This is a genomic window from Candidatus Portiera aleyrodidarum (assembly GCF_902713745.1).
GTDB lineage: Bacteria > Pseudomonadota > Gammaproteobacteria > Johnevansiales > Johnevansiaceae > Portiera > Portiera aleyrodidarum_D.
This window is the reverse complement of record NZ_CACTJB010000001.1, coordinates 115,344-173,014: the sequence shown is the minus strand read 5'-3', so window position 1 is coordinate 173,014 and position 57,671 is coordinate 115,344. Positions and strand designations below refer to the sequence as shown.

At 27.7% G+C, this 57,671-nt stretch carries 49 protein-coding genes and 1 pseudogene; 49 read left to right on the top strand and 1 reads right to left on the bottom strand.

Annotation, left to right across the window (positions count from 1 at the left end):
• Positions 1–2,842: 2,842 nt before the first annotated feature.
• The 47 genes and pseudogenes from secE to H7S46_RS00430 all read left to right on the top strand — a co-directional run bounded on the left by secE (position 2,843) and on the right by H7S46_RS00430 (position 46,690).
• On the top strand, positions 2,843–3,178 hold the full coding sequence (gene secE, locus H7S46_RS00660; protein WP_183042921.1) for a preprotein translocase subunit SecE: 336 nt from the start codon (positions 2,843–2,845) through the stop codon (positions 3,176–3,178).
• Between the two features lie 20 nt (positions 3,179–3,198).
• Positions 3,199–3,723 carry a transcription termination/antitermination protein NusG gene (nusG, locus tag H7S46_RS00655; RefSeq protein ID WP_183042920.1) on the top strand — a complete coding sequence of 175 codons (525 nt, stop codon included), beginning with the start codon at positions 3,199–3,201 and terminating at the stop codon, positions 3,721–3,723.
• Positions 3,724–4,161 carry a 50S ribosomal protein L11 gene (gene rplK / locus H7S46_RS00650; RefSeq protein ID WP_183042919.1) on the top strand — a complete coding sequence of 146 codons (438 nt, stop codon included), beginning with the start codon at positions 3,724–3,726 and terminating at the stop codon, positions 4,159–4,161.
• A complete protein-coding gene (locus H7S46_RS00645) occupies positions 4,110–4,886 on the top strand; it encodes a 50S ribosomal protein L1 (RefSeq protein ID WP_259645830.1) in 777 nt (258 codons plus the stop codon). Before rplK ends, H7S46_RS00645 begins: the two co-directional genes overlap by 52 nt.
• A gap of 50 nt (positions 4,887–4,936) precedes the next feature.
• A complete protein-coding gene (gene rplJ / locus H7S46_RS00640; protein ID WP_183042918.1) occupies positions 4,937–5,440 on the top strand; it encodes a 50S ribosomal protein L10 in 504 nt (167 codons plus the stop codon).
• On the top strand, positions 5,433–5,792 hold the full coding sequence (gene rplL, locus H7S46_RS00635) for a 50S ribosomal protein L7/L12 (RefSeq protein ID WP_183042917.1): 360 nt from the start codon (positions 5,433–5,435) through the stop codon (positions 5,790–5,792). The genes rplJ and rplL overlap by 8 nt, the downstream gene beginning before the upstream one ends.
• Positions 5,793–5,823: 31 nt before the next feature.
• Complete coding sequence (gene rpoB, locus H7S46_RS00630; RefSeq protein WP_183042916.1) at positions 5,824–9,897, top strand: DNA-directed RNA polymerase subunit beta; 4,074 nt, start codon at positions 5,824–5,826, stop codon at positions 9,895–9,897.
• 43 nt (positions 9,898–9,940) lie between these two features.
• The gene (gene rpoC, locus H7S46_RS00625; protein ID WP_183042915.1) at positions 9,941–14,095 is read left to right on the top strand and encodes a DNA-directed RNA polymerase subunit beta'; all 4,155 of its coding nucleotides are present in this window, start codon (positions 9,941–9,943) and stop codon (positions 14,093–14,095) included.
• Between the two features lie 36 nt (positions 14,096–14,131).
• Positions 14,132–14,506, top strand: a complete 375-nt coding sequence (gene rpsL, locus H7S46_RS00620; protein ID WP_183042914.1) for a 30S ribosomal protein S12 — start codon at positions 14,132–14,134, stop codon at positions 14,504–14,506.
• Positions 14,507–14,514: 8 nt separating this feature from the next.
• On the top strand, positions 14,515–14,988 hold the full coding sequence (gene rpsG, locus H7S46_RS00615) for a 30S ribosomal protein S7 (RefSeq protein WP_183042913.1): 474 nt from the start codon (positions 14,515–14,517) through the stop codon (positions 14,986–14,988).
• A 23-nt stretch (positions 14,989–15,011) separates the two neighbouring features.
• On the top strand, positions 15,012–17,144 hold the full coding sequence (gene fusA / locus H7S46_RS00610) for an elongation factor G (RefSeq protein WP_183042912.1): 2,133 nt from the start codon (positions 15,012–15,014) through the stop codon (positions 17,142–17,144).
• A gap of 22 nt (positions 17,145–17,166) precedes the next feature.
• Positions 17,167–18,366, top strand: a complete 1,200-nt coding sequence (gene tuf / locus H7S46_RS00605; RefSeq protein WP_183042911.1) for an elongation factor Tu — start codon at positions 17,167–17,169, stop codon at positions 18,364–18,366.
• A 3-nt stretch (positions 18,367–18,369) separates the two neighbouring features.
• The gene (rpsJ, locus tag H7S46_RS00600; protein WP_183042910.1) at positions 18,370–18,684 is read left to right on the top strand and encodes a 30S ribosomal protein S10; all 315 of its coding nucleotides are present in this window, start codon (positions 18,370–18,372) and stop codon (positions 18,682–18,684) included.
• A gap of 1 nt (position 18,685) precedes the next feature.
• Positions 18,686–19,306 (top strand): 50S ribosomal protein L3, encoded by a 621-nt coding sequence (gene rplC, locus H7S46_RS00595; RefSeq protein ID WP_183042909.1) that lies wholly within the window; start codon positions 18,686–18,688, stop codon positions 19,304–19,306.
• Complete coding sequence (gene rplD / locus H7S46_RS00590; RefSeq protein WP_183042908.1) at positions 19,290–19,904, top strand: 50S ribosomal protein L4; 615 nt, start codon at positions 19,290–19,292, stop codon at positions 19,902–19,904. Before rplC ends, rplD begins: the two co-directional genes overlap by 17 nt.
• The gene (locus tag H7S46_RS00585; protein WP_183042907.1) at positions 19,904–20,188 is read left to right on the top strand and encodes a 50S ribosomal protein L23; all 285 of its coding nucleotides are present in this window, start codon (positions 19,904–19,906) and stop codon (positions 20,186–20,188) included. Before rplD ends, H7S46_RS00585 begins: the two co-directional genes overlap by 1 nt.
• A gap of 9 nt (positions 20,189–20,197) precedes the next feature.
• Complete coding sequence (rplB, locus tag H7S46_RS00580; RefSeq protein WP_183042906.1) at positions 20,198–20,986, top strand: 50S ribosomal protein L2; 789 nt, start codon at positions 20,198–20,200, stop codon at positions 20,984–20,986.
• Positions 20,987–20,998: 12 nt separating this feature from the next.
• Positions 20,999–21,304: a 30S ribosomal protein S19 gene (rpsS, locus tag H7S46_RS00575; RefSeq protein ID WP_183042905.1), complete on the top strand. Its 306-nt coding sequence runs from the start codon at positions 20,999–21,001 to the stop codon at positions 21,302–21,304.
• Positions 21,292–21,624: pseudogene (gene rplV, locus H7S46_RS00570) on the top strand (50S ribosomal protein L22); the annotation flags it as partial. The gene rpsS and the pseudogene rplV, both read left to right, overlap by 13 nt.
• 2,921 nt (positions 21,625–24,545) lie before the next feature.
• Positions 24,546–25,247 (top strand): 30S ribosomal protein S3, encoded by a 702-nt coding sequence (rpsC, locus tag H7S46_RS00565; RefSeq protein ID WP_183042934.1) that lies wholly within the window; start codon positions 24,546–24,548, stop codon positions 25,245–25,247.
• The gene (rplP, locus tag H7S46_RS00560; RefSeq protein WP_183042903.1) at positions 25,234–25,647 is read left to right on the top strand and encodes a 50S ribosomal protein L16; all 414 of its coding nucleotides are present in this window, start codon (positions 25,234–25,236) and stop codon (positions 25,645–25,647) included. Before rpsC ends, rplP begins: the two co-directional genes overlap by 14 nt.
• Positions 25,648–25,650: 3 nt before the next feature.
• Positions 25,651–25,845 carry a 50S ribosomal protein L29 gene (rpmC, locus tag H7S46_RS00555; protein WP_183042902.1) on the top strand — a complete coding sequence of 65 codons (195 nt, stop codon included), beginning with the start codon at positions 25,651–25,653 and terminating at the stop codon, positions 25,843–25,845.
• Between the two features lies 1 nt (position 25,846).
• The gene (gene rpsQ, locus H7S46_RS00550; protein WP_183042901.1) at positions 25,847–26,104 is read left to right on the top strand and encodes a 30S ribosomal protein S17; all 258 of its coding nucleotides are present in this window, start codon (positions 25,847–25,849) and stop codon (positions 26,102–26,104) included.
• Positions 26,105–26,112: 8 nt separating this feature from the next.
• Positions 26,113–26,484: a 50S ribosomal protein L14 gene (gene rplN, locus H7S46_RS00545; protein WP_183042900.1), complete on the top strand. Its 372-nt coding sequence runs from the start codon at positions 26,113–26,115 to the stop codon at positions 26,482–26,484.
• 7 nt (positions 26,485–26,491) lie between these two features.
• On the top strand, positions 26,492–26,734 hold the full coding sequence (gene rplX / locus H7S46_RS00540; protein WP_183042899.1) for a 50S ribosomal protein L24: 243 nt from the start codon (positions 26,492–26,494) through the stop codon (positions 26,732–26,734).
• Between the two features lie 74 nt (positions 26,735–26,808).
• Positions 26,809–27,315: a 50S ribosomal protein L5 gene (gene rplE / locus H7S46_RS00535; RefSeq protein WP_183042898.1), complete on the top strand. Its 507-nt coding sequence runs from the start codon at positions 26,809–26,811 to the stop codon at positions 27,313–27,315.
• A gap of 20 nt (positions 27,316–27,335) precedes the next feature.
• A complete protein-coding gene (gene rpsN / locus H7S46_RS00530) occupies positions 27,336–27,641 on the top strand; it encodes a 30S ribosomal protein S14 (RefSeq protein WP_183042897.1) in 306 nt (101 codons plus the stop codon).
• Between the two features lie 32 nt (positions 27,642–27,673).
• Entirely contained in the window at positions 27,674–28,057 is a 384-nt protein-coding gene (gene rpsH / locus H7S46_RS00525) for a 30S ribosomal protein S8 (protein ID WP_183042896.1), read from the top strand.
• Positions 28,058–32,063: 4,006 nt separating this feature from the next.
• Positions 32,064–32,591, top strand: a complete 528-nt coding sequence (gene rplF / locus H7S46_RS00520) for a 50S ribosomal protein L6 (protein ID WP_183042895.1) — start codon at positions 32,064–32,066, stop codon at positions 32,589–32,591.
• Positions 32,592–32,605: 14 nt separating this feature from the next.
• Positions 32,606–32,980, top strand: a complete 375-nt coding sequence (locus H7S46_RS00515) for a 50S ribosomal protein L18 (RefSeq protein WP_183042894.1) — start codon at positions 32,606–32,608, stop codon at positions 32,978–32,980.
• A gap of 12 nt (positions 32,981–32,992) precedes the next feature.
• Positions 32,993–33,469: a 30S ribosomal protein S5 gene (rpsE, locus tag H7S46_RS00510; RefSeq protein WP_310888249.1), complete on the top strand. Its 477-nt coding sequence runs from the start codon at positions 32,993–32,995 to the stop codon at positions 33,467–33,469.
• A 2,227-nt stretch (positions 33,470–35,696) separates the two neighbouring features.
• Positions 35,697–36,164 (top strand): 50S ribosomal protein L15, encoded by a 468-nt coding sequence (gene rplO, locus H7S46_RS00505; RefSeq protein WP_183042932.1) that lies wholly within the window; start codon positions 35,697–35,699, stop codon positions 36,162–36,164.
• The gene (gene secY, locus H7S46_RS00500; RefSeq protein WP_183042893.1) at positions 36,161–37,399 is read left to right on the top strand and encodes a preprotein translocase subunit SecY; all 1,239 of its coding nucleotides are present in this window, start codon (positions 36,161–36,163) and stop codon (positions 37,397–37,399) included. The genes rplO and secY overlap by 4 nt, the downstream gene beginning before the upstream one ends.
• 3 nt (positions 37,400–37,402) lie before the next feature.
• Positions 37,403–37,525, top strand: coding sequence for a 50S ribosomal protein L36 (gene rpmJ / locus H7S46_RS00495; protein WP_183042892.1), 123 nt, complete (start codon positions 37,403–37,405; stop codon positions 37,523–37,525).
• A 3-nt stretch (positions 37,526–37,528) separates the two neighbouring features.
• Positions 37,529–37,915 (top strand): 30S ribosomal protein S13, encoded by a 387-nt coding sequence (gene rpsM, locus H7S46_RS00490; protein WP_183042891.1) that lies wholly within the window; start codon positions 37,529–37,531, stop codon positions 37,913–37,915.
• The gene (gene rpsK / locus H7S46_RS00485; RefSeq protein ID WP_183042890.1) at positions 37,885–38,283 is read left to right on the top strand and encodes a 30S ribosomal protein S11; all 399 of its coding nucleotides are present in this window, start codon (positions 37,885–37,887) and stop codon (positions 38,281–38,283) included. The genes rpsM and rpsK overlap by 31 nt, the downstream gene beginning before the upstream one ends.
• Positions 38,284–38,295: 12 nt before the next feature.
• Positions 38,296–38,907, top strand: a complete 612-nt coding sequence (gene rpsD, locus H7S46_RS00480) for a 30S ribosomal protein S4 (protein WP_183042889.1) — start codon at positions 38,296–38,298, stop codon at positions 38,905–38,907.
• A gap of 21 nt (positions 38,908–38,928) precedes the next feature.
• Complete coding sequence (locus tag H7S46_RS00475; RefSeq protein ID WP_220683139.1) at positions 38,929–39,927, top strand: DNA-directed RNA polymerase subunit alpha; 999 nt, start codon at positions 38,929–38,931, stop codon at positions 39,925–39,927.
• A gap of 15 nt (positions 39,928–39,942) precedes the next feature.
• Positions 39,943–40,293 (top strand): 50S ribosomal protein L17, encoded by a 351-nt coding sequence (rplQ, locus tag H7S46_RS00470; protein WP_183042887.1) that lies wholly within the window; start codon positions 39,943–39,945, stop codon positions 40,291–40,293.
• 21 nt (positions 40,294–40,314) lie between these two features.
• On the top strand, positions 40,315–40,710 hold the full coding sequence (gene ssb / locus H7S46_RS00465) for a single-stranded DNA-binding protein (protein WP_183042886.1): 396 nt from the start codon (positions 40,315–40,317) through the stop codon (positions 40,708–40,710).
• A gap of 17 nt (positions 40,711–40,727) precedes the next feature.
• Complete coding sequence (gene rplU, locus H7S46_RS00460) at positions 40,728–41,045, top strand: 50S ribosomal protein L21 (RefSeq protein WP_183042885.1); 318 nt, start codon at positions 40,728–40,730, stop codon at positions 41,043–41,045.
• Positions 41,046–41,049: 4 nt separating this feature from the next.
• Positions 41,050–41,304, top strand: coding sequence for a 50S ribosomal protein L27 (rpmA, locus tag H7S46_RS00455; RefSeq protein WP_183042884.1), 255 nt, complete (start codon positions 41,050–41,052; stop codon positions 41,302–41,304).
• Complete coding sequence (gene obgE / locus H7S46_RS00450; protein WP_183042883.1) at positions 41,292–42,275, top strand: GTPase ObgE; 984 nt, start codon at positions 41,292–41,294, stop codon at positions 42,273–42,275. The genes rpmA and obgE overlap by 13 nt, the downstream gene beginning before the upstream one ends.
• Complete coding sequence (gene rpsT, locus H7S46_RS00445) at positions 42,268–42,504, top strand: 30S ribosomal protein S20 (RefSeq protein WP_183042882.1); 237 nt, start codon at positions 42,268–42,270, stop codon at positions 42,502–42,504. The genes obgE and rpsT overlap by 8 nt, the downstream gene beginning before the upstream one ends.
• 16 nt (positions 42,505–42,520) lie before the next feature.
• On the top strand, positions 42,521–45,358 hold the full coding sequence (ileS, locus tag H7S46_RS00440) for an isoleucine--tRNA ligase (protein ID WP_183042881.1): 2,838 nt from the start codon (positions 42,521–42,523) through the stop codon (positions 45,356–45,358).
• Complete coding sequence (locus H7S46_RS00435) at positions 45,355–45,717, top strand: signal peptidase II (RefSeq protein WP_183042880.1); 363 nt, start codon at positions 45,355–45,357, stop codon at positions 45,715–45,717. The genes ileS and H7S46_RS00435 overlap by 4 nt, the downstream gene beginning before the upstream one ends.
• 1 nt (position 45,718) lies before the next feature.
• A complete protein-coding gene (locus tag H7S46_RS00430) occupies positions 45,719–46,690 on the top strand; it encodes an RluA family pseudouridine synthase (protein ID WP_183042879.1) in 972 nt (323 codons plus the stop codon).
• A gap of 6,762 nt (positions 46,691–53,452) precedes the next feature.
• Here H7S46_RS00430 and H7S46_RS00425 read toward each other — a convergent pair.
• Positions 53,453–54,088 carry a MarC family NAAT transporter gene (locus tag H7S46_RS00425; RefSeq protein WP_183042878.1) on the bottom strand — a complete coding sequence of 212 codons (636 nt, stop codon included), beginning with the start codon at positions 54,086–54,088 and terminating at the stop codon, positions 53,453–53,455.
• Between the two features lie 121 nt (positions 54,089–54,209).
• Here H7S46_RS00425 and ilvB point away from each other — a divergent pair, with 121 nt between their 5' ends.
• Both ilvB and ilvN read left to right on the top strand, forming a co-directional pair.
• Positions 54,210–55,958, top strand: a complete 1,749-nt coding sequence (gene ilvB, locus H7S46_RS00420; RefSeq protein ID WP_183042931.1) for a biosynthetic-type acetolactate synthase large subunit — start codon at positions 54,210–54,212, stop codon at positions 55,956–55,958.
• Positions 55,958–56,443: an acetolactate synthase small subunit gene (gene ilvN / locus H7S46_RS00415; RefSeq protein ID WP_183042877.1), complete on the top strand. Its 486-nt coding sequence runs from the start codon at positions 55,958–55,960 to the stop codon at positions 56,441–56,443. Before ilvB ends, ilvN begins: the two co-directional genes overlap by 1 nt.
• The last annotated feature ends 1,228 nt before the right edge of the window (positions 56,444–57,671 follow it).

Below are 57,671 nucleotides of genomic sequence, written 5' to 3'. Positions count from 1 at the left end.
TTAGTTATGTGTAGTGTATTTGTAGTGTGTTGAAGTGTGTTGTAAGGTTAAGTTAATGTTGTGTTGTTTACATTAAGTTAGTGTAGTTTGTGTAAGTTGTGTTGGTTTATGGTTTGTTATGTGTTTTTTTTGTAATGGTTTATTTTAATGTTTTGTAAGTTAGTGTATTAAGTTAATGTGGTTTGTATTAAATTGTATTGTATTGTATTGGTTTGTGGTTTGGTTTAATTAGTTTGTGTTGCTTTGGATTACATTAATTTAAATTTTAGGTGTTGTTTAAGTTGTTGTGTTGTATGTTTGTTTAGTTTGTTTGTGTAATGGTATGTTTGTGGGGGGTTGTGTTTTGTAATGGTTTATAAGTTGTTATTAGTGTAGTGTAAGTAAGTTGTTGTAATGTATTTTGTTTTAATGTAATGTTGTGTGGTTTACATTTTTTTAAGTTGTGATTGAGTTAAGGTAATTTGTTTTAATGTTGTGTTGTGTTGTGTTTGAGTTGAGTTTTCTTTCTTTTGAGTTGAAGTCTTTTGAATTGTTTTGTAATGTTTTTGATTTGATTGTTTACATTAAGTTAATGTAATGGTGTGTAATGTTTTGTAATGTAAGTTTAGTTGTATTGAATTAAGTTAGTGTGGTTTAGTTATGTGTAGTGTAGTGTAGTGTGTTTGTGTAATGTGTTTTGTTTTGATTGTTTGTTTTGGATTAATGTAATGTTTTAACTTGTTAAGTTGTTTTAGTGTAGGTGTAATTTAAGTTGTTGTGTTATGTGGTGTATTAGTTGTTTTAATGTGTTTTAGTTTAGTTAGTGTAAGGTTAGGTTAATGTTGTGTAAGTTAGTTTGTGTAGTGTAAGGTGTTGTTGTGTAATGGTTTGAGTTTTTAAGTGTTGTTAAGTTAGGTTTATGTAATGTAATGTGGTTTAATTTAATGTGGTATGTTTGTTTGTTTTGGTTTTTGTTTTGTAAGTTGTTATTATGTATTGAGTTAATGTAATTCAAGTTAGTGTAAAACAAGTTGTTTATGGTTTAAGTTGTTATTAGTGTAAGTAAAACAATTCAAAACAAGTTAGGTTAGTGTAAGTTAAGTTAAGTTAAGTTTTTTTTGTAATGTGTTGTTTTAAGTTTGTGTTGATATGTGTTGTTATTTGTTGTTTAAGTTAATGTTGTATTAAATTGTATTGTATTGGTGTTGTGTTGTGTTGTGTGGTTTACAAAAAATTACATTAAATTAATATAATATAAATTGTGTTGTTATGTGTTAAGTTAAGTTGTAATGGTTTAGTTTGGATTAATGTGGTATGTTTATTTTGTTTAGTTTAGTGGTGTTATGTTATGTTATGTGGTATGTTTGTTTTGTTTTGTTTAGTGGTCTGTTTTGATTGTTTTGTGGTTTAGTGGTTTGTGTAATGTTATTTGTTGTGTTATGTTTTGTATTGATTTGATTAATAAGTTGTGGTATGTTTGTGTAGTTGGAAGTAAATGTAATCAAAAACACATTAACATAACCTTACATTAACTTAAATCAAATCAAGTTAGTGTAGTTAAGTGTTTTGTAAGTTAATGAGTTGTGGTGTAATGAGATGAGATGTAAGTTGTTGTGTTGTTATGTTATGTTATTTGTTGTGTTGTGAAGTGAAGTGAAGTGTGTTGTAGTGTAAGGTTAAGTTATTTTATGTAATGTTTTGTAATGTAATTTATTTTGTTAGTGTATTTTGCTTTGTATTAAGTTAGTTTAGTGTAAGTGTTTTGTAATGGTTTATTTTATTAATGTAAGTTATATTAAGTTGTTATTAGTGTAGTGGTGTGTAATGGTTTGAGTTTGTGTAAGAGTTGTGTTGTAGTGTGTTGGATTAATGTGGGTTTGGTTTGATTAATGTAATAAGTTGTGATGTTTTAAATTGATATGTTTTGAAGTGTTTTAAAATTTTTTAAGTTGTTTTAATGTAATGTTGTGTTGTTTACATTTTTTTAAGTTAGTGTGTTGAGTAGTTGTGTTGTTATTTGTTGTGTTGGTTTGTGTATTAGTGTAAATTAATTCAAGTTATTGTTTAGTTTGTTTTTAAGTTTGGTATTTTGTTTTAAATTGTTTTGTAATGTTTTGGATTAAGTTGTTTTGTTTGTGTAGTGTATGGTTTAGTTTTAGTGTAATGTTTTGTAAGTTGTTATGTAATGTGTTGTGTAATGTAAGTTTATGAAATGTTGTTTAAGTTATTGGATTAGTGTAATGTAATGCTTTGTGTTAATGTGTTTTAATTTATATTAAGTTAGTGTGTTGAGGTGTATTTTAATGTAATGTAATGGTATGGTGTGGTTTAAGTTGTTTTGATTAAGTTAGTTGTTGTAAGTTTAGGTTAGGTTAAGTTAAGTTAATGCTTTGTAATGTGTTGCTTTGTGGTGTAATGTGTTTTAGTGTAGTGTGTTTGTGTAAGGTTATTTATGGTTGTAAGTTGGAATGGATTAAATTAAGTTGTTTTGATTGTTTTAAGTTAAATTAATGTTGTGTAGTTTGTTTTGAAGTGTAAGTTTTTAAAGTTGTGGTTGTTTTTGTGTAATGAGTTAAGTTAGTGTAAGTTACACTAAATGTAATGTTGTTATGGGTTGTTTGTATTAAATTAATATAAGTTTAAGTTTGTTGAGTTAATTTGTTGTTGAGTTTGTTTTTTATTTTTGGTTTGTGTTTTATTTTAATTGAGGTGTTATATTAAGTGGGGGGTTGTTTTTGATTGAGGTCTTTTAAGTTGTTATGTTTTGGATTAATGTAATGTTATGTGTTTTAGTTTTTGTTGTTTTGTTTTAAGTTTAGTTGTTTAGGGAGGGACAGTTATTGTATTTAAAAATAGGAAAAAGATGAAAAAAAATAAAAAATATGATTATTTAAAGTGGTTGTTTTCTACAATGAATATATTAATTTCAATGTATTATTTAAAATATAATAAATATATTTTTTTATTATTATATAGTTTAAGTATTTGTGTGATGTTAATTACTGTAAAAGGAAAATACTTAATAAGCTTAGGAAAAAATGCAAAAAAAGAAATAAAAAGTTTGGTGTGGCCTAAACCAAAAGAAATAATAAAAACAACAATCGTTGTATTGTTAGTAACAATTATAATATCTTTTATTATCTGGACAATGGATACTTTAATTAGTGGATTTTTAATAATTATGTTACATAAAAACTAGTTAAAGTAAAGGGAAAAAAAGTGAAAAAAAGATGGTATGTTGTAAATATATATTCAGGTTATGAAAAAAAAGTTATAAGTGATTTAAAAAATAGAATAAAAATATATAAATTAGAATCCTCATTTGGAAAAATGATAGTTCCTTCGGAAAAATTTTTTGAAAAGATATCAGGGAAAATTAGTAAAAGTGAACGGAAACATTATCCAGGTTATATTTTAGTAGAAATGGAATTAAATGATAAAACATGGAATTTAGTTAATGACACAAAAAGAGTAGTTAGATTTATAGGAGCAAATGTAATAAAACCTGAAGTTATAAAAAAAAATGAATTAAAAAAAATATTAAATACTATAAATAAACATATTAATCAAAAACAATTTAATTTAGGCGAAAGAGTAAGAGTTATAGAAGGTCCTTTTACAGATTTTACAGGAATAGTAAAAGAAATAAATTATGAAAAAAATAAATTGCAAGTAAGTGTTTTAATTTTTGGTAGATCAACGCCAGTAGAATTAGAATTTTATAAAGTAATTAAGGATATTTAAATGATTGAGAAAAAAAACATAATTAATATTGTTAAAATACAAGTAAAAGCAGGTAAAGCAAATCCTAGCCCACCAATAGGACCTAGATTAGGACAACAAGGAATAAATATAATGGACTTTTGTAAAAGATTTAATTTAGCAACTAAGAATTTAGAAAAAGGTATACCAATAACTGTAATAATATCTATCTATTCTGATAAAAGCTTTACTTTTATGATAAAAAATCCCCCAGCATCAAGTTTATTAAAAAAAATAATTGGCATAAAAAAAGGATCTAGTGAAAATAATAAAACAAAAGTAGGAAAAATAACAAATAAACAAATAAAAGAAATAGCAAAAACGAAAATGAAAGATATGAATGTAATAAAAATTAAGTCAGCAATAAAATGTATAAAAGGTACAGCAAAAAGTATGGGAATAGAAATAAAAGAGGAATAAAAAAGATGGAAAGTAAAGGTAAAATGGGAAAGATTTCAAATAGAAAAACAATAATACAAAACAAGATAAAAAAAAATAAAAAATATAAAGTAAAGGAAGCTATAGAAAAATTTAAAGAAATTAGTGTAGTAAATTTTTGTGAAACTGTAGAAATAGTAATAAAGTTAGGAAAATATGGAAGAAATGTAAAACAAGTAAAAAAAAATAAACTATATTTGCCGTATAGATTAGAGAATAATAAAAAAAAAATTGTGGTCTTACAAACTAATGAAACAAATAAAATTAAAAACAAAGAAAAAATATTAAAGTTAGGCGTAGATATAATAGGTGTTGATGAAATTAAAAAAAACAAAAAAATTAATTATATTTTATGTGAATCAGAAAGTGCAAAACAAATAGTAGAAGATAAATTAAAACCCAAAATAGTACTAATTAAAAAAGAAAATCTTACTAAAGATATATTAAAAAAAGTAAAAGAAATAAAAAAAGGAAAACTCAATTATTGTGTAGATAAAAATGGTATAATAAATACAGTTTTAGGGCAAATAAATTTTACGTTTAAACAAATAAAAAAAAATTTTAATGTCTTAATAAAAGATGTCTTAAATAAAAACACTGTTGGGAATATAAAAGATATAAAAAATATATATCTATCTACAACAATGGGTCCAGGATTAAGGGTTGATAAAAGTGAAATTAGAAGAATAGAAGATTTAAAGATTTAAAGTTTTAAAGATTCAGAGGTTTAGATAACTTAGATACAAGGAGTAAGAGTTTGAAAAAAAGTTTAAAAAAAAAAGAATTAATAATAAAAAAACTAAATAAAAATATAATAGAATCATTATCTATTATGGTCGTAAAATATAAAGATATTAATTCAAACCTTATGAAGGAATTTTATTTAAAAGCAAATAAAATAGATGTTAAATTATATGTTATTAGGAATAGATTATTTATAAAAGCAATAAAAGGAACAAAATATGAATGTTTAAAAGATTATGTAAAAGGGCAGATAATGTTATGTTTTTCTAAAACAAATATAAATGATAGTTTAGTGTTATGGAAAAAATTAAAATTTAAAGAAGAAAAAATAAAAACATTATTTTATGAAGGTAAAATAATACAAAAAGATAAAAGAAAAATTTTAGTAAATATAAATGAATCTGATATAAAAACAATATTATTTAAAACAATGAATATGTTAAAAATATTCACAATAGGAAAAATAATCTATATTTTAATGCTTTTAATAAAAAAAAGGAACTATAAAAATGAATAAAGAAGAGATTATAGAAATTTTATCTAAAATGAACGTAGTTGAAATGATAGAATTAGTGTCAGAAATGGAAAAAAGATTTAAGATAAAAAAAGAATATATATTTAATAATAATAATAATAATATTAATAAAAAAGAGAAAAAGGTAGAATTTGATTTAATATTAACTTCAATAGGTGAAAAGAAAATTGGCGTAATTAAAATTGTCCGTGAATTAACTGGATTAGGGTTAAAGGAAGCTAAAGTAAAAGTAGAAAGTGCACCTGTAACAATAAAAGAAGCTTTAACTAAAGAGGATGCTGAAAAAAACAAAAAAAAATTAGAAAGTGTTGGGGCGAAAGTAGAAATAAAGTAAAAATATAATGAAGTTGAGGAGTATATGTTAGATGATTTATTCAAACACTGAAAAAAAATGTATACGAAAAAAATTTGGAAAAATACCTCATCTTATTGATGTGCCTTATTTGTTATCAATTCAAATGGAATCATATAAAAACTTTTTACAAAATAAAAAACAAAGAAATATAGGAATACATGCAGCATTAAATTCAATGTTTCCTATAAAAAGTTTATCTGGAAAATCCATTTTAGAATATGTGGATTATAAATTAATGAATCCAGTCTTTGAGGTGAAAGAATGTCAAATAAGAGGAATGACATATTATACAAGTTTGCGGGTAAAAATGAGATTAGTTATTTTTGATGAAACAACAGAAAAAAAAAGAATTATAAAGTATGTAAAAGAGCAAGATGTATATTTAGGAGATATACCTTTAATAACACAAAATGGGACATTTGTAATAAATGGAACAGAACGGGTAGTAGTTTCACAACTTCACAGAAGTCCGGGTTTGTTTTTTGATAACGACCAAAACAAAAGTTTTTCGATAGGCAAAATATTTGCTACAGCAAGGATAATACCATATCGCGGTTCTTGGTTGGATTTTGAATTTGATCAACGTAATAATGTTTATGTAAGAATAGACAGAAGAAAAAAAATACCTGTAACAGTATTGTTACGTGCTTTCGGTTTAACTAATGAAAAAATATTAAAAAGTTTTTTTGAAATAAATATTTTTAATATTGAAGATAAAACTAATATTTATTGGGAAAATTTTAAGCCTTATCAACTAAGAGGCGAAGTAGCAAGTTTTAATATAGTAGATCATAAATTGAATAAAATTATAATAGAAGAAGGTTGTAAAATCAATAAAAAAAATATTTTAAAATTAAAAGAATTAAAAATAAAAAACTTAAAAGTACCAATAGAATATTTAATAGGAAAAATATTAGTTAATAAACAAATAAATAAAAAAACAAAAGAAAATATATGTAATAGTAATACTAAAATAAATTTAGAAAAATTAAACAAATTATTAAAAAATAAAGTAAAAAAAATAAATACATTATATACAAATGATTTGGATACAGGTTCTTTTATATCAGATACATTAAAGATAGATACAACTAACTCTCAAATGGACGCAATATTGGAAATATATAGTATTATACGTCCAGGAGAACCACCAAATAAAGATGCAGCAGAATTAATATTTAAAAGTTTATTTTTATCTATTGAAAGATATGATCTGTCCGAAGTTGGAAGAATGAAGTTTAATAGTAGATTAAATAGAGAAAATAAGAAAGGTAGTGGAATAGTAAGTGCCGATGATATAATAGATGTGATAAAAGAATTAATAAAAATTAGAAATGGTTTTGGTGAAATAGATGATATAGATCATTTAGGAAATAGACGGATTCGTAGTGTTGGAGAAATGGCAGAAAACAATTTTAAAGCAGGATTATTGCGAGTAGAAAAATCAATAAAAGAAAGATTAAGTTTAACAGAATCAGATGATAAATTAAGACCTAAAGATTTAATTAATGTAAAACCAATTACAGCGGCTATGAAAGAGTTTTTTATTTCAAGTCAATTATCCCAGTTTATGGATCAAACTAATCCTTTAGCTGAAATAACTCATAAAAGAAGGATTTCGGCTTTAGGACCGGGGGGATTAACACGAGATAGAGCAGGGTTTGAAGTTCGTGATGTACATTCAACTCATTATGGAAGATTATGTCCTATAGAAACCCCAGAGGGCCCAAATATAGGGTTAATAAATTCTTTAGCGACATATAGTAAAATAAATAAATATGGATTTTTAGAAACACCATATAGAAAAGTATTAAAAAGTAAAGTTACGAAGGAAGTAATCCATTTATCTGCAATAGAAGAATCAGAATATGTAATAGCACAAGCTTCGGCAATAGTGAATAAAAAAGAAGAATTAAAAGATGAGTTAGTACAAGTAAGATATAAAGGTGAAACAACTTTTATGCAAACAGATAAAGTAAATTTAATGGATGTTTCACCATGTCAAATAGTTTCTGTAGCGGCTGCTTTAATTCCATTTTTAGAACATGATGATGCTAATAGGGCATTAATGGGATCTAACATGCAAAGACAAGCAGTTCCAACATTAACAGCAGAAAAGCCATTAATAGGGACAGGAATGGAAAGAGTAGTAGCAAAGGATTCAGGGGTATGTATAAATGCGAAACGGAGTGGAATTGTAGAAGTTGTAGATTCCAAGAGAATTGTTATTCGTGTAAGTGAAAAGGAATTAAATGAAAATGAATATTGTGTAGATTTATATAATTTAAAAAAATATATGCGTTCAAATCAAAATACCTGTCAAAATCAAAGAACAATAGTAAATGAAGGAGATAAAATAGAAGCAGGAGATATTTTAGCGGATGGCACAGCAGTAGATACAGGAGATTTAGCTTTAGGACAAAATATGAGAATAGCGTTTATGCCTTGGAATGGTTATAATTATGAAGATTCTATTATAATTTCAGATAAAGTAGTAAAAGAAGATAGATTTACTACTATTCATATTCAAGAAGTAATGTGTATATCTCGTGACACAAAGTTAGGTCCTGAAGAAATAACATCAGATATACCTAATGTAAGTGAAGCATCGTTAAGTAAATTAGATGAATCAGGAATAGTATATATTGGAGCAGAAATAAAAGCAGGAGATATTTTAGTAGGTAAGGTTTCTCCAAAAGGTGATAAAAAATTTTCACCAGAAGAAAAATTGTTGCGCGCAATATTTGGAGATAAAGCATCAGACGTTAAAGACACATCATTACGTGCAACAACAGGAACTATAGGTACAGTAATAGATGTACAAATTTTTACAAGAGATGGAATAAAAAAAGATTTAAGAGCAAGAGAAATAGAAAAAAGAAAAATAGAAGAAATAAGTAAGGATTTAAAAGAAGCGTTTAATATAACACAAGAAGCAACAATAAAAAGATTAAAAGTAGTAATAAAAGGTAAAGAAACATTTAAAGGACAAAATATAAAACAAGGGGAAATTATAAATGATGAGTTTTTAAAAAAAATAAATTCTACACAAAAATGGTATTCATTAAGAATGAAAAATGATGAATTAAATAAGAAAATAAAACATACTAAAAAGCAAATAGAAAAACTGCATGAAGAGAAGGAAAGGTATTTTATAGAACAAAAAAGAAAGTTACTTCACAGTTATGATTTAGCACCAGGCATTTTAAAAATTGTAAAAGTTTTTTTAGCTATAAAAAGAAAGATACAACCAGGCGATAAAATGGCAGGTAGACATGGAAATAAAGGAGTAATATCCGCTATAAAGCCTTTAGAAGATATGCCTTTTGATGACAAAGGTGAAACAGTAGATATAGTGCTTAATCCTTTAGGTGTTCCGTCTCGGATGAACGTTGGACAAATCTTAGAAACACACCTTGGAATGGCAGCTTATATGCTAGGTAGAAAAATACAAAAATTGTTAAAAGATTTTAAAAAGGTAACAGAAATAAGAGAAGTAATAAAAAAAATTTATAATAAAACAGGGGCTTATAAAGAAAAATTAGACAGTTTAAATGATGAGGAAATAATAAAATTAGCGAAGAAATTATCCAACGGAGTGCCTTTAGCATCACCGGTATTTGATGGAGCTACAGAAAAAGAAATAAAATGCTTATTAAAACTTGCAGGAGTTCCTAAATCTGGACAAATAAAATTATATGATGGATGTACTGGTGAAAAATTCGATAGAAAAGTAACAGTAGGTTATATGTACATGTTGAAATTAAATCATTTAGTTGATGATAAAATGCATGCACGTTCAACAGGATCATATTCATTAGTAACTCAACAACCATTAGGTGGAAAAGCTCAATTTGGAGGACAAAGGTTTGGGGAAATGGAAGTATGGGCTTTGGAAGCTTATGGCGCAGCATACACTTTGCAAGAAATGTTGACGGTTAAATCAGATGATATTGGAGGACGCACAAAAATATATAAAAGCATTGTAGATGGAGATTATACAATGCAAGCTAGTATGCCAGCATCATTTAATGTGTTAGTTAAAGAAATAAGATCATTAGGTATAGATGTGGAAAAAGAATGAAAAAAAATAATAAGTATTGTCTTAGTTGGGGAGTGGGAAAATTATGAATGAGTTGGAGTTGGTTAAAAAAACAAAATCTAAAACATATTACGAAGAATTTGATGCTATAAAAATTTCATTAGCTTCTCCAGAAATGATAAGATCCTGGTCATATGGTGAGGTAAAAAAACCAGAAACAATTAATTATCGTACATTAAAACCAGAAAGAGATGGATTATTTTGTGCTAAAATATTTGGTCCCATAAAAGATTATGAATGTATTTGTGGTAAATATAAAAGAATGAAACATAGAGGAATAATATGTGAAAAATGTGGTGTGGAGGTTACTAAAACATGTGTACGCCGTGAAAGAATGAGTCATATAGAGTTAGCATCTCCTGTAGCACATATATGGTTTTTAAAATCATTACCAAGTCGTATAGGAATGTTATTAGATATGACGTTAAGAGATATAGAAAGAATTTTATATTTTGAAGTTTTTGTAGTGATAGAACCAGGGATGACAAATCTTAAGAAAGGTCAATTATTAAATGAAGAAAAATATTTTGAAGCAATAGAAGAATATGGTGATGAATTTAATGCAATAATGGGTGCAGAAGCTATAAAAAAATTATTAGACAACATAGATTTAGTAAAAAAAATAGATAAATTAAGAAAAGAAATAAAAAAAGTTACTTCAGAAAATAAAATGAAAAAATTGTCGAACAGGTTAAAATTAATAGAATCATTTAAAAAATCAGGAAATAAACCTAGTTGGATGATTTTAGAAGTTTTACCTATATTACCTCCAGATTTAAGACCTTTAGTACCCTTAGATGGAGGTAGGTTTGCAACGTCAGATTTAAATGATTTATATAGGCGTGTTATTAATCGGAACAATAGATTAAAAAGATTAATTGATTTAAAAGCTCCAGAAATTATTGTTCGCAATGAAAAAAGAATGTTACAAGAAGCGGTTGATGCACTCTTAGATAATGGAAGAAGAGGAAGAGCAATTATAGGTTCAAATAAAAGACCGTTAAAGTCATTAGCAGATATGATAAAAGGGAAACAGGGAAGATTCAGGCAAAATTTATTAGGTAAACGTGTAGATTATTCAGGTAGATCGGTTATTACAGTAGGTCCTAATTTAAGATTGAATCAATGTGGTTTACCAAAAAAAATGGCAATAGAATTATTTAAACCATTTATATATTCAAAATTACAAAGAAATGGCCACGCCGCAACTATAAAAGCAGCAAAGAAAATGGTTGAAAAAGAAATGCCAGAGGTCTGGGATATATTAGCCGATGTAATTTGTGAACATCCAGTTTTATTGAATAGAGCTCCAACATTACATAGATTAGGCATTCAAGCATTTGAACCAATTTTAATAGAAGGTAAAGCAATACAATTACATCCACTTGTCTGTGCAGCATATAATGCTGATTTTGACGGGGATCAAATGGCAGTGCATGTCCCGTTAACGTTAGAATCACAATTAGAAGCTAGAGAATTGATGATGTCAACAAATAATTTATTATCTCCAGCAAGTGGAGAACCGATAATTGTGCCATCACAAGATGTAGTTTTAGGGTTATATTATATGACAAGGGATAAATGCAATGTAGAAGGTGAAGGGATGATATTTTCTAACGTAAACGAAGTGGAATTAGCTTATAGCAATAAAACAGTGAAATTGCATGCTCGTATTAAAGTAAGGGTAACAGATTGGATAAAAGATGAAAAACAAAAAAAATTAATTAAACAGACATCAATACGACAAACAACTGTAGGTCGTGCTATTTTATATAGTATGTTACCTATGGGTATGAGTTTTGAATTAATAAATAGACCTATGAAAAAAAAAGTAATAACTAAATTAATTAATTTAGTTTATAGAAATATTGGATTAAAAGAAGCTGTGAAATTAGCAGATAAACTCATGTTTACAGGTTTTAACTTAGCTACTTGGTCAGGTGTATCAATTGGAGTTAATGATTTTATCATTCCTAATTCAAAAGAAAATATAATAAATAAAGCTGAAAAAGAAGTAAAAGAAATAGGAAAACAATATATTTATGGACTTGTCACATTAGGAGAAAAATATAATAAAGTTATAGATATTTGGTCAAAAGCTAATGATAAAGTGGCCAAAGCTATGATGACGGGTATATCTAAAGATGTTGTAATAGATAAAGTAGGAAAAAAAGTTGAACAAGAATCTTTTAATAGTGTATTTATTATGGCAGATTCAGGGGCACGAGGAAGTGCCGCTCAAATTAGACAATTAGCTGGGATGCGTGGTTTAATGACAAAACCCGATGGGTCTATTATTGAAACTCCTATAACAGCAAATTTTCGTGAAGGATTAAATGTGTTACAGTATTTTATTTCAACTCATGGTGCCCGAAAAGGTTTAGCAGATACAGCATTAAAAACAGCGAATTCAGGATATTTAACAAGAAGATTAGTAGATGTAGCGCAAGATGTGGTAATAACGGAAATAGATTGTAATACACAAGATGGTTTATTAATGTATTCAGCCATTGAAGGAGGGGATATAATTGTCTCAATCAGTAAAAAAATTTTAGGTAGAATATTAGCAAAAAATATTTTAGATTTAAAGGGGAGAGTTTTAATAAAAGCAGGTACATTATTAGATGAAGAATGGTGTAATAAAATCTATAGATTAGGATTGGACGAAGTGTTTGTACGTAGTATAATACATTGTGAAACAATATATGGTGTTTGTGTAATGTGTTATGGTAGAGATTTATCAAAAGGACATTTAGTAAATATTGGAGAATCCGTAGGTGTTATAGCCGCGCAATCCATAGGCGAACCAGGCACTCAATTAACTATGCGCACTTTTCATATTGGTGGAGCAGCATCACGCACTTTAATAAAAGATAATGTTCAAGTTAAGTATGGTGGTATAATAAGGTTTCATAATATGAAAGCAGTAGAAAGAAATGACAAAAAATTAATTGTTGTTTCACGATATAGCGCAATATATATAATTGATAAAAAAGGTAGAGAAAAGGAATATTATAGATTGACCTATGGTACAGAATTAAATATTAGAGAAGGAAATTTTGTTAAAGCTGGTACCATAATAGCTACTTGGGATCCTCATACACATCCAATAATTTCAGAGTTATCAGGTTATATAAAGTTTATTGATATGGAAGAAGGTTTGACGATGCACAGTACTGTTGACGAAATGACAGGGATCTCTTCCATAGAAATATTAGAAGTAGGGAGTAGACCATTGTCAGGAAAAAATAAAAGACCAAGAATTATGTTAGAAGATGAAGAAGGCAAGGAAATATCATTGCCTGGTTACAACACACCTGTTCAATATTTTTTACCAGGGAACTCTTTGATTTCAGTAGAAAATGGTAGAAAAATAGGGGTAGGAGAAATAATATCAAGAATACCAGTCGAAGCGTTAGGAAATAAAGATATAACAGGAGGTTTGCCTCGTGTAGCGGATTTGGTTGAAGCAAGAAAACCAAAAGAATACGCAATAATGGCCGAAATAAAAGGAATAATAAATTTTGGAAAGGAAACTAAAGGTAAACGTAGAATAATAATAAATTCAGAAGAAAGCGGGGAAAAAAAAGAAATATTAATTAATAAGGGCCGTCAACTAAGTGTTTTGGACGGTGATAAAGTAGAGAAAGGAGAATTAATTTCTGATGGCCCAAGTAATCCCCATGATATTTTGCGGCTATTAGGAGTAGATGAGTTAGCAAAGTATATTATAAATGAAATACAAGAAGTATATAGATTACAGGGGGTTGAAATAAATGACAAACATATTGAAGTTATAGTTAGACAAATGTTACGTAAAGTAAAGATTATGAGTTCAGGAGATAGTAATTTTATTAAAGGTGAGCAGGTAGACGTAGGATCGGTAATTGAAGAAAATAGAAAATTATATAAAGTACAAAAACAAAGAATTAAGTTTGAAAGAATTTTATTAGGGATTACAAAAGCATCATTAGCAACAGAATCATTTATTTCTGCAGCATCATTCCAAGAAACAACACGAGTTTTAACAGAAGCTGCTGTCAAAGGAAGATATGATAAATTAAGAGGTTTAAAAGAAAATGTAGTAGTCGGTAGATTAATTCCAGCAGGTACAGGCTTAGCATATCACAACGAACATCGTAGAAAAAATAGGCATTTAAATAAGATTGAGATTATTTGAATACAATAAAATTAGAAGAGAAGAAACAAGACGCAAATGATAACAATAAATCAATTAATTAGAAAAAACCGTAAAAAAATAAAAAAAAAAAGTGATGTACCAGCATTAAAAGCAGGTCCACAACGAAGAGGTGTTTGTACAAGGGTTTATACAACAACACCCAAAAAACCAAATTCTGCTTTAAGAAAAGTATGTAGAGTTAGATTAACTAATGGTTTTGAGGTAACATCTTATATAGGAGGTGAAGGACATAATCTTCAAGAACATTCTGTAGTCTTAATAAGAGGAGGCAGGGTAAAAGATTTACCAGGGGTAAGATATCATACAATAAGAGGTGCGTTAGATACATTTGGGGTAAAAAATAGAAAAAGTTCACGTTCAAAATATGGAACTAAAAGAAAAAGAGGTTAAAAAAAAGAATGGCAAGACGGAAGATAGCAAGGAAAAGAGAAATAAAACCAGATAATAGATTTAAAAGTGTAATATTAGCTAAATTTATAAACCATATAATGGTGAATGGGAAAAAAACATTGGCTGAGCGCATAGTTTATGGTGCATTAAATAAAATAAATAAAAAATTAAAAAAAAAAATAGCAATAAGTATATTTGAAAAAGCATTAGAGAGTATAAAACCTAGTGTTGAAGTTAAATCAAGACGTATTGGGGGTGCTAATTATAATATCCCAGTAGAAATAAGATCTTCAAGAAGAGATACATTAGCAATGAAATGGTTAGTTAAAGCATCAAGAGAAAGAAAAGAAAAAACAATGGAAAACAGATTATATGAAGAAATATTAGATGCAATAGATGGGAAAGGTGTAGCAGTTAAAAAAAAAGAAGAGGTACATAGGTTGGCAGAAGCTAATAAAGCATTTGCACATTATCGGTTTTAAAAAGAAAAAAAAGGAATAGTATTGTGGCGAGAAAAACATCTATAAAAAGATATAGAAATATAGGAATAATTGCACACGTTGATGCAGGAAAAACCACACTAACAGAAAGAATATTATACTATACAGGGAGGTCGCATAAATTGGGAGAAGTTCATGAAGGGACGGCAGCTACAGATTGGATGGAACAAGAACAAGAAAGAGGTATAACTATAACATCAGCTGCTGTAACGACATTTTGGAAAGGAATGAAAGGACAATATAAAAATCATAGGATTAACTTAATAGATACTCCAGGACATGTTGATTTTACCATAGAAGTTGAAAGGTCGTTAAGGGTTTTGGATGGAGCAATAGTTATTTTATGTGGATCATCGGGCGTGCAGGCTCAAACAGAAACGGTGTGGAGACAAGCAAATAAATATAAAGTGCCTCGTTTAATTTTTGTAAATAAAATGGATAGACCAGGAGCAGATTATTTTAGAGTTATAGAACAGATTGAGGATAGATTAAATTGTAAAGCGGTTCCTATTCAAGTAAATTGGGGAATAGAAGAAAAATTTAAAGGGATAATAGATTTAATTGAAATGAACGCAATATCATGGGATGAAAAGAACAATGGAATGGAATATGAAATAGCAAAAAAAATACCAGAAGAATTAAAAAAAATTTCCCAAAAATATAATGAAAAACTAGTAGAAATAGCAGCAGAATCAGAGGAAAGTATCTTAGAGAAGTATTTAGAAGAAGGTAAATTATCTAAAAAATTAATAAGAAAGGGTTTACGCATTAGAACTTTAAAGAATGAAATTGTTTTAGTAACTTGTGGATCAGCTTTTAAAAATAAAGGTATTCAATCATTATTAGATGCAGTAATAGAATATTTACCATCCCCTTTAGATATAGACATTTTTAAAGGGAAAGAAAAAATATTACTTAAAAAAAAAGCAGATATAAAAAACTATATGGCAGATGATAATGCAAGTTTTGCAGCTTTAGCGTTTAAAATAGCGACAGATTCTTATGTCGGGAATTTAACATTTGTTAGAGTTTACTCAGGAAAAATAAAATCAGGAGATAAAGTATATAATTCAGTTAAAGAAAAAAAAGAACGTATTGGAAGAATAGTTCAAATGCATGCAAATTTTAGGGAAGACATTAAAGAAATATTAGCAGGGGATATTGCAGCATGTGTAGGTTTAAAAGAAACAACTACTGGAGATACACTTTGTTCTGTTGAAAAAAATATTAGTTTGGAAAGAATAGATTTTCCAGAGCCTGTGATTTCAGTAGCCATAGAACCTAAACTTAAGAAGGACCAAGAAAAAATGATAAATGCTCTAAATAAATTAGAAAAAGAAGATCCTTCTTTTAAGGTGAATTATGATAAGGAAAATGGGCAAACAATAATTTCAGGAATGGGAGAACTGCATATTGAGATTATTGTAGATAGGATGCGTAGAGAATTTAACGTCGAATCCAATATAGGTAAACCTCAAGTAGCATATCGTGAAACAATAAAAAAGGCAATAAAACAAGAAGGAAAATTTATTAGACAATCAGGAGGCAGAGGTCAATATGGACATGTTTGGCTACGTATAGAACCATTAAAAAAAATAGAAAAAAGTAAAGAAAGAACAAATAAGTTTACTTCAGAAATAGTAGGAGGAGCTATACCTAAAGAATACATACCAGCCATAGAAAAAGGGGCGCATGAACAGTTAAAAACTGGGGTATTAGCTGGATATCCAATGATAGATGTTAAAATAACAGTATTTGATGGATCTTATCATGAAGTAGATTCAAATGAAAACGCTTTTAAAATAGCTGCATCAAAAGCAGTTAAAGACGGTGCAATGAAAGCTGACGTAGTTTTGCTAGAGCCAATAATGAGAGTAGAAATAATAACACCAGAAAAATTTATGGGAGAGGTAGTAGGAGATTTAAACCGTAAAAGAGGAATTATACAAAGTATGGAAGATAATTATTATGGAAAAATTATAAATGCTATGGTACCATTAAAAGAAATGTTTGGTTATGCTACAGATTTAAGATCTTATACTCAAGGAAGAGCAAGTTATACAATGAAATTTGAAAAATATGAGGAAGCACCAGATCTTGTAATAAGAGAAGTTATAAAAAAGAATAAAGATTATTAAAAAGAAAAAGAGGGTTATATTTGTGGCTAAAGAAAAATTTAATAGATCAAAAGAACATTTAAATGTAGGTACAATAGGACATGTAGATCATGGCAAAACAACACTAACAGCAGCATTAACTCGTGTATCATCAGAATTATATGGTGGGGAATGGAGAAAATTTGATACAATAGATAATGCACCAGAAGAAAAGGAAAGAGGTATAACGATAGCAACAGCTCATGTAGAGTATGAATCAAAAAAAAGACATTATGCTCATGTCGATTGTCCAGGCCACGCGGATTATATAAAAAATATGATAACAGGTGCAGCTCAAATGGATGGAGCTATATTAGTGTGTTCAGCATCGGAGGGGCCTATGCCGCAAACCAGAGAACATATATTATTGGCTCGGCAAGTAGGAGTGCCATATATTGTAGTTTTTTTAAATAAAGCAGATTTAGTAGATGATAAAGAATTAGTAGAATTGGTAGAAATAGAAATTAGAGAATTACTTTCAGAATATGAGTTTCCAGGGGAAAACACACCTATAATAATAGGTTCAGCTTTAATGGCATTAGAAGGTAAAGATGAAAAAGGTATGGGAAAAAGTTCAGTTATCAAATTAGTAGAATCATTAGATAATTATATACCTTTACCAGAACGTGCTATAAATAAACAATTTTTGATGCCAATTGAAGATGTATTTTCAATATCTGGCAGAGGAACAGTAGTAACAGGCAGAGTAGATCGTGGGATAATAAAGACAGGAGAAGACGTTGAAATAATAGGTTTGAAAGAAACTATAAAAACAACAGTTACTGGAATAGAAATGTTCCGCAAAATACTTGAGGAAGGTCGTGCAGGAGAAAATATAGGCGCTTTATTGCGTGGCATAAAGAGAGAAGACGTTGAAAGAGGACAAATTTTAGCAAAACCAGGATCAATAACTCCACATACAAAATTTGAAGCTGAGGTTTATATTTTAAATAAAGAAGAAGGCGGTAGACACACTCCCTTTTTGAATGGGTACAGGCCGCAATTTTATTTTAGAACTACAGATGTAACAGGGACATGTGAATTAAAAGATGGAGTAGATATGGTAATGCCAGGGGATAATGTAAAAATGATAATTAAGTTAATAGCACCTATCGCTATGGAGGAAGGTTTAAGATTTGCTATTAGAGAAGGAGGTCGCACAGTAGGGGCAGGAATAGTAGTTAAAATTTTAAGAGATAAATAAAAGATGAAAAAGCAAAAAATTCGTATAAAATTGAAATCTTTCTCAGAGAGGTTAATTGAGAAGTCAGCTAAAGAAATAGTAGAAACAGCAAAGAGGACAGGTGCACAAGTAAAAGGACCAATTTCGTTACCAAATAAGATAGAAAGGTATACTATTTTAATATCTCCGCATGTTGATAAAGACGCCAGGGATCAATATGAAATTCGTACGCACAAAAGATTATTAGATATTGTGGAACAAACAGATAAAACTGTAGATGCATTAATGGGGTTAGAGTTAGCAGCAGGAGTTGAAGTTCAAATTAAGGTAGGGAATTAAAATGCTTGGAGTAATTGGAAAGAAAATAGGAATGAGTATAATTTTGAAAGAGAAAGGTATTTCAATACCTGTGACTATAATAGAGGTATTGCCTAATAGAATAGTACAAATAAAGACAAACAAAAAAGATGGATATAATGCAATACAACTTTATAACGGTACCGGTAAATTAAAAAAGAAAAAAGTAGAAACTGTAAAAGAATTTAGAATAAGTAAGCAGGAATTTAAAACAATAGGTGTGAATAATGGTAAAGATGAAATAACAGTATCGAGTTTTAAAATCGATGAAGTGGTTAAGGTTAGTGGAGTTTCTAAAGGCAAAGGATATCAAGGCACTATAAAAAGGTGGAAATTTAAATCACAAAATAAGAGTCATGGTAATTCACTTGCTCATCGAATAGCAGGTTCAACAGGGCAATGTCAAAATCCAGGAAGAGTGTTTAAAGGTAAAAAGATGGCGGGTAGAATGGGAACTGATAAAAAAACAGTAAAAAATTTAAAAATAATAAAAATTAATTTAGAACTCAATTTAATTATTATAAAAGGGGCATGTCCAGGATTTACGGGAAGTAAAGTATTAATAAAAAAAATAATGAAGAAAAAAAATGAAGTTAAAAATTAGAGATACAAGTGAAAAAATAGAAGTATCAAAAGAAGTATTTGATAGAGAATTTAAAAAGTCATTAATTCATCAAGTAGTAACATCGTACATCAAAAATTCAAGGCAGGGAACAAAAGCACAAAAAAAATATAAAAATATTAGGGGAGGGGGTAAAAAACCTTGGAAACAAAAAGGAACAGGAAGGGCTCGTGCAGGCAGTATAAGATCTCCATTATGGAGAGGAGGTTGTGTAACTTTTGCTGCAAGTAAAAAGAAATATCAGAAGAAAGTAAATAGAAAAATGTATAGAATAGCTATGTGTGCGATAATATCTCAGTTAATTCGTAAAAAAAGATTAATTGTTTTAAAGGAAATGAATGTTAATTTTATAAAAACAAAAAAACTAATTAGGAAACTGGAAGAGTTAAATATAAAAAATCTGAAAAGTCTTATAATAACGGAAAAAGAAAATAAAAAATTTGTATTATCTTCCCGTAATATACCGAATGTTAATCCTATAAACGTAAGATCAGTAAATCCGTTAAGTCTTATAAAAACAGATAAAGTAATAATCACATTAGCAGCTTTGCTAAAATTAGAGGACAAATTAAAAATATAATGACGAAATATAAATATAAAGAAAAATTATTACAAGTTTTATTAGGACCACATACTAGCGAAAAAGCTTTATTAAAAGCATCTAAAGGTAACTATGTGTTTAAAGTTTCTAAAAGAGCTAGAAAAAAAGAAATTAAAAAAGCTGTTTTGTTATTATTTGGAACAAAAGTAGACTCAGTCAGAGTAGCAAATGTGCCACAAAAAAAGAAAAGAGGTAGGTATAAAAAGGCATATGTAAAATTATTTAAAGGTGAAAATATAGAAGAATTAAATTTAAATGGGTGAGTAAAAAAAATGGCGTTATTAGTTAAAGTTAAACCGACTTCTGCGGGAATTAGGCATGCTATAAAATTAAAAAAAAGAAAAATATATAAAGGTAGGCCACAAAGGCAGTTGATAGAAGTAAAAAAGAAACATGGTGGCAGAAATAATAAAGGTAGAATTACTGTACGTCATATGGGAGGAGGACATAAACAATATTATAGACAAATAGATTTTAAAAGAAAGAAAGATAATATAACGGCTATTATTGAAAGAATAGAATATGATCCTAATAGAAATGCAAGGATAGCATTAATAAAATATAAAGATGGAGCAAGAAGTTATATTATTTCAACAAAAGGAATGAAAATAGGTGATAAGATAGAGTCAGGAAAGAATGTAGCGATAAAAAATGGTAATACATTACCATTAAAACATATTCATTTAGGAACAAAAATTAATTGTGTAGAGTTAAAACCAGGAAAAGGTGCTCAATTAATTCGTAGTGCAGGTAATTACGCTCAAGTAAGTTCTATTGACGCAGGATATGTGATAATTCGATTAAGGACAGGTAGTGTTCTTAAACTTAATTCAGATTGTCGTGCAACTATAGGACAAGTAAGTAATTCAAAATATAATCTTTGTAAATTAGGGAAAGCAGGGGTAAGAAGATGGAAGGGTATTCGACCCACAGTTAGAGGGGTCGCAATGAATCCTGTAGACCATCCTCACGGTGGTGGTGAAGGTCGTACAAGTGGAGGAAGGCATCCAGTATCACCTTGGGGAAAACAGACTAAAGGGTATAAAACACGGAAAATATAAGGAAGTTATAACATGCCACGTTCTATAAAAAAAGGTCCTTTTGTAGATAAACATCTTTTTGTAAAAATAGAAAAAGCTTTAAAAAAAAATGAAAAAAAACCAATAAAAACTTGGTCCAGACGATCTATGATTTTGCCGGATATGGTTGGGTTAACAATAGCAATACATAATGGAAGAAAACATATATCTGTTTATATTTCAGAAGAAATGGTAGGTAGAAAGTTAGGGGAGTTTGCTGTTACTCGTACGTTTAAAGGTCATAAAAAAGGTCAGATAGCTGATAAAAAATTAAGTGGTAAAAAAGAATGGAAGAAGTAAGTGCAAAATTATGTGGGGTACGATTATCTTCACAAAAAGCTAGATTAGTAGCAAATCAAATTAGAGGAAAATCAGTATATAGAGCATTGGAAATTTTACAATTTTCATCTAAAAAAGCCGCCAATATAATAAAGAAAACTTTAAAATCTGTTATTTACAGCGCAAAAAAAAATAAGGGGATTAAGTTTGAAAAATTAATAATATCTGCTATTTGGATAAATGAAGGTAAAAGTTTTAAAAGAATTTTACCAAGAGCTAAAGGTTGTTCTGATAAGATCATAAAACCTACTTGTCATGTCACTATACGAGTTAAAGAAAAAGTAGTAACATCTAACAAAGAAAAGTTCAGGACAGAGAGAGCAAAAGAGGAGAACAGATTAGGACAGGACCGATCAGTTCATTTAAGGTAAAAAAACAGTAATATCAGAGACAAGGATCGGACAGCATAGGAGAAAAGATTAGTAAAGTAATGAGGAGAGAGATGAGAAAAGTGGAGGTAAGTTTTTGTATTTAAGTTAATGTAAGTTATTTCATTTCATTTCATTTCAAGTTTTTTGCTTTAAGTTAATATAATGCAGTGCTGTACTGTACTGTACTGTACTGTGCTGTGCTGTTCTGTTCTGTTCTGTTCTGTTCTGTGTTGTGTAATGTAAAAAAAGAAGCAGTTAAGTTTTTGAGCAGCTCTGATAGTAGTGGCTATGAAAAGGCTAGGAATTGAGGTCTTGTTGGATCTTTTCGTTTCTGTTTGTAATGGTAAGTTAGTGTGTTTTTCTTTAAGTTGTTTAAGTTAAGTTGTAATGGTATGGTTTTAAATTGTTTGTGTAAGGTAAGGTTAGTTTAGGTTAGGGTTAGGTTAAGTTAAGTTATTTTAATATCAGTTGTGTTATTTTGCTTTGAGATGCTTTGAAGTGTGTTGTTTAAGTTAATGTAATGTAATAAGTTATTTTAAGTTTTTAAAGTTGTGTTGTTATGTGTTTGAGTTGTTCTTGTATTTGAGTTTGTTTGTTTTTACATTAAGTTAGTTAAAACAAGTTAATGTGGTATGTTTGTTTAGTTTAGTGGTGTAAGTTAATGTAATGTAAGTTGTGTTAACTTAATGTGGTTTGTTTGGATTGGATTGTTTGGGGGTTTGAGTTGTATTGTTTTAATATAAGTTTGTTTTGTTTTTGTAATGGGGTGGATTAAATTAATGCTTTGTAATGTGGTGTGGTATGTTTAGTGGTGTTGTGTTGTTTATTTTAATGTGTTATGTTTTGTGGTTTTAAGGTTTGTGTAATGTAAGTTTTTAAAGTTGTTATGTTATGTTATGTTATGTGTTTAGTTTTTTTAAGTTGTATTAGTTAATGTAATGTAAGTTATTTTGTTTGTGTTTTAATGTTGTTTAATTTAGTGTAGTGGGTTGTGGTTTGTTTAATGTTGAGGTGTGTTGAAGTGAGATGAGATGAAGTGTTATGGTATGTGTTGTTATGTGTTAATTTAATTTAAGTAGTGTGTTGTAGTGTAGTGTAAGTTAGTGTAGGTTAATGTTGTGTTAAGTTTTTTTGGATTGAAGTGTTTTTGATTGTTTGTTTTTGTAATGGTGTGGTTTTAAATGGTTTGTGTTGCTTTGTTTTTGATTAATGTAATTTAAGTTTTGTAATGTAATTTATAAGTTAGTGTAATGTTGTTAATGTAAGTTGTGGTATGTTTAGTTATGTGTTTTTTTTGTAATGGTTTATGCTTTTGCTTTGGTTTAAGTTAATATAAGTTATTTCATTTCATTTCATTTCAAGTTGTGGTGTTGTGTAATGTTTGGTTTTTGTTTTGTTTTGTTTTGTTTTGAAGTGTTTTAAATTGTTTTGAATTGTTTTAAGTTAGTTATGTGTAGTGTAAGTTGTGGTGTGTTGTTGTGTAATGGTTTAAATTAATATAAATTACATTATGTTAAGTTAGGTTACTTTTTTTTAAGTTAGTTATGTGTAGTTGTTGTGGTGTAATGTAATGTATTTTAATGTAGTGTGGTTTGAAGTCTTTTTGATTGTTTTAACTTAGCTTAACTTGTGGTGTAATGTAAGTTGTTTTAGTGTAGTGTAGTTGTGTTGTGTTGAAGTGTGTTGGAGTGTAGTGTAAGTAAGTTTTTAAAGTTTAAGTTGGGTTAGTTTGTATTAAGTTGTTATGTGTTAATTTGTTTAAGTTGTGTTGGTTTACATTAAGTTGTGGTGTTGTTGTTTTGAAACGATACGATACGATTTGTAATGATTTGATTTGAATTCTTTTGTAATGGTATGTTTTGAAATGAAATGAAATGAATTGATATCATTTGTTTTGTTTTGTTTTGTTTTGTTTTGAAGTGTTTTAAATTGTTTTATGTTATGTTATGTTGTTATGTTTTGAAGTCATTTGAATTGTTTTGTAATGGTATGTTTTGTAATGTAATGTAATTGATTGTGGTATGTAATGGTTTGAAGTGTTTTTGATTGTTGTGGTTTGTTTAATGTTGAGGTGTGTTGAAGTGAGATGAGATGAAGTGTTATGGTATGTTATGTTATTTTCTTTTATGTGTTAAATTAATTTAAAACAAGTTAATGTAATGTGGGGTGGTTTGTAATAGTTTAGTGGTGTAAGTTAATGTAATGCTTTGTAATGTAATGTAATGTAATGTAATTTAATTTAATTTTTTTTAAGTTAGTTATGTGTATTTTGTTTAATGTAATGCTTTGTATTAAGTTAAGTTATTTCATTTCAAGTTGTGGTATGGTATGGTATGGTATGGTATGTTTTGGTTTGTAATGTAATGGATTGTTTTTTAGTGTAATGGTTTTAAATTGTTTGTTTGGATTAATGTAATAAGTTGTAATAAGTTGTGATGTTTTAAATTGTTTTGTTTTAAGTTGTTTTGACTTGTTTTAAATTGATATGTTTTGAAGTGTTTTAAATTGTTTTGTAATTCAAGTTAGTGTAGTGTAGTGTAGTGTTGTGTTGTAGTGTAATGGTGTGTTTTGGTTTGGGGTGTTATGGTTTTAAATTGTTTGGTTTAATTTAATGGTGTTGTTGTTTTTGTTTTTGAGGTTTTTTTTTATTTTTGGGGTTTGTTTGTTTGTGTTGAATGTGATTTTTTTTTTGTAATGTTTTAAGTTGTTTTTTTTATTTTAGATTTTTTTTTTGTAATGTAAGGAAAGGAAGTTGGGAATGGAAGTAGTAAAAAGTAATGTAACATCACGATTAGGCATGGAAAGTGAAAGTAAATAGTAAGGACGATCAAATGGGTAAAAAAGTAAATCCAATAGGTATGAGATTAGGAATTAGAAAAAATCATTTGGCAATTTGGTTTGCTGAGAGACGAAATTATTCTTTATTATTAAAGAAAGATATTGAAGTTAGAAAGGTTATAGAAAAACGTTTAAAAAATGTTAATACTAAACTAAATATAAGTCGAATATGTATTGAACGCACTGCTAATAATGCTAGTGTTATTATTTATACAGCAAGACCAGGTATTGTAATTGGTAAAAACGGAGAAGAGGTAGATAAATTAAGAAATGAAGTAAATAAAATTATGGGCATAAAAACACAAATTGAAATTGAAGAAATAAAAAAACCAGAAATAGACGCTAAAATAATAGCTCAAAATATTGCAGTACAATTGGAAAACCGTGTAATGTTTCGTCGTGCTATGAAAAGAGCAGTACAAAATGCAACGAGATTAGGTGCTAAAGGCGTTAAAATAAAATTATCAGGTAGATTAGGAGGGGCAGAAATTGCTAGAAAAGAATGGTATAAAGAGGGTAGAGTACCTTTACATACTTTACGTGCAAATATAGATTATTATAAAGAAGAAGCATTTACTAATTATGGGGTGATAGGGATAAAGGTTTGGGTATTTAAAGGAGAAATATTAGGAACTATGCAAGACGTAAAGACCTTATATTTTAAAAAAAATAAGGAGGAAAATGTTACAGCCTAAAAAGACGAAATTTCGTAAACATCAAAAAGGACGGAATAGAGGTATCGCTTATCGTGGAAATGATGTAAAGTTTGGGGAATATGGAATGAAAGCATTAGTTAATAGTAAGATAACATCAAGACAAATAGAAGCAGGTCGAAGAGCAATCACTAGGCATGTAAAACGTGGTGGGAAAATTTGGATACGGGTTTTTCCAGATAAGCCAATTACAAAAAAACCACTTGAAGTACGTATGGGAAAAGGCAAAGGATCTGTGGAGTATTGGGTAGCACGAATAAAACCAGGAAAAATAATTTATGAGATTGAAGGAGTAAATGAAGAAGTAGCAAAGGAAGCTTTAGCATTAGCAGCTCAAAAAATGCCATTTATTACTAATTTTGTTAAAAAGGTAATTATGTAAGTTATGAAAAATAAAAAAAAGGAAGAAAAATCTATTGAAGACTTAAAAAACAAAGTATTGTCATTATTAAATGAACAAGTTAAGTTAAGAATGCAAAAACGAATAGGACAAGTAAATAAAATGCATTTATTTAAAAAGATACGTAGAAACATTGCGCGGTTAAAAACTAAAATTAATGAAAAATTAGGTAAAGAGTAGTATGAAAAGTAATAGAAAAGTAAGAAAAATTAAAGGTAAAGTAATTAGTAATAAAATGAAGAAAACAATTGTTGTTGTAATAGAAAGGAAATTTAAACATAAAACATATTGTAAATATGTAAAAAGATCAAAAAAAATAAGTGTGCATGATGCACAAAATAAAGCAGAAATAGGAGATTTAGTTGAGTGTGCAGAAAGTTTAAAATTGTCTAAAAAAAAATCTTGGATTTTAATTAAAATTTTAAAAAATAAAAAGTAAATGGAACAATGATACAAACACAAACTAATTTAGAACTAGCAGATAATAGTGGAGCAAAAAAAGTGCAATGTATAAAAGTATTAGGAGGGTCTCGTCGTAGATATGCTAAAATAGGGGATTTGATAAAAATAACAGTTAAAGAAGCAATACCTAAAGGTAAAGTAAAGAAAGGGCAAGTAATGAAAGCAGTGGTAGTTCGCACAAAAAAAGGTATAAGACGTAAGGACGGTTCAATAATTAGATTTGATAGTAATGCAGTAGTATTATTAAATGATACTACAGAACAACCTGTTGGGTCTCGGATATTTGGCCCTGTAACAAGAGAATTACGTACAGAAAGATTTATGAAGATTGTGTCTTTGGCGTCAGAGGTATTATAAAAAAGATATGTACAAAATAAAACGTAATGATGTAGTAATAGTAATAACTGGGAAAGAAAAAGGTAAAATTGGTAAAGTAAAACGGATAAGTAAAAATAAAGTGTGGGTTGTAGGAATAAATATAAGAAAACATCATAAAAAAAATAAAGGAAAAACAATAGGAGGTATAATTAAAAAAGAAGCCTCAATAAATTATTCAAATGTAGCTATTTTTAATTCAGCAAAAGGTAAAGCAGATAAGAAAAAGTAAAACGGTTTGGTTTAGTAAAAATAAAGTGTGAGTACCTATTTAAATCAAAAAATTAATTAAAAAGCCAAGAAAAAATGAAGAGTATTAAATTAAAGTATTTTAACATAATGCGAATCCCAACAATAAATAAAGTAACTTTAAATATGGGTTTGGGGAAAACAGTAGAAAGAAATGATAAAAATTTAATTGAAAAAGCAGAAAAAGATTTAAAAAAAATAACAGGACAAAAACCAATTATTACAAAAGCACGGAAATCTATTGCTAGTTTTAAATTACGTTTAGGATTTCCCATTGGAATAAAAGTAACTTTAAGAAGAAAACGTATGTGGGATTTTTTAGATAGATTAATTAACTTAGCCATTCCAAGAATAAGAGATTTTCGTGGTTTAAATAAAAAATCGTTTGATGGGTATGGAAACTATACATTAGGATTAAAAGAACAAATAATATTTCCAGAAATAGATTATGACAAAATAAATGGTATACGCGGTTTAAATATTACAATAACAACAACAGCAAAAAGTGATAAAGAAGGTTTGGAACTTCTTAGTGCTTTAGGTTTTAAATTTAAAAAAGAATAAAAAAAAGAGGTCTTATTTTAATGGCTAAGAAGAGTATTATAGAGAGAGAATTAAAAAGAAGACGTATAGTTAAAAAATATTATAAACGTAGAAATAATTTAAAAAAAATAATCAATAATATAAAAACATCAGCTGAAGAAAAATTTAAAGCCCAATTAAGATTACAATGTTTACCTAGAGATTCAAATCCAATAAGACAAAGAAATAGATGTGTTATTACAGGAAGACCACGAGGATATTATAAAAAGTTTGGAATGAGTCGTAATAAATTAAGGGAAGCTGCTATGATGGGTTATATACCTGGGTTAACAAAAGCAAGTTGGTAATGTAATGGTAATAAAAATAGGAAAGTAAAAAAATGAATATGCAAGATACTATATCAGATATGTTAACAAGAATTCGTAATGCACAACTAGCATATATGGAAACAGTGTTTATTCCAAATTCAAAAATAAAATTAGAAATAGCAAGAATTTTAAAAGAAGAAGGTTATATTTCATATTATGAAAATGATAAAACAAATATAAAAATTAAATTAAAATATTTTAAAGGCAAACCTGTAATAGAGAAACTAAAACGTATTTCTAAACCTTCTTTACGTATTTATCATAGTAAAGATCAGTTAAAAAAAGTAGAAAGTGGTTTGGGTATCACTATAATATCAACTTCAAAAGGAATAATGACATCTTATGAAGCAAGAAAAAAAGGAATAGGTGGTGAGGTGATTTGTTTTATCAGTTAAAAATCCTCAAATAAAAGACCTCAAACAAACTCCATTACATTACATAACACCCCAACTTAATTATATTAATTTAATCCATTACAAAACAGACCAACACAACTTAAAACAAAACAAATCAAATTAAATTAAATCAACTCATCTCATCTCAACAACTCCATTACAAAACAGACCAATCAAAACAACTAAACTTAATACCAAACGACCTCAAAGCAAAGCAAAGCAAAGCACCTCAATTCATATCAAAACAATCCAAAAGCATTACAACTTAACACAAATTAACTTAAATCCAAAACAAAACAAAAACATAACACTAAACCTCAAACAAAACAAAACAAACCCAATCAAATCAAACCAACACACTTCAACACAACACAAACCAAACCATTACACCACAACTTAAAAAAAACCAAAACTTAAACTTAAAATAAAACCCTCAACAAAGCATAAACCATTACACACTAACTTAATCAAAACCAAAACCAAAACCAAAAAACAATTCAAAACCACACATTACAACACATCTCATCTCAAAGCATAACACCTCAACTAACAACTTACAAAACATAACACCTCAGACCAAAAAATAAAAAAAACAAAACTAAAATCCAAAACATAACACCTCAATACAAAGCATATAAAAGCAACACATAACTCAACTTAATCCATTACAAAAACAATCCAAAACAATTTAAACAACTAAACAAAACTTAATACAAAATAAAATAACTTAATGTAAAAAAACAAAAACAAAAACCAACACATAACAACCTTACACCACACTAACTTAATACAACTTACATTGCATTACATTACACACCTCATTATTCCAAAAAAACAAAATAAATAACACCAAAAACAAAACAATCAAATAAAAGAACAAATCAAATCCAAACCAAAAATAAAAAACAAAACCAAACATTACAAAAACACACCATTACAACTAAACTCAACAACACCTCAAAGCAACTCAATTTCACAACATCACATCAATACAACAACAAAGCTCAACTCAAATACAACGTAACGTAACTCAATCCAATCCAATCCAAATAACAACAGCAACTCAAAACACCACAACTTATAACACAACACTAATACCAAAAGACCTCAATCAAAAACATAACAACACATAACTAATCCAACTTATATTAAAACAATCCAAAACTTAAACTTAATATAACAACTTACCTCAACAAAAATAAAACAACACACAACTAAACCTAAACCTCAATCAAAAACAACACAAAATAACATACCTAAAAAATATAAACTTAAAAAGCATTAAAACAAAACAACACACCTCAAGCCATTACAAACCATACCATACCATACCAGAAAACATAACACAACATCTCAATCCAAAACAACAAAACTTAATCAAAAACATAACACCTCAATAACAATAACAAAGCATATCAACACACACTAACTTAATCCAAACTATTACAACTCAAAAAACCAAACATTACAACTTAACACAAACCAAAAATAAAAAACAAACCCAAAGCATTACATTAACTTAATACAACTAAACTTAAACCACAAAGCATTAACCCAACACAACTTATATAACTTACACAAACTTAGGTAGGAGTAATGTTAAAACAAAACTTAACACATAACACCAAAAACAAAACAATCAAATAAAAGAACAAATCAAAAACAAAACAATTTAAAACAAAAGACTTCAACACAACTTTAAATAAATTACACTAACTTAAGTTAACACATAACATACCATAACAACTTACAAAACATTACACCACAAGTTAAGTTAAAACCACACCACTAAACACATTAAAACAATTTAAAACCACATTAAGTTAACACAACTTACATTACACAACACCTTACAACAACTTAACTTAACTTAACCTTACAAAAAACAACACCTTACACTAATTTAATCCATTACAAAAAATATAAAAAACATAACACCAAAAAACAAACACCTCAAAACAACACATTACAGACCAGACCAGACCAAAAAAACAAAAACCAAAGCATAAACCATTACAAAAAAAACCAAACACAATCCAAAAAACTAAACCTCAAAGCATATCAAAGCAACACAAAGCAAAGCAAAGCAACTCATCTCAAACCAAAAACAAAACAACACATTACATAACTAAACCTCAATACAACAACAAAGTATTACAACTCACCCCACACTAACTCAATCCAATCCCCAACAAAGCATTACAAAACTTAATGTAAAAAACAATCAAAAACATAACAACGAACACTTACACTAATGTAATGTAATGTAATGTAATGTAATGTAAAAAACAAAACAAAACAAAACAAAAGACTTCAAATCATTTCAAACTAAACACAACTCAAAAAAACTCAAACAAACAAACATAACTAATCCAACTTAATACAACATTAAACAAACCACAAAACATTACATCTCATCTCATTACACCACAACTCATTAACTTATATTAAAGTCAACTTATATTATATTAACTCAATACAACTAAACTTAAACCAATACAAACCACAACTTTAAAAACTTACATTAATGTAAAAAACAAAACCACAATTCAAAACAATCAAATCAATTCAAAAGACTTCAAATCATTTCAAACTTACACAAACTACACTACACATAACTAACTTAAAAAAACAAAACTTAACTTAATACAACTTGTTTTAAATTAATGTAATGTAAATTAATACAAAAAACAATACAAACCAACTAATAAAATACACTAACTTAAGTTAATACAAAATAAAATAACATAACATAACATTACATTACACCACACCACTAAACACTTCCACACCACACGTTGAGTTGGTTTAAGTTAAGTTATTTCATTTCAAGTTAGTGTAGTGTAAGTTGTTGTGTTGTGTAGTGTAATGTAAGTTGTGGTATGTTTAGTTAATCCAAAACATAACAAATAAAATGACTTCAAACCATTACAAAAAAAAAACAATTCAAAACACTTCAAAACATTTCAAAACAACATAACATAACATAAAACACTTCAAAACATATCAATTTAAAACATCACAACTTATTACATTAATCAAAACAAAAACATTACAAAACATAACATAACACATTAATCCAAACTAAACCATTACAAAAACAACCACAACTTAAAAGACCTCAATCAAAAACAATCAAATCCAACTCATCTCAACAACACCTCAATACAAAGCATAACTTAAAGTAAAAATAAACAAAACTTAAAGCAACACATAACACCTCACCTCAAATAAAAACAACTTAAATCAATTCATCTCATCTCAACAACAAATCATAACTTAAAGCAACATTACACAACTTACACAAGTCAACGTAACTACACTAACTTAAAATAAAAACTAAACACATTAGAAACATTACAACTTACATTACACTACACATAACTAACTTAACTTGTTTTGAATTGTTTTTGATTGTTTTGGATTAAATTAAATTACAAAAAAACAATTACATTACATTACAAAGCATTACATTAACTTACACTAACTTACATTAACCTAAACTAAACTAAAACACATTAAAACAATTTAATTTAATTTAAAACAACCTTACAACAACCTACACAAAATACACTACAATAACTTGAAATGAAATAACTTAACTTAACCCAACACATAACACTTCAACACAACACAACCCAAACAAACTCCATTACAAACCAAACCAAACAAAACCAAACCATTACAAACCAACTTAAAAAACAAACCAAAAACCCAACCTTAACCTTACACAACCCCTTAAAACAACTTAAAACAAAACAAAACAAAACAAAACACAACACAAAAAATACAACTTACAAAGCAACACAACACACTTCATCTCATCTCATCTCAACACACTACACATAACTAATCCAACTTAGTTTGTTTTAAATTAATTTAATCCAACACATTACTTGAAGTGAAAGGCTCTTAAATTATGTTGTGTTTTAGTTAGTTAGTATTAGTTGTACAATAAAATTGTTTTTAGTAAAAAACAGTTACTTCTGAAATAAAAGGAGAAAAAGTGTCAAAAATAGCTAAATGTCCAATTAAAATACCTGATAACGTTGATATAATTTTAGATAAAGAAATTGTAATGATAAGTGGTAAAAATGGAAGATTATTTTTAAAAAAACATTCATCAGTTTTAATCGTAAAAGAAAACAAAAAATTAAAATTTCATTCAAAATTAAAAAAAAATTGGGTAATAGCTGGAACAATGAGAGCATTAGTTAATAATATGATTATTGGAGTATATAAAGGATTCACTAAAAAATTAGAAATTAATGGAGTAGGATATAGAGCAAAAATAAATGGTAGAAGGATTAATTTAATGCTAGGATATTCCCATAGAATTGAATATAAATTACCTAAAAATATATTAGCAGAAACTTATGGTAATACTGTAATAGTTTTAAAAAGTGCACATAAACAAATGCTAGGTAAAGTTGCTGCTGAAATACGTTCAGTTCGCCCTATAGAATCTTATAAAGGCAGAGGAATACGTTATAGTGACGAAAAAATTAAATATAAAGAAGTTAAAAAAAAATAAGAGTGAACATAAGTATGAAATTAAAAATAAAAAAAGAAATTCGTAAAAAAAGAGTAAGATTTAAAATACGTAAAAACTTTATTGAATCTATTTGTATTAAAAGAACATCAAAAAATATATATGCGCAAATTTTATCAACAGATAGGAGAAAGGTTTTGGTAAGTGCTTCTTCTTTAGATAAAGATATAAAAAAAAATATAGAAAACATTAAACTTAAACCCAAACCCATGGACATAGCAAAAAGAGTAGGACTAATTTTAGCTAAACGTGCAAAAAAAATAGGTGTTGGTGTTACTAAAAAAATATCGTTTGATCGTTCTGGATTTAAATATTATGGGCGTATAAAAGAATTAGCTGAAGGGGCTAGGAAAGGTGGTTTATTATTTTAATAAAGGTTAATAATGATGAAGACAGAAAAAAAAGAAAGTGATTTTAAAGAAAAATTAGTAAAGATAAATCGTGTTTCTAAAGTAGTAAAAGGAGGAAGAATATTTGGTTTTTCTGCTACAATAATAATAGGTAATGGAAAAGGTACCATTGGCTTTGGAAAAGGTAAAGCGAGGGAGGTTTCAGTTGCTATTCAAAAAGCGATTGAAAAAGCTAAAAGAAATTTAATTGTTATTAATTTAAATGGGTTTACTTTACAACATAAAATTTATTGTACATATGGTGCTTCTAAAATATTTATGCAGCCAGCTCATACAGGGACTGGGATCATTGCAGGGGGGGCAATGAGAGCAGTGTTAGAAGTAGCAGGTATATATGATGTATTAGCTAAATGTTATGGATCAACTAATCCAATAAACGTAGTAAAAGCAACGCTAAAAGGATTAGAAAAAATGTATAATCCAGAATATATAAAAAAAAAGAGAGGATAATAAATTTAGATACGTAATTAAGGTAAAAGGATATACCCTACCCTAATATAATATTATGTAATGTGTTTAATGGTTTGAGTTGTTTTAATATAAGTTTGTTTTGTTTTGTTTTGTTTTATGTTATGTTATGTTATGTTGTTTTAATGGTTTGTGTTTTGTAAATGTAATGGTTTGTAATAGTTTTAAATTGTTTTAAGTTGTTTGATTGAAGTGTTTTTGATTTGATTTGTTCTTTTATTTGATTGTTTTGATTAATGTAATAAGTTGTTTTATGTTATGTTATGTTATGTTGTTATGTTTTGAAGTCATTTGAATTGTTTTGAATTAAATTGTGGTTGTTTTTGTAATGGTATGGTATGGTATGGTTTGTAATGAATTGATTTTATTTGTTATGTTTTGTTTTAAATTGTTATGAATTGTGTTGATATGTTTTGGATTAACTAAACATACCACAACTTACATTACACTACACAACATAACAACTTACACTACACAAAATACACTACAATAACTTGAAATGAAATAACTTAACTTAAACCAACTCAACGTGTGGTATGTTTTGTTGTGTGGTGTAATGTAATGTAATGTAATGTTGTTATGTTATGTTATGTGTTAATGTAATGGTGTTTTGTGGTATGTTTGTTTTGTTTTGTTTTGTTTTGTTTAGTTTAGTGGTGTGTAATGTAAATTAATTTAATTTGTTTTAAATTTTTTTAAGTTAGTGTATTTTGTGTAGTGTAAGTTGTTGTGTTGTGTAGTGTAATGTAAGTTGTGGTATGTTTAGTTAATGCTTTGTGGTTTACAAAACAAAACAAAAAAAAACATTAAATTATTTTAATGTGGTGTAATGTAATGTTGTTTAAGTTAGTGAGTTGAGATGAGATGAAGTGTATTAGTGTTGTTATGTTATTTTATGTGTTGCTATGCTTTGTAAGGTTAGGGGTTGTGTTGTGTTGAAGTGTGATGAGATGAAGTGTTGTTATGATATGTGTTGAAGTGAAGTGTGTTGTGTTGTTATTTGTTGTGTAAGGTTGTTTTAAATTGTTTTAATGTGTTTTAGTTTAGTTTAGGTTAATGTAAGTTAGTGTAAGTTAATGTAATTGTTTTTGTAATGTAATGTGGTGTGGTATGTTTAGTGGTTTATGTTTTAATTTAATTTTAGTGTATTTTATTTGTTTTAGTGTAGTGTGTTTGTTACACCTCACTTCAACTTAAACCATTACAACTTACATTAAGAAGTGTGTTAGTGTATTTTGTTTTAGTGTTGTAAGTATTTTAAATTAACTTACACATTCAAACTACACTAATAACAACTTACAAAACATTACATTACACAAACCTACATTACACCTACAAAACTTACAAAACAAAAGACTTCAAACTCAACTCATTACAAAACACAACAAAACTTAATACAACTTAATAATGTAAAAGAACAAACCCAAACTTAAAAACAAAACAAAACAAAACAAAACAAAAACAATTCAAAAACAAACTAACCTAACACAACTTTAAAAACTTGAAATGAAATGAAATGAAATAACTTAATACAACTTTAAAAAACACAACACAAAAACCACAAAACAAAACATTACATTACATTAACTAAACATACCACAAACCAACTCAACTCAACTTAACTTAACCTTACACAAACTAACACATTACAACTTAATGTAAAAAACTAAACACATAACAACTTTAAAAACTTAATGTAATGTAAAAAAACAAAACCACAATTCAAAACAATCAAATAAAAGAACAAATCAATTCAAAAGACTTCAAATTCAAACTCAAACTCAAACTCAACAACAAAGCTACTCAACTCATCTCATCTCAACAACACCTAACCTTACACTACACAAACTCAATACAAACTTATATTACACTAACTTATTAAGTTTTTAAAGTTGGGGTCTGTTTGTTTGGGTATTTTGTTTGTGTAATGGTTTAAGTTTGTGTTGCTTTGGATTAGTGTAGTTTGTTTAAGTTGTTATTTTGTTTTTACAAAACATTACATTAATTTGTTTTAAATTACATTAAGTGAGTGGTTAAGTAAGTATGCTGTGAGTGAAATGGTATGTAAAATATATAACACAAAAGAAAAGAAAAGCAAAAGGAAAATATAAAGGTAAAGGAATGTGTTGTAATGTTTTTGTATGGATTAAAAAAAGTATAAATAAGAAATAAAAGAGGAAAATTTGTAAAAGCAAAGGAGAATTTGAAATTGAAATTAAATAAATTAAATAATTGTGTAATGGGTTATAAAAAAGAAAAAAAAAGAAGAGGTAGGGGAATTGGTTCAGGAAAAGGAAAAACATGTGGGAAAGGACATAAAGGTCAAAAGGCAAGGTCAGGAAAAAAAATAAAAAGAGGTTTTGAGGGAGGTCAATTACCTTTAAAGCGTATAATACCTAAAATGGGGTTTATTTCAAGAAAATATGGAGTTTCAAAATCAAAAGAAGTACGTATTTGTGAATTGGCAAAAATAAAAAATAATATGATTGATATAAGAACATTAAAATCAGCTAAGTTAATAAAAAAATCTACTAAAGTTGTTAAAATAATTAGTTCAGGTTCAGTTTTATTTTTAGGCGAAATAAGAAAAAAGCCAGTTATTATTAGAGGAATAAATGTAACAAAAAGAGTACGTAATGATATTGAAAAAAATGGGGGAAAGATAGAGAGTAAATGATTAATAAAACCTATAAAAAACTTAGAAAAAAAATTCTGTTTATTTTAGTTTCCATTCTAATTTATAGAATAGGAGCACATATTACAGTGCCTGGAATTAATATTTATCAAGTATCTATTTTATTTAAAGAAAATAGTGCCATTAATTTATTTAATATGTTTTCTGGTGGAGCATTGGAGAGAATGAGTATTTTCTCGCTTGGGTTAATGCCTTATATTTCAGCTTCAATAGTTATACAATTAATGGCTGGAACTGGAAGGGGAAGGTTTATAGATGGAGAAGTAGGAAGAAATAAGATAACAAAATATATAAGATTTAGTACAGTTGTATTAGCTGTTATACAATCTGTAGGTATAGCAATAGGATTAGTAGGAAGTAAGATTGTATATTATAAGTGTGGTATTTTTTATTTAACAATTATATTAACCTTTGTTACTGGAGCTATATTTTTAATGTGGTTAGGTGAACAAATAACAGATAAAGGAATAGGCAATGGGATTTCATTAATAATTTTGTCAGGTTTAGTTTCAGGTTTACCAAAGGTGTTAGGTAAAACATTATATTTGACAAAAAAAGACTCGTCATGGAATTATATTCCCATTTTACAATTTATCATATTGGTGATGATAACTATCACTTTAGTTGTTATTATAGAAAATGGTCAAAGAAGACTTAAGATAAATTATCCACGTAGAGTAATAGGAAATAAAATGTATGCTAGTCAAAGTAGTTATTTGCCTGTTAAATTTAATATTGCAGGGGTAATGCCTTCTATATTTGCTTCAAATATTTTATTATTTACAGCTTCAATAGGACAGTGGATGAATAAATCAATACCCTTAAGTTTAAGTCCAGGTCAGCCTTTATACATAATTCTGTTTGTTTTAGCTGTAATATTTTTTTCTTTTTTTTATACAGCTTTAGTTTTTAATTCTAAAGAGGTGTCTATTAAATTAAAAAAATCGGGAGCTTTTATTCCTGGGTTAAGGCCAGGTGAAAAAACAGCTATATATATAGAGAAAGTAACAAAAAGATTAACATTATTTGGAGCCATATATATTACATTTTTTTCTATAATACCACATTTTATTATGGTATATTGTAAAATACCAGTTGCAGGTTGCGGCACATCAATCTTAATAATAGTAGTCGTTGTAATGGATTTTATATCTCAAATACAGTCTTATTTAATGTCAAATAAGTATGAAATGATAATAAAAAAACATAGGATATAGGAAATGAAAGTGAGAACATCTGTAAAAAAAATATGTAGAAATTGTAAAATGATACGCAGAAAAGGAATAATAAGAGTTATATGTATGGATTTACGTCATAAGCAAAGGCAAGGTAGGAGAGTTTAGTTTATGGCACGTATTGCAGGGATTAATATACCAGATAATAAACAAGTATGGGTGGCTTTAACATATATTTATGGAATAGGAAAGTATAGAGCTAATAGTATTTGTAAAAAAATAGGTATTACTAACACTAGAAAAGTAAGAGATTTAAATACAACACAATTAGATAAAATACGTAAAACCATTAGTAATTTTGTTGTAGAAGGAGATTTACGCCGTGAAGTTGCAATTAATATAAAAAGGTTAATAGATTTAGGGTGTTATAGAGGTTTAAGACATAAACGAGGTCTTCCAGTCCACGGACAACGTACAAAAACAAATGCCCAAACTTGTAAAAATATAAACAAAGGAAGAAAAATTATATGGCATCTAGAAAAAAAAGAAAAAATATAAAAAAATTACGGAAATCAAAAGAAATTATAGATGCCGTTGCGCATATAAATGCTTCTTTTAATAATACTATTGTTACAATAACAGATAGAAATGGAAATACTTTAGCTTGGGCAACTTCAGGGGGAGAAGGTTTTAGAGGATCGAGAAAAAGTACTCCATTTGCTGCTCAAAGAGCAAGCGACAAAGCAGCAAAAACAGCAGCAGAATATGGAATAAAAAATATAGATGTAATAGTTAAAGGACCAGGTCCTGGTAGAGATTCAGCAGTTAGAGCATTGAATGCTCATGGAATAAATGTAAAAAGTATTACAGATGCAACTCCAATACCACATAATGGATGTCGTCCACCTAAAAGAAGAAGAGTATAAAGGAAATAATATATGGCACGTTATTTGGGACCAAAATGTAAGTTGGCCCGTAGAGAAGGTACAGATCTATTTTTAAAAAGTGTGAGGGGGTCTATGTCTATAAAAAAAAAATGTAAAATAGATAAGACGCCGGGACAAAATAAAAAGCATCGGACTAGAATAACAGAATATGGAAAGCAGTTGCGGGAGAAACAAAAAGTTCGAAGAATTTATGGGATTTTAGAAAAACAATTTAAAAATTACTATAAAAAAGCAGCTAAAAAAAAAGGTGCAAAAGGAGAATACTTGTTGCAGAGTTTAGAAGCTAGATTAGATAATATAGTGTATAGAATGGGATTTAGTGTTACTCGTGCTGAGGCAAGACAATTAGTAAATCATAAAGCTATAAAAGTTAATGGGAAAACAGTAAATATAGCTTCTTGTAAAATAAAAATAGGTGATAGAATTTCTGTCAGGGAAAAATCTAGGAATCAAACAAGAATAAAAAATGCACTTGCATTTGCAAATAAGGTAAAATGGGTTCAGGTAAATGTAAATAAGATGGAAGGCATTGTAAAATATTTACCGGCAAGGATTTCTACAGACATTAATGAAAAGTTAATCGTAGAATTATATTCTAAGTAAATAATAGGTAATTATATTATGATTTCAAGTTTAGTAAAAGAGTTTATTCGTCCAAGTAATATAAAAGTAGAAGAGATTAGTAAAAATCATTCAAAAATAGTTTTAGAACCTTTTGAACGTGGTTTTGGGCATACATTAGGAAATGCATTACGTCGTATTATGTTATCTTCTCTGACAGGGTGTGCAGTGATAGAAGCAGAAATAAAGGGTGTACAGCATGAATATAGTGTAATAGAAGGTATAAAAGAAGATGTAATAGAAATAATTCTTAATATTAAAGAAATTGCAATAAAAATACATGGTCGTGATGAGGTAGAATTATTATTAAATAAATCAGGTCCTGGAATAGTAAAAGCAGGTGATATAAAGGCAAGACATGATGTAGAGATAATAAATCCAGATCAAGTTATTGCGCATTTAAATGCACATGGAAAAATAAATATGAAATTACGTTTTGTTAGAGGAAGAGGCTATGAACCCGCTTATTTACGTAAGAAATCAGATAGGAAAATTGGTCGGATCCCGATAGATGCAAACTTTAGTCCTGTAAGAAGAGTAGCATATTTGGTAGAAGCAGCAAGAGTAGAACAAAATACTGATTTAGATAAGTTAATAATAGAGTTAGAAACAAATGGAACAGTAGAACCAGAAGAAGCAATACGTAAGTCAGCAAGAATTTTAAGAAATCAATTAGATTTTTTTGTGGATTTATCTTGTGAAAAAAAACAAGAGGTAGAGGAAGGAGTGGTAAGAGAGAGAGAAAGGAGAACAGATAAAAAAATAGATCAGGCTTTACTTTTGCCTGTGGAAGATTTGGAGTTAACGGTTAGAAGTGCAAATTGTCTTAAAGCTGAAAATATTTATTATATTGGAGATTTAGTGAAAAGAACAGAAGTTGAATTATTAAAAACACCTAATCTTGGAAAAAAATCATTAAATGAAATTAAAAATATTTTAAAGGTTAGAGGTTTATCATTAGGAATGCATATTGATTTATGGCCACCTGGAAAAAAAAATTAATAAAGGTAAAAAAATATGCGGCATCGTAAAAAGGGTCGTCATTTAAATAAGAGTGTATCACATCGTAAATCTATGTTTAAAAATTTATGTTTATCGTTAATAAAATATGAAAAAATAAGAACAACATTATCAAAAGCAAAGGAATTACGTTTTTATATAGAACCGTTAATTACCTTATCTAAAAAAGATACAGTATCTAATCGTAGATTAGCATTTAATAAGATAAAATCTAAAGAAATTGTAGGTAAATTATTTAATAAAATAGGTCCTCGGTATGTTATGCGTAATGGAGGTTATATAAGAATTTTAAAATGTGGTTTGCGACATGGAGATAAAGCTATAGTAGCATTAGTCTTATTAACATAACTTAAAAAAAGGAGAAAAAAGATGGTACGTGGTGTGAATAAAGTGATAATAATAGGTAATTTAGGTAAAGATCCAGAAATACGTTATTCAGCAAATGGAAATACAGTCTGTAATTTTAGAATAGCAACAACAGATATATGGAGAGACAAGCAGAGTGGACAAACAAAAGAACGTACAGAATGGCATACAATTGTCGTTTTTAACAAGTTGGCATCTATTGTACAACAATATTTAAAAAAAGGTTTGAGAGTTTATATTGAAGGACGCCTTCAAACTAGAAAATGGCAAGAAAAAAATGGACTAGAAAGATATATTACAGAAATAGTAGCAAGTGAGCTCCAAATAATAGATTTTAAGGTTGTTAGTAAAATAGTTAAAAAAAACAATGATAAGTTTGATGATGTAATACCTTTTTAAATAAAGGAGAAAAATGAATGTATGCAGTTATAAAATGCGGAAGTAAACAATACTTTGTAAAAGAAGGACAAAAAATAAAAATAGAAAAAGTCAAATTAGAAGTTGGAGAATTATTTGACATAAATAAGGTACTTATGATTGATAAAAAAAATAACAAAATAGAAATAGGAAAACCATTTGTTAATAAAGCTAAGGTTAGTGCAGAGATACTTGCACATAAAAGAGACAAAAAAATTAAAATAATACATTTTAAAAGACGCAAACATCATTTAAAACAACAAGGACATAGACAATGGTTTACTGAAATTAAGATTTTAAAGATAAAAGGAAATTGATTTAATGGCTCAAAAAAAGGCAACAGGTAGTTCAAGAAATGGAAGAGATTCACATTCTAAAAGGTTAGGTATAAAGTTATATGGCGGACAATATGTTAATTCAGGAAACATAATAGTAAGACAGCGTGGTACTAAAGTTCATGCTGGTAAAGGTGTAGGGATAGGAAAAGATCATACATTATTTGCATTAAGCAATGGATACATTAAATATCATAAAAAAGGTAAACGTAAAAGTGTTAGAATAGTATGCATTTTATAGATGAAGCTTGGATTGTAATTGAAGCAGGTAAAGGTGGGAACGGATGTTTAAGTTTTAGCAGTCTTATATATGGTGCAGATGGTGGTAATGGGGGCAATGGAGGTAATATTTTTTGTATTGGAGATAAATATTTAAACACATTGCTTCATTTTAATTATAAAAAATTTTATAAAGCAGAAAATGGGAGAAATGGAAAAGCTCAAAAAAAGAATGGAATAAAAGGTAAAGATCTCTTTATTACTGTACCTGTTGGTACAAGTCTAAGAGATGCTCAAACTTGGGAAATAATAGGAGAAATTAGCAAACATAGTCAAAAAATCAAGATTGCAAAGGGTGGAAATAGTGGAATTGGAAATTTTAAAAAAAACTTAAGTAAAATTAGGAAAGGTACATTTGGAGAATGTCGTAAATTATATATTGAATTAAAATTGATAGCAGATGTAGGATTATTAGGTTTGCCTAATGCAGGTAAATCAACATTAATTAGATCAGTAACATCCGCTTTACCAAAAATAGCAAGTTATCCATTTACTACATTAAGACCTTATTTAGGCTTAGTAAAATTAAATAAGAAATATAGTTTTATTATAGCAGATGTACCAGGAATATTTGTTGGTACTGCTCTAGATGAAAGTTTGGGTTTAAAATTTATAAAACATTTTAATCGTATAAAAATTATTTTAAATTTAATAGATGTAATGGGTAATGATTTTATAGAAGTTACATTAGGTATGATTAGAGAAATAAAAAAAATTTATATTGACATTTTTAAAATACCGAGGTGGTTAATTTTGAACAAATTAGATAGGATACCTAAATTTAAAAAAAAACAATTAATAGAAAATGTTAGTAAAGGGTTAGTTTGGAGAAATAAGAAGAATTTGTTTTTTATATCGGCTAAAAACCTGTATGGATGTTATGAATTAATGAAATCAGCATTTATTTATTTGAAAAGAGGAAAGAATGGATAAAAAAAGAGAAAGACGTAGTCACCAGAATTCAAGTAAACGGTCAAAGGTACGTACTTTTATTAAGCGAGTATTAAAAGCAATTAAGTTAAAAAATTATAAGTTGTGTTGTGCGGAATTTTATAAAGCACAATCTGTAATTGATAGAATAGCGGATAAAAACATTATTTCAAAGAGAAAATCAGCAAGAATAAAAAGTAGGCTGAATGTAAAAATTAAAAGAGAATTTTAAGGTTAGTAAATGCTTGATGAAAAATTATAAAAATACATTAAATTTACCCACTACAACGTTTCCTATGAGAGGAAAGTTATATATAAAAGAACCTATTCGTTTGAAAAAATGGAAAACAAGTGAGGTTTACAAAAAATTAAGGAAAGATCGTAAAAGATGTAAAAAATTTATTTTACACGATGGGCCGCCTTATGCTAATGGCAAAATTCATTTAGGACATGCAGTAAACAAAATTCTTAAAGATTTAATTATAAAATCTAAAAATTTAGAAGGTTATGATTCATGTTATGCACCTGGATGGGATTGTCATGGTTTACCTATCGAACAAAAAATAGAAAAAAATAAGAAAGGTAAAAAATTAACATCAAAACAAATTAGGAAGTATAGTAGGAAATACGCAGCGAAACAAATTTTTAGTCAAAAATTAGATTTTATTAGGTTAGGCATCTTAGGCGATTGGGATAAAGCGTATTGCACAATGGATTTTAATAATCAAGCAGGAATAATAAGATCTTTATCTTTAATAGTTAAAAAAGGTTATGTTTTTAGAGGGTTAAAACCAGTAAATTGGTGCTTTGATTGTGAGTCTGCTCTTGCAGAATCAGAAGTAGATTATTTAGAAAAAAAAACAGATACAATAGATGTGGCTTTTTTAAGCATTGATAATTATAAGTTAGTAAAACTTTTTGGTGTTAATAAATTCATAGAAAAACCAATAGAAGCAGTAATTTGGACAACAACAGCTTGGAGTATTCCAGCTAATCAAGCATTACATTTGCTCGCTGATTGTATTTATGTTTTGGTAGATGTGGGTGATAGATTTATAATTTTAGCAGAAAACTTAGTGGAGAAATGTTTGAGTAGATTTAAATTAAAAGGAAAAATAATTGCTAAAACTTATGGAAAAGATTTAGAAAAAATTAGGTTTAAGCATCCTTTACATAAGATAGATTCATTTTATAATAGAATAACTGTTATATATCTTGTAAATTTTATAGATTTAAAAACAGGAACAGGAATAATTCATTCTTCTCCTTCTTATGGTGAGGAAGATTTTATTGCTTTTCGTAATAAGCTTAAATCTAATGAAAATATGTTAAAGTTAGTTAAAGGCAATGGATTTTACAGAAAATCTTTATCATTATTTGGGGGAAAGTTAATTTGGAAAGCTAACCCAGAAATTATAGAAAAATTGAATAATAGTATTCTAGCCAAAGAAAAAATATTACATTCTTATATGTATTGTTGGCGCCATAAAAACCCGTTAATTAAAAGGGCTACTTCGCAATGGTTTATTGGAATGGAAGTGGGTAAAAGTAAAAAATCATTGCGTAAAAAAGCTTTAAAAAGTATAAAAAAAGTAAAATTTTATCCTGCGTATGGAAAAACCCGTTTGCAACACATGATTTATAATAGACCTGATTGGTGTATTTCTAGGCAAAGATATTGGGGCGTTCCTATTCCATTTTTTGTACATAAAAAAACAGGTTTATTACACAAACGTACAATAGAAATTATTAATTTAATGGCAAAGAAAGTAGAAAAAGAAGGTGGTGAAATATGGATTAAAATAAAAAGTAATGAACTTATTGGAGATGAAGCTATAGAATATAAAAAAGTAAATGATATTTTAGATGTTTGGTTTGACTCTGGAACTACGCATTTACATGTACTGCGGGGGTTAAAAAAAGAAGATAAGGCTGATTTATATTTAGAAGGATTAGATCAATATAGAGGGTGGTTTCACACATCATTAATTACTTCCGCAGCTATAGAAGGGGATGCACCATATAAAGAATTATTATCTCATGGTTTTACTGTAGATATAAAAGGGCGTAAAATGTCTAAATCAATAGGTAATGTAATATCTCCACAAAAAATAATAAAAAAATATGGTGCTGATATCTTACGTTTATGGGTTGTTTCAAATGATTATGATTCAGAAATGACTATGTCAGAGGACATTATAAAACGGATTTCGGACTCATACAGAAGAATCCGTAATACAACAAGGTTTATGCTGGCCAATTTAAGAGGGTTTGTTCCAAATAAGAATATTATAGCTCCAGAAAAAATGTTGGCTTTAGATAGATGGGCTTTAGATAGAACGGCAATTTTGCAACAAAAGATAAAGGAAGCTTATAAAACTTATCGGTTCATTGACATTTATCAACAAATTTATCTCTTTTGTACAAGAGATATGGGAAGTTTTTATTTGGAAATAATTAAAGATCGCCAATATACTACTCAAAAGAATTCTTTATATCGTAGAAGTTGTCAAACAGTATTATATCATATAGTTGAGGCTATGTCTCGTTGGTTGACGCCTATTTGTCCATTTACAGCTGAAGAAATTTATGAGAAATTACCAAAAAAAAGGTATAAATCAAGTATTTTGTTAGAGAATTATTATATAAATTTAATTACATTACCTAAAAATGATACTTTGGGACGAGACTTTTGGGAAATAATTAAAGCAGTAAAAAATGAAGTAAATAAATGTTTGGAAGTTTATCGTTGTAAAAAATTAATTAAAAGTTCTTTAGATGCTAATGTTACTTTATATACAAACGATACTTATTATAAATTATTATCAAGGTTGAGAGGAGAATTGCGTTTTGTTTTAATTACATCAGCAGCTTTTTTAAAGAAAGGTGTTAATAAAAATACAAGCGCAAGATTAACAGATTTAGTAGGTTTAAAAGTTTTAGTAGAAAAAAGTAAGTACAAAAAATGTGAACGGAGTTGGGAAAGGTCACCTGACGTCGGTAAAGATAATAAGCATCCTACATTATGTGCTAGATCTATTGATAATTTGCCGGGAGAAAAAGGTGAGGTCCGGTTATATGTATGATGGATGTTCGGTTAATTTTTACAATAATAAGTTTTGATTTTAGCACTAAATTAATTGTTAATAATTGGTTAAATATTGGAAACATCAAAATAATTAATAAAAATTTAAATTTAACTTTGTTACATAATTATTATGGATTAGAAATAACGAATAGTTTTTTTTTTGTAATAGTGTTAGTTATTTTAGGGAAAAGAGGTTTAGAATTAATTATTGGTGGTACTGTAGGTAATATAATAGATAAAGTTGGGAATGGTTATATTATTGATTTTTTGTCATTTCATTTGTTAGATAAATATTATTTAGTGTTAAATATAGCTGACTTATCAATTATAATAGGTTGTTTTATTAGTTTAATATAAAATGAAAACCATTAAATATATTTCACCCAAATTGCAAGGTTTGAGATTAGATAAAGCATCAAGTGAATTATTTAATATTACCAGAGAAACAATAAAAAAGTTTATAAAAAATAGAAAATTAATATTAGATGGTTACCCATCTAAGCCAAAGACTAAAATTTTTGAATGCCAATGTATTATACTCTTATCTAACTCTAAATCTTTATCTAATTCTATATCAACAACTAAGTTTTACTTTGTAGAAAAAGTATTTCAACAAAACAATCTTAAATTATACATATGTTATGAAGATAACGATTTAATAATTTTAAATAAAACCCATGGTTTGGTTGTACATCCTTCAATTAATAATATAAAAGGAACTTTAGTTAATTTACTATTATTTTATATTTATAAAAATACAGAATTAATTAACATGCCAAGAGCAGGGCTGGTACATCGTATAGATAAAGAGACTAGTGGGTTGGTAGTAATTACTAAAAATTTACTAACACATAAAAATTTAATTAAGCAAATTAAAGATAAAAGCATAATTAGAGAATATGATGCACTGGTAATAGGTAATTTTTTTTTAGGGGGATGTATAAAAGCACAAATAGGTCGTCATTCAAAAAATAGAAAACGTAAAATAGTATTAAATAATGGCAAATTATCAATAACACATTTTAGAGTAATTGAAAAATTTAAGTTACATACTTACCTACGCTGTAGGTTAGAAACAGGGCGTACTCATCAAATAAGAGTACACATGGAATTTTTAAACAGACCTTTAATTGGAGAGGTAATGTATTTAAAAAAACAAATATTGCCTAATTTTAACAGGCAAGCTTTACATGCCCATTGTTTGATTTTTAAACATCCTTCAAAAAAAGAAAAAGAAAAAGTAAAAATAAAAATGCCAAAAGATATGAAATTCTTATTAACTATATTGCGTAGTAATAAAATATATACCTTGAGTAAAAAATATTTATGAGAGAGGTGAGTTTAGATAAGTTATGTTATTCTATTTTGGTTTAATTTGGATTATCTTACTCCTATCCTAAGTGTTGTTATGTGTTGTGTTGAAGTGTGTTGTTATTTGTTGTATTAAGTTGTGTTGTTTAAGTTGTTTTGGATTTTACTTTGTTGTTGTTCTTTTATTTTATTTGTATTGATATGATTTGAAGTGTTTTAATTTGTTCTTTTCTTTTATGTGTTGTTATGTTATGTGTTGTTGTAGTTGATGTTGATGTTGATTTGAATTGATATGATTTAAGTTGTTGTTGTAATGATATGTTTTGAAACGATACGATTTAATTTAATGTAAGTTGATTTGTTCTGTTCTGAAGTGTTCTGTTCTGTTCTGTTGTGTTGTGTTGTGTTGAAGTGTGTTGTGTTGTAAGTTGTTGTGTTCTGTTCTTTGTTCTTTTATTTTATTTGTTTTGAAATGTTTTAAATTGTTTTATGTTGTTTTAAGTTGTTTTGAATTGTTTTTGAAGTGTTTTTATTTGTTCTGTTTTAAGTTAAGTTAAGTTGTTTTAAATTGTTTTAATGTGTTTTAAATTTTTTTAAGTTGTAATGGTATGTTTTGAAGTGTTTTAATATAAGTTGTAATAAGTTGTGGTGTTGTGTAATAAGTTGTTGTTGTTTTAAATTGTTTTGACTTTTTTTGTTTTGACTTGATATGTTTTGAAGTGTTTTAAATTAAATTAAATTGTTTTAATGTGGTGTAATGAGATGAGATGAGATGTAATGGTGTGTAAGTTGTAATGATATGATATGTTCTTTTATTTTATTTGTTATGTTATGTTATGTTATGTTTTGTTTTAAGTTATGTTGTTTTAAGTTATGCTTTAATATAAGTTAAGTTATGTTATGTTATGTTGTTTTAAATTGTTTTGGATTGAGGTGTTTTTGTAATGATATGTTTTGAAATGAGTTGTAATAGTTTGTTTTAATGTGTTTTAAGTTGTTTTGAATTGTTTTTGAAGTGTTTTGAAATGATTTAAATTGTTTTGTAATGTTTTAAGTTTAGTTGTAATAGTTTGTAATAAGTTGTAATAAGTTGTTTTGATATGTTTTGAAGTGTTTTGAAGTGATTTAAATTGTTTTGTAATGTTTTAAATTGTTTTAATGTGGTGGTTTGTAATGAGATGTAATGTAATGGTGTGTAAGTTGTAATGATATGATATGTTTTGAAATGAATTGTAATGGATTGAAGTCTTTTGAAGTGTTTTAATATAAGTTGTGTTGTTGTTGAGATGAGATGAGTTGTTGTTGTTTTGAATTGTTTTGACTTTTTTTGTTTTGACTTGATATGTTTTGAAGTGTTTTAAATTGTTTTGTAATGTTTTAAATTTTTTTAAGTTGTTATGGTATGTTTTGATATGTTTTGAAGTGTTTTGAAGTGATTTAAATTGTTTTTTTTTTAAGTTGTTTTGTTTTAAGTTGTTGTGTTATTTTATGTGTTGTTGTTGAGATAAGTTGTTGTTGTTTTAAATTGTTTTGACTTTTTTTGTTTTGACTTGATATGTTTTGAAGTGTTTTAAATTAAATTAAATTTTTTTAAGTTGTGGTTGTTGTTGTTGTTGTTTTTGTGGTGTGTTTTGAAGTGTTTTGTGTTTTTTTAAGTTGTGTAATGTAATGGTGTAATTTAATGTGTTTTGATATGAAGTGGTATGTTTTGATTAATGTGTTATGTTTTTTATATTTATTTTTTGTAATGGTGTGGTATGGTTTGAAGTGTTTTTGATTTGATTTGTTCTTTTATTTGATTGTTTTTAAATTAAATGTGGTTTACATTAAGTTGTGGTGTGGAAGTGTTTTGTGGTTTGTTTGTTTTGTTTTGTTTGTGGTATGTGTAATGGTGTTGTGTTGTGTTGTGTTGTAAGTTGTTGTGTGGTTTACAAAAAATTACATTAAATTAATTTAAATTGTGTTGATATGTTTTGGTTTAAATTAGTGTAATATAATATAAGTAAGTGTTGTTAAGTTGTGGTGTAATGTAATGTAATGTAATGTTTTTGTAATGGTTTAAATTAAATTGCTTTAAGTTGTGTTGTTATGTGGTATGTTTGTAATAGTTTTAAATTGTTTTGAAGTGTTTGATTGAGTTTGTTATGTTTTTTAAATTAAATTACATTACATTAAGTTAAGTTATTTTTTTTTAAGTTAGGTTTGTGTAATGTGTTTGAATTGTTTTGGATTGATTGTTTAAAGTTGTGGTGTAATGTAATGTTGTTATGCTTTATATTAAGTTGTTATGTAATGTGTTGTTATGTAATGTTTTGTTTGGTGTTACTTTGTTATGGGGTTTTTGTTGTTTTAAGTTTAGTTGTAATGGTTTTGTAATGGTTTGTGTTATGTTTAGGTGTGTTGGTTTAAATTAATATAAGTTGAGGATCTTTGTTGAGTTACGTTGTTATGGTTTGTGTTGAAGTGAGGTGTTTTATTTTGTTGTTGAGTTGTAATGCTTTGTTATTGTTGTTGAGGTGTTATGCTTTGAGTTAGTGTGAGTTGGAATGGATTGTTTTTAAGTTGTTTTGAATTGATGTGATGTTGTAGTTGATTTGAGGTAAGTTGTTATGTATTGGTGTTGATTTTTTTGTAATGGTGTGGTTTACAAAACAAAACAAAACAAAACAAAAAAACAATTAAAAAAAATTACATTAATATAAATTAAATTACATTACAAAACATTAAATTGTGTTAAATTAGTGTAGGTTAAGTTGAGTTTGTTTTAGTGGTGTGGTATGTTTAGTGGTTGGTTGGTTGTAATGGTTTGAGTTTTTTGTTTTGATTAATGTCATATAAGTTGTTTTGAATTATGTGTTGTAATGTAGTTTAGTTTGTGTATTGTAAGTTTTTAAAGTTGTGGTGTTATGTTATGTGGTTTTACATTAAATTGTTTTAACTTAACTTAACTTGTTATGTTATGTGGTTTGTAATAGTTTGGGTATTGTATTTTGTTTGTGGTGTGCTTTGTAAGTTAATGGTTTGTAATGGTTTGGTTTAAGTTATTTTAAGTTATTTCATTTCAAGTTTTTAAAGTTTGGTTTGAAGTGTTTTGTAAGGTTAAGTAATATAAGTTGTATTAACTTAATGTGGTTTTGGTTTTGGTTTGTTTAATGTAATGTTGTAAGTTGTTGTTGAATTTCTTTTCTTTGAGTTAGTGTAAGGTTAAGTTAATGTAATGTGGTGTAATTTAATGTAATGTTTTGTAATGTTGTTTAATTTAAGTTGGGTTAGTTTAGACTAGTTTAGTTTGGGTTATTTTAAGTTAATGCTTTGTAATGTAATGTAATGTAATGTAATTTAATTTGGTTAGGTTTTAACTTAACTTAACTTGTTATGTGGTGTAATGTAATGTAATGTAATGTAAGTTAATGTAATGGTGTGTAATTTAATTTAAGTTATGTTATTTCAAGTTGTTATGTTGTGGTATGTTTGTTTAGTTGTAATGTTTTATTTTTGTAATGGATTAATGTGTTATGTATTAAATTAACTTAATGTCAGTTTAGTTTGAGGTGTTATGTTTTTAAGTTGTGATGAGATGAAGTGTTATGGTATGTGTTGTAAGTTGTTTTGTTTTTTTAATATAAGGTGTTATGCTTTGAGGTGTTGATGTGTTGTTTAATTGATGTGATGTTGTTGTGTAGTGTTGTTGATATGATGTTGAAGTGATTTGTTATTTGTTCTTTTATTTGAGGTGTGGTATGTTTTATGGATTGGTTTAGTTTTAAGTTGTTTTACACTAAATTACATTAACTTAGTGTGTTTTAACTTAACTTAACTTACCTTACCTTACCTTGTTTTAAGTTTAGTTGTATTGTTTTATTTTTGTTGAGGTAAGTTGTTATGTTTTTGTTTTAAGTTTAGTTGTATTAAGTGTTGTTTTAAATTGTTCTAAGTTAAGTTGTTATGTTTTTGGATTAGCCTTGCCTTATCAGTATCATTAGTATTAGTGTTCGTTTTCGTTTTACTTAGTTAATTAGATTTAGTATATTAATTCTGTAAAATGTAGATAGTAATTAATCATTTAACTTTTATTTTTAAGTTCAAATTAGTTCAAGTTAGAGCTTTCGTAATAGTTTTATTTTGGTTTATCCTTTTGCCTTGTGTTGAGATGAGGTGTTATGTAATGTGTTGAGGTTTATGTTTTTGATTAAGTTGTGGTATGTTTAGTTTTTTGTAATGGTTTAGTTTGGATTGAAGTGTTTTGACTTGTTTTTTTTTTGTAATGGTATGGTTTTAAATGGTATGGTATGGTATGGTATGGTTTGTAATGAATTGTTTTTTTTGATTAATTTATTAAGTTGTTTTGTTTTGTAATAAGTTGTTTTGAATTGTTTTGTAATTCAAGTTAGTGTAATGTAATGTAATGTTGTGTTGTTTTAAGTTAAGTTATGCTTTAATATAAGTTGTGTTAAATTGTGTTGAGATGAAGATGTGTTGTAATGTAATGTAATGTAATGGTTTTGAATTGTTTTTGTTTTTGTTTTTGAGGTGTTGTTTTAAGTTTGAATTGTAAGTTTTTGTGTTGTGTTGTGTTGTGTTGGATTAAATTAATTTAAAACAAACTAAGTTGTATATGTTTAGGATTAGTTATGTGTAATGTTTTGTCATGTAAGTTAAATATAAGTTAGTGTTAGTTACTTTGTTGTTGAGATGAGATGAGATGAGTTGGATTGATTTGTTTTGAATTGTTTTGACTTTTTTTGACTTGATATGTTTTGAAGTGTTATTAGTTGTGTTAAATTAATTTATATTAAGTTTGTTTAGTATGTAATAAGTTGTTTTGTAAGTTGTTATGTGGTGTATTAAGTTGGATTAGTTATGTGTGTTGTGTTATTTTTCTTTAAGTTGTATTAGTGGTGTTATGTTATGTGTAGGTTAATGTAATTGGTGTGGTTTAGTGTAATGGTTTTGGTTTGTATTGTATTAAGTTGTAATGTTTAAATTGTTTTGATTAATGTAAGTGTGAGTTGTTGTAAGGTTAAGTTAGTGTGTTGCTTTGGCTTTGGCTTTGAGTGTGAGTGTGAGATGAGATGAAGTGTTATTTGTTGTGTTATTTTATTTTATGTTATGTGTTGTAATGATATGTTTTGTAATTTGAGTTAATAAAATATAAGTTAGTGTAAGGTTTAGTTAATGTGTTTTGACTTGATATGAATTGTTTTTGTATTAAGTTGTTGTGTTATGTAATGGTGTGGTATGTTTGTTTTGTTTAGTGGTGTGGTTTACAAAACATTAAATTATTTTAATGTGGTGGTTTGTAATGTTGTGTTGTAGTGTAAGTTAGGTTTTGTGGTTTGTTTTGTAATGTGTTATGTTATGTTATGTTATGTTTTGGATTCATTTAATTTATTTTGTATTAAGTAAGTGTGAAAGTTAGTTAGTGTAGTGTTATGTTTTGTAATGGATTAATAAAATTTTATGGTTTGAATTTGAATTGTTTTAGTTTAGTGTAATTTAAGTTTTGTTATTGAGGTGTTAAGTTTTGAAATGAAATGAATTGTTTTAATATAAGTTTATGCTTTGAGGTGTTGAGTTGTTGAGTTTTTTTTCTTTGAGTTTTGTTTTCTTTTCGTGTGAGTTGATATGATATGATATGAGTTACGTTACGTTGTAGTTGAGTTAGTATTGTATTGTGTTAGTTGGGGTGTGGTTTAGTTTAGTTTAGTTTAGTGGGGTGAGGTGAGGTTTTTGTTTGGTTTTGATTAAGTTGGTTTGTAATGGTTTTAAATGGTTTAAGTTTTAATTGTTTGGTTTTGTTTTAAGTTGCTTTGGATTGGATTGAGGTTTAGACTAGACTAGTTTAGTTGTGTTGTGTTATAAGTTTTTAAAGTTGTGTTTTTTTAAGTTAATATAATTTATTTAAAGTTGTTATATGTTGAGGTTTAGTTATGTTAAGTTGAGGTGTTTTAATATAAGTTGTTAAGTTGTTATGGTATTTTATTTTATGTGTTAAGTTATGTTGTAATGATATGTTTTGAATTAAGTTGTGTTGTTTTAGTTGTGTTGTGTTGAAGTGTTTTGGATTATTTTGAGGTGCTTTTTTAAGTTGGTTTAAGTTAAGTTGGTTGGGTTTTGGTTTGTTTTTGGATTGTTATGAATTGTTTTTAAATGGAATGGAATGGAATGGATTGAGGTCGTTTGGGTTGAGTTTGTTTTTTAGTGGTAAATAAGTAAGGAAAGGAAAGGATAAGGTATCGTATTATGAATTGTAATTAATGTAAGTTATTTTAGAACTATTTCTAATGTATTGTTTTATTTTCTTTTAGAGTTAGCGTTTTGGATTACATTAACCAAAGCAACATATAACAACTTAAAAAAACTAAACTAACTTAACACATACCATAACACTTCAAATCATCTCAACAACAAATAAAAGAACAAATAAAATAAAATCATATCATATCATATCAACATTACATTACACAACTTAACACACTTCAACATGTTATAAGTTGAGTGTTGAGTTTGAGTTTGAGTTGAGTTGAGTTGTGTTGTGTTGTGTTGATGTGCAGGTCTTTGTATTAAGTTTTTTAAAGTTATTTTGGAATGTTTTTTTTGAGGTTTAGGTTTAGTTGTGTTATGTTTAGGTGTGTTGGTTTAAATTAATATAAGTGTAGGTGTTATGCTTTGTGTTGTTGTTGAGATGTGTTGATTGAGGTCTTTTGTATTGAGTTACTTTGTGTTGAGATGTTGTGGTTTTTGTTTTTATTTTTATGCAAAAACAATTTAAAAAGTAAATTTAAGAAAAGAATACTTTAAAACCTGTAATTATAAATTGTACTCCCATAGATATTAATAAAAACCCCATAATACGAGAAATAACATCAAGACCCGAATGACCTATTAAGTTAAACAGTTTATTAGCGCTTAATAAACTAATTAAAAAAAATAAGGATATTAAAGCAGTAACAGTAAAAATAACACAATGTGCCATTATTGTTGAAGGGAAGTTGGAAGAAGAACTAATAATTAAAGAGATAGTACCAGGACCTACAGTTCCTGGTAAAGCAAGTGGAACAAAAGAAATGTTTATATTTTTTTGTTCTTTATTATCTTTAATATGTTGTATATGTTGTTCTTTATTTGTTACATTAAATAACATGTTAAATCCAATATAAGCTAAAATTACACCTCCAGCAATACGTAGTGCATTAATAGAAACACCAAAAGCATTTATTATTTCATTACCTGCATAAAAACAAATAAGCATAATAATAGCTACATAAAAAGTAGCAAAATATATTTGTTTTTTACGTTCAACAGGGTTGAATTTATTACCCAAGGTTAGTAATAAAGTAGTACTTGTAAACGGATTAGCTACAGGTAATAAAGTTATAAAACCAATTATAACTGAATGTATATATTCTAATAACATTATTTATCCGAAAAAAATTAAAGTAAATAAAAAGTATAGTATCATAAAAAAATTGTAATTAATAGAACTATGTTATAAACTAAAAAAAGAAAGTCATATGTACAGGAAAAGGAGCTTAAAAGTGGAATTGTTATCAGGAGCTGATATGATTATACGCTTTCTGAAAGATGAAGGCGTAAAATATGTATATGGTTATCCGGGTGGGGCAGCTCTTCATATTTATGATGCGTTATTTCGTCAAAAGGATGTTAAACATATTTTAGTTCGTCACGAACAAGCAGCTACTCATATGGCGGATGGATATGCAAGAGCTAGTGGAAAACCAGGTGTAGTATTAGTAACATCAGGACCTGGTGCTACTAATGCAGTTACTGGTATAGCAACAGCGTATATGGATTCGATACCTATGGTAATACTTTGTGGTCAAGTTGTAAGTAAATTAATAGGAGAAGATGCATTTCAAGAAACAGATATAGTTGGTGTAACTATGCCAATAGTAAAACATAGTTTTACTATTCGGGATACTGCAGATATCCCAAAAATATTAAAAAAAGCATTTTATATAGCTAGCACAGGTAGATTAGGGCCAGTATTAGTAGATATACCCAAAGATATGACTTCACCTAATGAAGTTTATGAGTATATTTATCCAAAAAATATAAAAATAAGATCATATAATAAAGAAAATTGTAAGAGTAAAGAAAATATAAAAAAAGCATTAAAATTATTATTTAAAGCAAAAAGGCCAGTGTTATTTGTGGGTGGTGGAGCAATAACAGGTAAAGCTAGTAAAACAATAAAAAAATTTGCTAAAATAGTTTGTATACCTGTTGTTACATCATTAATGGGTATTGGGGCATACCCGCAAAGTGATTTTCAATGTATAGGTTGGCCAGGAATGCATGGTTCTTTTGAAGCTAACAATGCTATGCATAGTTCAGATCTTATTTTTTGTGTTGGGGCTAGATTTGATGATAGAGTAACAAATAATACAGAAAAATTTTGTCCAAAAGCTAAAGTAATTCATGTAGATATTGATCCATGTTCTATCTCTAAGACTATATTAGCAGACTTACCTATTACAGGATCAGCTAAAAAAGTTTTAAAAAAAATGGTGAACAAAATTAAGAAGAGTTATAAGAATGAAATAAAAATTGAAAATAGAAAAAAACAGTTAGAAAAGTGGTGGAAATGTATAAACAAATGGATCTCAAAAAGAGCAGGTAAATTATATAAACCAGCTTTAGCTTTTAGTAGAGATTTAATTAAACCACAACAAGTAATTGAAGCTGTATATAAAATAACAAAAGGAGATGCTTTTATAGCAACGGACGTTGGACAACATCAAATGTTTACAGCACAATATTATAAATTTAATAAACCTAATAGATTGATAACATCAGGAGGTTTAGGAACAATGGGTTTTGGTTTTCCGGCAGCTCTTGGCGTGAAGTTAAGTTTTCCGAAGGAACAAGTAGTTTTAGTCACAGGAGAAGGGAGTTTTCAAATGATGATGCAAGAGTTATCAACATGTAAACAATTTGATATTTCCTTGAAAATTATACATTTAAATAATGGTTCTTTAGGTATGGTTAGGCAATGGCAAGATATAAATTATAAAGCACGTCATGCTAATTCTTATGTAGAATCTTTACCTGAATTTCATAGATTATTTGAAGCATATGGATTTAAAGCTATAACGGTAAAATTAATAGAAGACTTAGAAACAGCTTTAGAAAAAGTATTTTTAAATAAAAATGAGCTAGTATTTATAAATATTTATATTGATCCACATGAACATGTATATCCTATGCAAAAACCATTAGGAGCTATTAATGATATGTTACTTTCAAAGCTGAGTAAAAATTGATGAGGCATATTATATCTATGTTATTAGAAAATGAACCAGGAGCACTATCTAAAATAGTTGGAGTATTTTCCCAACGGAATTTTAACATTGAAACTCTAAATGTAGCTCATACAGAAGATATAACATTATCTAGATTGACATTAACAACTAATGGAGATGCATGTGTAATTGAGCAAATTATAAAACAGCTGAATAATTTAGTTGATGTGGTGAAAATATTAGATTTAACAGAAGTTTCTCATATTGCTAGAGAATTAATGTTAGTTAAAGTAAAAGCATATTCAGATGAAAGGAGAGCAGAAATTAAGAGGATAACAGACATTTTTAGAGCTAATATTGTGGATGTTACTTTAACAGATTATATAATACAAATAACTGGAGATGAAGACAAATTAGATGCATTTATTAATGCAATAGAAGGTATTTATGAAGTAGTTCGTACTGGTGTTTCAGGTATTATTCGTTCCTGTGTTGAGAAAATTTAAATTTATAAAAGCTGAAGAGTTGCTATACTGTTGTGTAATGTAATGTTTTGTAAGTTGTTTTGTTTTTTTTAAGTTAATGTAATGATGTGCTGTCGTAATGTAAATTGAGTTACTTTTTGTTACTTAGATGCGAGGGATGCTTAACTATGTTCTGTGTACAGTATGCTAAGCTTTACTCACAGTCTTATCTATGTAGTAATGTATGTTGTTATGTATTGTAGTTACGTTGCTTTAAAACGGAGATGGAGTTGTAAGAGATGCAATGCTTTAGCTTTTTTTTTAAGGGTTGTTCGATGTAGTGTAGTTCTTTGTATTGTTTTTTTTTTGAGTTGAGTTGCTTTGTATTAAGTTAAGTTAGTTTGTGTAGTGTAAGGTTTGTGTAAGTTATGTGTTGTGGTGAGTTGTATATGTGTTATATAAGTTGTGGTGTGTGGTGTGTGGTTTAGTTATGTAATGCTTTGTATTGTTTTTTGTTTTTTTTTTGAGGTTTAGTTATGTTATTTTAATATCAGTTGTGTAATTTTTTTTTGAGGTGTGTTGTTGTTGTTTTGGATTAATATAAGTGTAGGTGTTATGCTTTGTGTTGTTGTTTTGGATTGAGGTAAGTGTAGGTGTTATGCTTTGTGTTGTTATGTTTTAATAAAATATAAGTTGCTTTTAGTTATGTGTAGTAATGAGTTATGTAAGTTTATGCTTTGTTATGTGTTGTAATGTAATGTAATGTAATGTAATGTAATGTAATTTTTTTTAATTGTTTTGAGGTTTAGTTGTGTGTTAAGTTGTTTTGAGTTGTGATGTGATTTGAAACGATACGATACGATACGATACGATTTGAAGTCTTTTGTAATGTAATGTAATGGTTTATGTTTTTGTAATGGTTTGAATTGATTGTTTTGGATTAACTTAACTTAACTTGTGTAAGTGTGTGGTATGTAATGATATGTTTGGTGTAATGTAGTGTAATGCTTTGTAATGTTGGTTTAGTTTAGTGTTTTGTTTTTTGTAATGGTGTGGTTTACATTAAGTGTGAAGTGAATTGATGTTGGTGTTGTTTTTTTGTGTTTGAGTTGGTGTTCTTTTGAGTTGAGTTGATTTGTTGTTGAGTTTTTTTTGTTGTTGAGATGAGATGATATGAATTGTTGTTGTTGTTGAATTGATGTTGTGTTGTTATGTGTTGTTGTTCTTTTCTTTGAATTGTTGTTGAATTGTTGTGTTCTGTTCTTTTATT

Coding starts and splice junctions, on each gene's coding strand:
- rplU (WP_183042885.1), top strand. CDS start 40,728: ATGTATGCAGTTATAAAATGCGGAAGTAAACAATACTTTGTAAAAGAA.
- H7S46_RS00435 (WP_183042880.1), top strand. CDS start 45,355: ATGATGGATGTTCGGTTAATTTTTACAATAATAAGTTTTGATTTTAGC.
- H7S46_RS00645 (WP_259645830.1), top strand. CDS start 4,110: ATGTATAAAAGGTACAGCAAAAAGTATGGGAATAGAAATAAAAGAGGA.
- secE (WP_183042921.1), top strand. CDS start 2,843: ATGAAAAAAAATAAAAAATATGATTATTTAAAGTGGTTGTTTTCTACA.
- rplB (WP_183042906.1), top strand. CDS start 20,198: ATGGCGTTATTAGTTAAAGTTAAACCGACTTCTGCGGGAATTAGGCAT.
- rplX (WP_183042899.1), top strand. CDS start 26,492: ATGTACAAAATAAAACGTAATGATGTAGTAATAGTAATAACTGGGAAA.
- rpoC (WP_183042915.1), top strand. CDS start 9,941: ATGAATGAGTTGGAGTTGGTTAAAAAAACAAAATCTAAAACATATTAC.
- H7S46_RS00430 (WP_183042879.1), top strand. CDS start 45,719: ATGAAAACCATTAAATATATTTCACCCAAATTGCAAGGTTTGAGATTA.
- rpsT (WP_183042882.1), top strand. CDS start 42,268: ATGGATAAAAAAAGAGAAAGACGTAGTCACCAGAATTCAAGTAAACGG.
- H7S46_RS00515 (WP_183042894.1), top strand. CDS start 32,606: ATGAAATTAAAAATAAAAAAAGAAATTCGTAAAAAAAGAGTAAGATTT.
- rpmJ (WP_183042892.1), top strand. CDS start 37,403: ATGAAAGTGAGAACATCTGTAAAAAAAATATGTAGAAATTGTAAAATG.
- rpsN (WP_183042897.1), top strand. CDS start 27,336: ATGGCTAAGAAGAGTATTATAGAGAGAGAATTAAAAAGAAGACGTATA.
- rpmC (WP_183042902.1), top strand. CDS start 25,651: ATGAAAAATAAAAAAAAGGAAGAAAAATCTATTGAAGACTTAAAAAAC.
- H7S46_RS00425 (WP_183042878.1), bottom strand. CDS start 54,088: ATGTTATTAGAATATATACATTCAGTTATAATTGGTTTTATAACTTTA.
- ileS (WP_183042881.1), top strand. CDS start 42,521: ATGAAAAATTATAAAAATACATTAAATTTACCCACTACAACGTTTCCT.
- rpsK (WP_183042890.1), top strand. CDS start 37,885: ATGGCATCTAGAAAAAAAAGAAAAAATATAAAAAAATTACGGAAATCA.
- H7S46_RS00585 (WP_183042907.1), top strand. CDS start 19,904: ATGACGAAATATAAATATAAAGAAAAATTATTACAAGTTTTATTAGGA.
- rplP (WP_183042903.1), top strand. CDS start 25,234: ATGTTACAGCCTAAAAAGACGAAATTTCGTAAACATCAAAAAGGACGG.
- obgE (WP_183042883.1), top strand. CDS start 41,292: ATGCATTTTATAGATGAAGCTTGGATTGTAATTGAAGCAGGTAAAGGT.
- rpmA (WP_183042884.1), top strand. CDS start 41,050: ATGGCTCAAAAAAAGGCAACAGGTAGTTCAAGAAATGGAAGAGATTCA.
- rpsC (WP_183042934.1), top strand. CDS start 24,546: ATGGGTAAAAAAGTAAATCCAATAGGTATGAGATTAGGAATTAGAAAA.
- rpsD (WP_183042889.1), top strand. CDS start 38,296: ATGGCACGTTATTTGGGACCAAAATGTAAGTTGGCCCGTAGAGAAGGT.
- rpsS (WP_183042905.1), top strand. CDS start 20,999: ATGCCACGTTCTATAAAAAAAGGTCCTTTTGTAGATAAACATCTTTTT.
- ilvN (WP_183042877.1), top strand. CDS start 55,958: ATGAGGCATATTATATCTATGTTATTAGAAAATGAACCAGGAGCACTA.
- rpsG (WP_183042913.1), top strand. CDS start 14,515: ATGGCAAGACGGAAGATAGCAAGGAAAAGAGAAATAAAACCAGATAAT.
- rpsH (WP_183042896.1), top strand. CDS start 27,674: ATGAATATGCAAGATACTATATCAGATATGTTAACAAGAATTCGTAAT.
- rplN (WP_183042900.1), top strand. CDS start 26,113: ATGATACAAACACAAACTAATTTAGAACTAGCAGATAATAGTGGAGCA.
- rpsQ (WP_183042901.1), top strand. CDS start 25,847: ATGAAAAGTAATAGAAAAGTAAGAAAAATTAAAGGTAAAGTAATTAGT.
- rplC (WP_183042909.1), top strand. CDS start 18,686: ATGCTTGGAGTAATTGGAAAGAAAATAGGAATGAGTATAATTTTGAAA.
- rpoB (WP_183042916.1), top strand. CDS start 5,824: ATGATTTATTCAAACACTGAAAAAAAATGTATACGAAAAAAATTTGGA.
- rplD (WP_183042908.1), top strand. CDS start 19,290: ATGAAGTTAAAAATTAGAGATACAAGTGAAAAAATAGAAGTATCAAAA.
- ssb (WP_183042886.1), top strand. CDS start 40,315: ATGGTACGTGGTGTGAATAAAGTGATAATAATAGGTAATTTAGGTAAA.
- secY (WP_183042893.1), top strand. CDS start 36,161: ATGATTAATAAAACCTATAAAAAACTTAGAAAAAAAATTCTGTTTATT.
- rpsM (WP_183042891.1), top strand. CDS start 37,529: ATGGCACGTATTGCAGGGATTAATATACCAGATAATAAACAAGTATGG.
- rplK (WP_183042919.1), top strand. CDS start 3,724: ATGATTGAGAAAAAAAACATAATTAATATTGTTAAAATACAAGTAAAA.
- rpsL (WP_183042914.1), top strand. CDS start 14,132: ATGATAACAATAAATCAATTAATTAGAAAAAACCGTAAAAAAATAAAA.
- rplQ (WP_183042887.1), top strand. CDS start 39,943: ATGCGGCATCGTAAAAAGGGTCGTCATTTAAATAAGAGTGTATCACAT.
- rpsJ (WP_183042910.1), top strand. CDS start 18,370: ATGAAAAAGCAAAAAATTCGTATAAAATTGAAATCTTTCTCAGAGAGG.
- rplE (WP_183042898.1), top strand. CDS start 26,809: ATGAAGAGTATTAAATTAAAGTATTTTAACATAATGCGAATCCCAACA.
- rpsE (WP_310888249.1), top strand. CDS start 32,993: ATGATGAAGACAGAAAAAAAAGAAAGTGATTTTAAAGAAAAATTAGTA.
- rplL (WP_183042917.1), top strand. CDS start 5,433: ATGAATAAAGAAGAGATTATAGAAATTTTATCTAAAATGAACGTAGTT.